Origin of the sequence: Caballeronia sp. dw_276, assembly GCF_018449635.1 — a bacterium.
Classification (GTDB): Bacteria; Pseudomonadota; Gammaproteobacteria; order Burkholderiales; family Burkholderiaceae; genus Caballeronia.
This window is the reverse complement of the sequence record NZ_JAAVUV010000009.1, coordinates 57672-114588: the sequence shown is the minus strand read 5'-3', so window position 1 is coordinate 114588 and position 56917 is coordinate 57672. Positions and strand designations below refer to the sequence as shown.

The 56917-nt window shown below is 60.3% G+C and carries 55 protein-coding genes (2 of these 55 only partly in view); 24 read left to right on the top strand and 31 right to left on the bottom strand.

The genetic code is table 11. From position 1 onward, the window contains the following. Together HB633_RS19795 and pdxH are read right to left on the bottom strand one after the other, a co-directional pair. A protein-coding gene (locus HB633_RS19795; RefSeq protein ID WP_213779886.1) for a cyclopropane-fatty-acyl-phospholipid synthase family protein crosses the window boundary here: on the bottom strand, nt 1-310 show its beginning. Its footprint begins 905 nt before the window's first position; 310 of the gene's 1215 nt are visible here — the first part of the coding sequence; its start codon is at nt 308-310; its stop codon lies off the left edge, out of view. A 232-nt stretch (nt 311-542) separates the two neighbouring features. Next, nucleotides 543-1199 carry a pyridoxamine 5'-phosphate oxidase gene (pdxH, locus tag HB633_RS19790; RefSeq protein ID WP_213779885.1) on the bottom strand — a complete coding sequence of 219 codons (657 nt, stop codon included), beginning with the start codon at nt 1197-1199 and terminating at the stop codon, nt 543-545. Nucleotides 1200-1497: 298 nt separating this feature from the next. Here pdxH and HB633_RS19785 point away from each other — a divergent pair, with 298 nt between their 5' ends. Continuing rightward, nucleotides 1498-2361: a tRNA threonylcarbamoyladenosine dehydratase gene (locus HB633_RS19785; protein WP_213779884.1), complete on the top strand. Its 864-nt coding sequence runs from the start codon at nt 1498-1500 to the stop codon at nt 2359-2361. 127 nt (nt 2362-2488) lie between these two features. On the opposite strand, the gene trxA is transcribed toward HB633_RS19785, so the two are convergent. Then, nucleotides 2489-3337, bottom strand: a complete 849-nt coding sequence (trxA, locus tag HB633_RS19780) for a thioredoxin (protein ID WP_213779883.1) — start codon at nt 3335-3337, stop codon at nt 2489-2491. Nucleotides 3338-3513: 176 nt separating this feature from the next. After that, nucleotides 3514-4413: a pirin family protein gene (locus HB633_RS19775; RefSeq protein WP_213779882.1), complete on the bottom strand. Its 900-nt coding sequence runs from the start codon at nt 4411-4413 to the stop codon at nt 3514-3516. A 180-nt stretch (nt 4414-4593) separates the two neighbouring features. Between HB633_RS19775 and HB633_RS19770 the strand changes: the two genes are divergently transcribed. Then, nucleotides 4594-4857: a hypothetical protein gene (locus HB633_RS19770; RefSeq protein ID WP_213779881.1), complete on the top strand. Its 264-nt coding sequence runs from the start codon at nt 4594-4596 to the stop codon at nt 4855-4857. 207 nt (nt 4858-5064) lie between these two features. Beyond that, nucleotides 5065-5946 (top strand): EamA family transporter, encoded by an 882-nt coding sequence (locus tag HB633_RS19765; RefSeq protein WP_213779880.1) that lies wholly within the window; start codon nt 5065-5067, stop codon nt 5944-5946. 18 nt (nt 5947-5964) lie between these two features. On the opposite strand, the gene HB633_RS19760 is transcribed toward HB633_RS19765, so the two are convergent. Then, nucleotides 5965-7509 carry an N-acetylmuramoyl-L-alanine amidase gene (locus tag HB633_RS19760; protein WP_213779879.1) on the bottom strand — a complete coding sequence of 515 codons (1545 nt, stop codon included), beginning with the start codon at nt 7507-7509 and terminating at the stop codon, nt 5965-5967. After that, nucleotides 7491-8033, bottom strand: a complete 543-nt coding sequence (tsaE, locus tag HB633_RS19755) for a tRNA (adenosine(37)-N6)-threonylcarbamoyltransferase complex ATPase subunit type 1 TsaE (protein WP_213779878.1) — start codon at nt 8031-8033, stop codon at nt 7491-7493. Before tsaE ends, HB633_RS19760 begins: the two co-directional genes overlap by 19 nt. A gap of 17 nt (nt 8034-8050) precedes the next feature. Between tsaE and queG the strand changes: the two genes are divergently transcribed. After that, nucleotides 8051-9295: a tRNA epoxyqueuosine(34) reductase QueG gene (gene queG / locus HB633_RS19750; protein WP_213779877.1), complete on the top strand. Its 1245-nt coding sequence runs from the start codon at nt 8051-8053 to the stop codon at nt 9293-9295. A 23-nt stretch (nt 9296-9318) separates the two neighbouring features. Continuing rightward, nucleotides 9319-10242 (top strand): site-specific tyrosine recombinase XerD, encoded by a 924-nt coding sequence (gene xerD, locus HB633_RS19745; protein WP_213779876.1) that lies wholly within the window; start codon nt 9319-9321, stop codon nt 10240-10242. 14 nt (nt 10243-10256) lie between these two features. Here xerD and HB633_RS19740 read toward each other — a convergent pair whose 3' ends face one another. After that, complete coding sequence (locus HB633_RS19740; protein WP_213779875.1) at nt 10257-11777, bottom strand: AMP-binding protein; 1521 nt, start codon at nt 11775-11777, stop codon at nt 10257-10259. A gap of 1 nt (nt 11778) precedes the next feature. Beyond that, nucleotides 11779-12930 (bottom strand): acyl-CoA dehydrogenase family protein, encoded by a 1152-nt coding sequence (locus HB633_RS19735; RefSeq protein ID WP_213779874.1) that lies wholly within the window; start codon nt 12928-12930, stop codon nt 11779-11781. Nucleotides 12931-13056: 126 nt separating this feature from the next. On the opposite strand from HB633_RS19735, the gene HB633_RS19730 reads away from it, so the two are divergent. Both HB633_RS19730 and plsY read left to right on the top strand, forming a co-directional pair. Further along, nucleotides 13057-13548 carry an aminoacyl-tRNA deacylase gene (locus HB633_RS19730; RefSeq protein WP_213779873.1) on the top strand — a complete coding sequence of 164 codons (492 nt, stop codon included), beginning with the start codon at nt 13057-13059 and terminating at the stop codon, nt 13546-13548. Between the two features lie 51 nt (nt 13549-13599). Beyond that, nucleotides 13600-14223 carry a glycerol-3-phosphate 1-O-acyltransferase PlsY gene (gene plsY, locus HB633_RS19725; protein ID WP_213779872.1) on the top strand — a complete coding sequence of 208 codons (624 nt, stop codon included), beginning with the start codon at nt 13600-13602 and terminating at the stop codon, nt 14221-14223. A 69-nt stretch (nt 14224-14292) separates the two neighbouring features. Here plsY and HB633_RS19720 read toward each other — a convergent pair whose 3' ends face one another. Then, a complete protein-coding gene (locus tag HB633_RS19720) occupies nt 14293-14778 on the bottom strand; it encodes a YajQ family cyclic di-GMP-binding protein (RefSeq protein WP_213779871.1) in 486 nt (161 codons plus the stop codon). A gap of 123 nt (nt 14779-14901) precedes the next feature. Here HB633_RS19720 and murB point away from each other — a divergent pair, with 123 nt between their 5' ends. Beyond that, the gene (gene murB, locus HB633_RS19715) at nt 14902-15921 is read left to right on the top strand and encodes a UDP-N-acetylmuramate dehydrogenase (protein ID WP_213779870.1); all 1020 of its coding nucleotides are present in this window, start codon (nt 14902-14904) and stop codon (nt 15919-15921) included. Between the two features lie 66 nt (nt 15922-15987). Here the strand turns inward: murB and HB633_RS19710 are convergent, their stop codons facing one another. Beyond that, nucleotides 15988-17217 (bottom strand): argininosuccinate synthase, encoded by a 1230-nt coding sequence (locus tag HB633_RS19710; protein ID WP_213779869.1) that lies wholly within the window; start codon nt 17215-17217, stop codon nt 15988-15990. Nucleotides 17218-17339: 122 nt separating this feature from the next. Further along, nucleotides 17340-18269 carry an ornithine carbamoyltransferase gene (gene argF / locus HB633_RS19705; RefSeq protein ID WP_213779868.1) on the bottom strand — a complete coding sequence of 310 codons (930 nt, stop codon included), beginning with the start codon at nt 18267-18269 and terminating at the stop codon, nt 17340-17342. Nucleotides 18270-18769: 500 nt separating this feature from the next. On the opposite strand from argF, the gene HB633_RS19700 reads away from it, so the two are divergent. Further along, nucleotides 18770-19102 (top strand): DUF3579 domain-containing protein, encoded by a 333-nt coding sequence (locus tag HB633_RS19700; RefSeq protein WP_056355072.1) that lies wholly within the window; start codon nt 18770-18772, stop codon nt 19100-19102. Nucleotides 19103-19257: 155 nt separating this feature from the next. Here the strand turns inward: HB633_RS19700 and rpsT are convergent, their stop codons facing one another. Then, the gene (rpsT, locus tag HB633_RS19695; protein ID WP_047845158.1) at nt 19258-19533 is read right to left on the bottom strand and encodes a 30S ribosomal protein S20; all 276 of its coding nucleotides are present in this window, start codon (nt 19531-19533) and stop codon (nt 19258-19260) included. Between the two features lie 426 nt (nt 19534-19959). Between rpsT and murJ the strand changes: the two genes are divergently transcribed. Together murJ and HB633_RS19685 are read left to right on the top strand one after the other, a co-directional pair. Further along, nucleotides 19960-21510 carry a murein biosynthesis integral membrane protein MurJ gene (gene murJ, locus HB633_RS19690; protein WP_213779867.1) on the top strand — a complete coding sequence of 517 codons (1551 nt, stop codon included), beginning with the start codon at nt 19960-19962 and terminating at the stop codon, nt 21508-21510. Further along, nucleotides 21510-22355: a SirB1 family protein gene (locus HB633_RS19685; RefSeq protein WP_056355078.1), complete on the top strand. Its 846-nt coding sequence runs from the start codon at nt 21510-21512 to the stop codon at nt 22353-22355. The genes murJ and HB633_RS19685 overlap by 1 nt, the downstream gene beginning before the upstream one ends. A 56-nt stretch (nt 22356-22411) precedes the next feature. On the opposite strand, the gene HB633_RS19680 is transcribed toward HB633_RS19685, so the two are convergent. The 5 genes from HB633_RS19680 to lpxK all read right to left on the bottom strand — a co-directional run bounded on the left by HB633_RS19680 (nt 22412) and on the right by lpxK (nt 26297). Continuing rightward, the gene (locus HB633_RS19680) at nt 22412-23170 is read right to left on the bottom strand and encodes a 3-hydroxyacyl-CoA dehydrogenase (RefSeq protein ID WP_213779866.1); all 759 of its coding nucleotides are present in this window, start codon (nt 23168-23170) and stop codon (nt 22412-22414) included. 119 nt (nt 23171-23289) lie between these two features. Further along, nucleotides 23290-23952 carry an adenylate kinase gene (gene adk, locus HB633_RS19675; RefSeq protein WP_213779865.1) on the bottom strand — a complete coding sequence of 221 codons (663 nt, stop codon included), beginning with the start codon at nt 23950-23952 and terminating at the stop codon, nt 23290-23292. A gap of 297 nt (nt 23953-24249) precedes the next feature. Beyond that, nucleotides 24250-25059: a 3-deoxy-manno-octulosonate cytidylyltransferase gene (gene kdsB, locus HB633_RS19670; RefSeq protein WP_213779864.1), complete on the bottom strand. Its 810-nt coding sequence runs from the start codon at nt 25057-25059 to the stop codon at nt 24250-24252. Between the two features lie 34 nt (nt 25060-25093). Next, a complete protein-coding gene (locus HB633_RS19665) occupies nt 25094-25300 on the bottom strand; it encodes a Trm112 family protein (protein ID WP_060858061.1) in 207 nt (68 codons plus the stop codon). Further along, the gene (gene lpxK / locus HB633_RS19660) at nt 25281-26297 is read right to left on the bottom strand and encodes a tetraacyldisaccharide 4'-kinase (RefSeq protein ID WP_213779863.1); all 1017 of its coding nucleotides are present in this window, start codon (nt 26295-26297) and stop codon (nt 25281-25283) included. The genes HB633_RS19665 and lpxK overlap by 20 nt, the downstream gene beginning before the upstream one ends. Before the next feature lie 492 nt (nt 26298-26789). Between lpxK and xseA the strand changes: the two genes are divergently transcribed. Together xseA and sodB are read left to right on the top strand one after the other, a co-directional pair. Beyond that, on the top strand, nt 26790-28166 hold the full coding sequence (gene xseA / locus HB633_RS19655) for an exodeoxyribonuclease VII large subunit (RefSeq protein WP_213779862.1): 1377 nt from the start codon (nt 26790-26792) through the stop codon (nt 28164-28166). Nucleotides 28167-28396: 230 nt separating this feature from the next. Next, a complete protein-coding gene (gene sodB, locus HB633_RS19650; RefSeq protein ID WP_213779861.1) occupies nt 28397-28978 on the top strand; it encodes a Fe-Mn family superoxide dismutase in 582 nt (193 codons plus the stop codon). A 108-nt stretch (nt 28979-29086) separates the two neighbouring features. Here the strand turns inward: sodB and HB633_RS19645 are convergent, their stop codons facing one another. Then, entirely contained in the window at nt 29087-29560 is a 474-nt protein-coding gene (locus HB633_RS19645) for an Lrp/AsnC family transcriptional regulator (RefSeq protein ID WP_213779860.1), read from the bottom strand. A 157-nt stretch (nt 29561-29717) separates the two neighbouring features. Between HB633_RS19645 and HB633_RS19640 the strand changes: the two genes are divergently transcribed. From HB633_RS19640 to HB633_RS19630, 3 genes are all read left to right on the top strand, one after another. Continuing rightward, a complete protein-coding gene (locus tag HB633_RS19640) occupies nt 29718-30467 on the top strand; it encodes a 3-oxoacyl-ACP reductase family protein (RefSeq protein WP_213779859.1) in 750 nt (249 codons plus the stop codon). Nucleotides 30468-30680: 213 nt separating this feature from the next. Further along, nucleotides 30681-32150, top strand: coding sequence for an ATPase domain-containing protein (locus HB633_RS19635; RefSeq protein WP_255581019.1), 1470 nt, complete (start codon nt 30681-30683; stop codon nt 32148-32150). Nucleotides 32151-32152: 2 nt separating this feature from the next. Beyond that, nucleotides 32153-34210, top strand: a complete 2058-nt coding sequence (locus HB633_RS19630; RefSeq protein ID WP_346730342.1) for a response regulator — start codon at nt 32153-32155, stop codon at nt 34208-34210. Nucleotides 34211-34229: 19 nt separating this feature from the next. Here the strand turns inward: HB633_RS19630 and HB633_RS19625 are convergent, their stop codons facing one another. The 3 genes from HB633_RS19625 to HB633_RS19615 form a co-directional block, all read right to left on the bottom strand. Then, nucleotides 34230-35504: an EAL domain-containing protein gene (locus tag HB633_RS19625; RefSeq protein WP_213779857.1), complete on the bottom strand. Its 1275-nt coding sequence runs from the start codon at nt 35502-35504 to the stop codon at nt 34230-34232. A 585-nt stretch (nt 35505-36089) separates the two neighbouring features. After that, on the bottom strand, nt 36090-37538 hold the full coding sequence (gene mdtD, locus HB633_RS19620) for a multidrug transporter subunit MdtD (RefSeq protein WP_213779856.1): 1449 nt from the start codon (nt 37536-37538) through the stop codon (nt 36090-36092). 159 nt (nt 37539-37697) lie between these two features. Next, nucleotides 37698-39137: a mannose-1-phosphate guanylyltransferase/mannose-6-phosphate isomerase gene (locus HB633_RS19615; protein WP_213779855.1), complete on the bottom strand. Its 1440-nt coding sequence runs from the start codon at nt 39135-39137 to the stop codon at nt 37698-37700. Between the two features lie 319 nt (nt 39138-39456). Between HB633_RS19615 and HB633_RS19610 the strand changes: the two genes are divergently transcribed. Next, nucleotides 39457-40782 (top strand): CoA transferase, encoded by a 1326-nt coding sequence (locus tag HB633_RS19610; protein WP_255581036.1) that lies wholly within the window; start codon nt 39457-39459, stop codon nt 40780-40782. Here the strand turns inward: HB633_RS19610 and HB633_RS19605 are convergent, their stop codons facing one another. The 5 genes from HB633_RS19605 to HB633_RS19585 all read right to left on the bottom strand — a co-directional run bounded on the left by HB633_RS19605 (nt 40783) and on the right by HB633_RS19585 (nt 46359). Further along, nucleotides 40783-41529 (bottom strand): GntR family transcriptional regulator, encoded by a 747-nt coding sequence (locus HB633_RS19605; RefSeq protein WP_213779853.1) that lies wholly within the window; start codon nt 41527-41529, stop codon nt 40783-40785. Nucleotides 41530-41708: 179 nt separating this feature from the next. Then, nucleotides 41709-42923, bottom strand: a complete 1215-nt coding sequence (locus tag HB633_RS19600) for an MFS transporter (protein WP_213779852.1) — start codon at nt 42921-42923, stop codon at nt 41709-41711. Nucleotides 42924-43115: 192 nt separating this feature from the next. After that, the gene (locus HB633_RS19595) at nt 43116-44087 is read right to left on the bottom strand and encodes a LysR family transcriptional regulator (protein ID WP_213779851.1); all 972 of its coding nucleotides are present in this window, start codon (nt 44085-44087) and stop codon (nt 43116-43118) included. A gap of 163 nt (nt 44088-44250) precedes the next feature. After that, entirely contained in the window at nt 44251-44901 is a 651-nt protein-coding gene (locus HB633_RS19590; protein ID WP_213779850.1) for a 2-hydroxychromene-2-carboxylate isomerase, read from the bottom strand. A gap of 75 nt (nt 44902-44976) precedes the next feature. Continuing rightward, nucleotides 44977-46359, bottom strand: a complete 1383-nt coding sequence (locus tag HB633_RS19585; RefSeq protein WP_255581035.1) for a TAXI family TRAP transporter solute-binding subunit — start codon at nt 46357-46359, stop codon at nt 44977-44979. Nucleotides 46360-46493: 134 nt separating this feature from the next. Here HB633_RS19585 and HB633_RS19580 point away from each other — a divergent pair, with 134 nt between their 5' ends. Further along, complete coding sequence (locus HB633_RS19580; protein ID WP_213779848.1) at nt 46494-46649, top strand: hypothetical protein; 156 nt, start codon at nt 46494-46496, stop codon at nt 46647-46649. Nucleotides 46650-46690: 41 nt separating this feature from the next. Here HB633_RS19580 and HB633_RS19575 read toward each other — a convergent pair whose 3' ends face one another. After that, nucleotides 46691-47038 carry a hypothetical protein gene (locus HB633_RS19575; protein ID WP_213779847.1) on the bottom strand — a complete coding sequence of 116 codons (348 nt, stop codon included), beginning with the start codon at nt 47036-47038 and terminating at the stop codon, nt 46691-46693. A 107-nt stretch (nt 47039-47145) separates the two neighbouring features. Here HB633_RS19575 and HB633_RS19570 point away from each other — a divergent pair, with 107 nt between their 5' ends. Both HB633_RS19570 and HB633_RS19565 read left to right on the top strand, forming a co-directional pair. Beyond that, on the top strand, nt 47146-47508 hold the full coding sequence (locus tag HB633_RS19570) for a BON domain-containing protein (protein WP_213779846.1): 363 nt from the start codon (nt 47146-47148) through the stop codon (nt 47506-47508). 260 nt (nt 47509-47768) lie between these two features. Continuing rightward, nucleotides 47769-49868 carry a D-(-)-3-hydroxybutyrate oligomer hydrolase gene (locus tag HB633_RS19565; protein WP_213779845.1) on the top strand — a complete coding sequence of 700 codons (2100 nt, stop codon included), beginning with the start codon at nt 47769-47771 and terminating at the stop codon, nt 49866-49868. A gap of 9 nt (nt 49869-49877) precedes the next feature. Here the strand turns inward: HB633_RS19565 and HB633_RS19560 are convergent, their stop codons facing one another. The 3 genes from HB633_RS19560 to HB633_RS19555 all read right to left on the bottom strand — a co-directional run bounded on the left by HB633_RS19560 (nt 49878) and on the right by HB633_RS19555 (nt 52364). Beyond that, entirely contained in the window at nt 49878-50561 is a 684-nt protein-coding gene (locus tag HB633_RS19560; RefSeq protein WP_213779844.1) for a DUF2242 domain-containing protein, read from the bottom strand. Nucleotides 50562-50877: 316 nt separating this feature from the next. After that, a complete protein-coding gene (locus HB633_RS30960; RefSeq protein ID WP_255581018.1) occupies nt 50878-51009 on the bottom strand; it encodes a hypothetical protein in 132 nt (43 codons plus the stop codon). Nucleotides 51010-51380: 371 nt separating this feature from the next. Continuing rightward, a complete protein-coding gene (locus HB633_RS19555; protein ID WP_213779843.1) occupies nt 51381-52364 on the bottom strand; it encodes a hypothetical protein in 984 nt (327 codons plus the stop codon). Nucleotides 52365-52758: 394 nt separating this feature from the next. On the opposite strand from HB633_RS19555, the gene HB633_RS19550 reads away from it, so the two are divergent. Then, complete coding sequence (locus HB633_RS19550; protein WP_213779842.1) at nt 52759-53409, top strand: hypothetical protein; 651 nt, start codon at nt 52759-52761, stop codon at nt 53407-53409. A gap of 53 nt (nt 53410-53462) precedes the next feature. Here HB633_RS19550 and HB633_RS19545 read toward each other — a convergent pair whose 3' ends face one another. Beyond that, the gene (locus tag HB633_RS19545; RefSeq protein ID WP_213779841.1) at nt 53463-54542 is read right to left on the bottom strand and encodes a medium chain dehydrogenase/reductase family protein; all 1080 of its coding nucleotides are present in this window, start codon (nt 54540-54542) and stop codon (nt 53463-53465) included. Between the two features lie 113 nt (nt 54543-54655). Here HB633_RS19545 and HB633_RS19540 point away from each other — a divergent pair, with 113 nt between their 5' ends. The 3 genes from HB633_RS19540 to groL all read left to right on the top strand — a co-directional run. After that, complete coding sequence (locus HB633_RS19540; RefSeq protein WP_213779840.1) at nt 54656-55429, top strand: helix-turn-helix transcriptional regulator; 774 nt, start codon at nt 54656-54658, stop codon at nt 55427-55429. 749 nt (nt 55430-56178) lie between these two features. Continuing rightward, the gene (locus HB633_RS19535; protein WP_031362728.1) at nt 56179-56469 is read left to right on the top strand and encodes a co-chaperone GroES; all 291 of its coding nucleotides are present in this window, start codon (nt 56179-56181) and stop codon (nt 56467-56469) included. 109 nt (nt 56470-56578) lie between these two features. Continuing rightward, nucleotides 56579-56917 carry the beginning of a chaperonin GroEL gene (gene groL / locus HB633_RS19530; protein ID WP_213779839.1) on the top strand. Its footprint extends 1305 nt past the window's final position, so the window shows 339 of its 1644 coding nt (coding positions 1-339); its start codon is at nt 56579-56581; the stop codon falls past the right edge of the window.

Below are 56917 nucleotides of genomic sequence, written 5' to 3'. Positions count from 1 at the left end.
GCCGCACGCGTGCAAGTTTGCTCGCGCTGGTGACCGTGTTCTTGGCCAGGCCGTAGCCAATGTTGATGATGTCGGACAGCTTGCCTTCAATGTCGATCTTGCCTTTCACATACGCTTCACCGAGATTGTCCAGACTCGGTTCGAGCAAATAAGGCAGGGCGGTTGCGCTCTTCACGTGCAACGTAACTTGCGGCGCCGCGAAACTTCCGAAGTCATGTTGCTGTCCATCCCAGAGGACCAGGCGGGCGGGCAGGTTGGCCCGGTCGCGAATGTCCTGCACCCACTGCGTCAGCTTTTTCTCCCAAAACATGCTTGTTCTCCGCGCTCAGATGAAATTGAAGCCAAACCGGGTCGCTTGCACTGCACGTTCATGCGTCACATCGTGATGCTTTTCTTCTTCGCCTTAACCGTTCGAACACGCCGCAACGAGACGCGATTCAGCGCGGGTCGCAGATGCCGGCTCACAAAGAACCGGGCGAAAGGTCAGTTACTGCCAAACGAAGCAAAAAGGCTGCGAAGGCGCTTGAAAACGCCTTCAGGCGTTAAGGCGATAGTCGGACGATGCGCCAGTTCCGGCCGTTGTCCGCTTGCTCGCGTGCATCACGTTTATAGACGACACGGTCATGCAACCGTGACGGGCGGCCCTGCCAGAATTCGATAGTGTCGGGAACGAGCCGATAGCCGCCCCAATGGGGAGGGCGCGGCGGGTTGTCACCGTATTTCGCAATCAGTTCGCGCTCGCGGGCTTCGAGCACCGCGCGGCTTTCGATCACTTCACTTTGCTCCGACGCCCACGCGCCTATTCGCGATCCAAGCGGGCGCGACGCAAAATACGCATCGCTTTCTTCCGGACTTGTTTTGACGACGGAGCCCTCGACGCGCACCTGACGCTCGAGTTCGATCCAGTAAAACAGCAGACTCGCGAACGCGTTGTTCGCGAGCTCATGACCTTTGCGGCTGAGGTAGTTCGTGAAGAATACAAACCCGTGATCGTCGACGCCCTTGATCAACACGATGCGCGCCGATGGCCGGCCGCGTTCGTCGACCGTGGCGAGCGTCATGGTATTGGGTTCGGGGAGTTGTGCGTCCTGCGCTTGCGCGAACCAGCTTTCGAATTGCCGAATGGGATTCGGATCTACGTCGGATGTGTCCAGCGATCCGACGGAATAATTCTTTCGAAGGTCAGCGAGGGTAGTCATTTTTTATGCAAGCACTTCAATCGCATTAGTATAGCCAAGGTCTGCAAATCCTGCGCTTTACGGCGAATGCCCCTTCGACCTTTATTGAGTCAGGTCATAAAGCCGTGCAACAAAATTTGACGTGACCTAAGCGATTATTTTTCATTCAGCTTTCAAAAACCGGCCGCTGATTCCCGACGTCCAATCTTCGATAAGGCAGAATACGCAATTCGGCGAATTCCTGCTCATATGCGCTTCTATCGTTGTGATAGCGCGTCAGTTCCGCCTCCTTGCTTGTGTCCCTGCTTGTGAAACGCCCATGACCGCCATTTCCGCATCTGCCGACGCTTTGAATATTACCCCCGCGACGCCCGAGTTTGAAGCGGCCGACCGCGCCCGGCGCTTTGGTGGCGTGGCGCGTTTGTACGGCCCGGCAGGGCTTGCTGCGTTCGAACGCGCGCACGTTGCGGTGATCGGAATTGGCGGCGTGGGTTCGTGGGCAGTTGAAGCGTTGGCGCGGAATGCGATCGGCCGCCTGACGCTGATCGATCTCGACAACGTCGCCGAAAGCAATACCAATCGGCAAGTGCCCGCGCTCGATGGCAACTACGGCAAGGCGAAAGTCACCGCCATGGCCGAGCGCATTCGCCTGATCAATCCCGATTGCCGCGTGGACGAAGTCGAGGATTTCGTGGAGCCTGCGAACTTCGATTCGGTACTGGGCAGCGGCTTTGATTTTGTGATCGATGCGATCGATAGCGTGCGTACGAAAACCGCGCTAATTGCATGGTGCGTCGAGCACGAGCAGCCGCTGATCACCGTTGGCGGCGCGGGCGGACAGCTCGACCCGACCCGAATTCGTATCGACGACCTGGCGCTTACGATTCAGGACCCGTTGCTTTCCAAGGTGCGCGGACAACTGCGCAAGTCGCATGGGTTTCCGCGTGGACCCAAGTCCCGGTTCAAGGTGAGCGCAGTCTATTCCGAGGAGCCGCTGATTTACCCAGATGCGCCGGCCGCCGAGAGCAGCGAGGACGCAGGTCAAGCCGAGACCGCACCCGGATATACCGGTCCCGTTGGCCTGAATTGCGCGGGGTTCGGATCGAGCGTGTGCGTGACCGCGAGTTTCGGATTCGCTGCCGTTTCTTACGTGTTGAGAGAACTTGCGAAGACGGCGCTGTAAAAACAAATGGCCGCTTTACCATTAAAGGTAAAGCGGCCATTAAAAAGATTCTGCGAGTTTCTGCAGAAGACTTTTCTCGAAACTGATTTAATCCGTCCGAGAGAATTAACGCTTCCGCATTTATCGCTCAGTTCATTGCGCTACTGAGCTTGCGGCGCCAGAACGAAACCACCTCCGGCTGATGCGCGGCCAGGCCGAACACCGAAAGCATGGTTTTCCGGCCGACGTCGTCCATGAAAGCGCGGTCACGCGTGACGATGGCGAACAGATGTTCCAACGCGCCGTTGTAGTCGCGGCCAGCAATCAGGCGATTTGCCAGCGCAAAGCGGGCTTCGAGATCGTCCGGATTCGCGGTGACCGCGTCGATCAACGCGTCGGCGGGTGGAAGGCTCGCGGCGGCATCGGCGGCGTCGAGTTCGGTTTTGAGCGCGTTGTAACGGGCATCGATTCCTTGCGTGGTTTTCGGCGACAGCAGCTTGTCTTCATCGCGTGCTTCGTCCGTACGGCCTGCCGCCAGAAGCCATTCGATCAGGTCCAGGCGGGCGTCGTCGTAACCGGGGTCGAGCGCCAGCGCCGTCTTGATATGGTCGATGGCCACATCCGTTTCGCCAGCTTCATACGCGGCTTGCGCCGCACGACGTTCGGCTTCGGCGCCATCCGGCACCAGCTTTTCGATGAACACGCGCAACTGGCCTTCCGGCAACACGCCGATGAACTGATCGACCGCATGGCCATCCGCGAACGCGATCACGTGCGGAATGCTGCGAACCTGGAAGTGCGCCGCGAGTTCCTGGTTTTCATCGACATTGACCTTCACCAGCTTCCATTTTCCCGCGCCTTCGGCTTCCAGCCGCTCGAGCATGGGTCCGAGCGTCTTGCACGGGCCGCACCACGGCGCCCAGAAATCCACGAGGACCGGCGCAAGCGTTGATGCGGCGATGACATCCTGTTCGAACGTGGCGAGTGTTGTATCCATGGTGTTCCTCATAAACGTCTTACAGAAAAGGGCACGAAGCGATTTTCGACAATTCTACGTCGAAGCTTGTGTGATTTTCTGTGGATACAAGGGGTCGCCATTCGGGACCGGGCAATCAATGCGCGTAACCGAGCGGCGTTGCCCCGTTCGGCCGATGAAGAACCCCCATCGGGTTTTTACGCCTCTGGCGCATTCGACTCGCGACGCGGGGTTGGCAACGGAATGAACTCCGTCTCGCCGGGAACGTGCCCCATGCGCTGCTCGCTCCACGCGTGCTTCGCGGCCTCGATTTTCTCTTTCGAACTCGATACGAAATTCCATTCAATAAAGCGCTTCCCGTCGAGCGGCGCTCCACCCAGCAGCATTGCGATGGCGCCATTCGTACTGCGCAGATCGGCTGAGAAGCCGTTTTTCAGCACGGCCATCTGACCGGCAGGCAGTTCGTCGCCGTCGATGGTGAGATCGCCTTCGAGCAAATACACGCCGCGTTCTTCATGCTCGGTATCGAGCGTCACGGCGCTGTCCGGCGTGAACTCGGCTGCGACATATAACGTTGGTGAGAACGTCGTGGTCGGGGCCGTTTCGCCGAACGCGCTGCCCGCGATCACCCGCAAGCGCACGCCGTTATGCTCGACGAGCGGCAGCGCGGCGGCCGGATGATGTTCGAACGAGGGCGCGACCTCTTCGTCCGCAACCGGCAAGCCGATCCACGTCTGGATGCCGTGCATGGTCTGGCCGGCGGCGCGTTCCTCGTCGGGCGTGCGTTCCGAATGCACGATACCGCGCCCCGCCGTCATCCAGTTCACGTCGCCCGGCGAGATCTTCTGCAAGGAGCCCAGGCTGTCGCGGTGCATGATTGCGCCCTCGAACAGATACGTCACCGTCGCGAGGCCGATATGCGGATGCGGCCGCACGTCGAGCCCCACGCCGGGCACGAGCGTTGCGGGTCCGATGTGGTCGAAGAAGATGAACGGTCCGACAGTGCGGACAGCCAGGGCGGGCAACACGCGCCTAACCGTAAGGTTGCCGACATCGTGCTGATGTGGCTTGAGAAACGCTTCGATTGTGGAGGACATGTAAACGCTCGGTTGCGTGCTCGGAACTGCAATTCTACTGGGCGTCGACTTGAAGCATGCAAGCGTTATCCGGGCGATAGGCCAAGAGGTCTATGGTTCGTGGCCTTGCCGATCGTTACCGCAATCCCTGAAAAACCGCAGTACTTGAAAGTCTCTTTTGCATAGACAGGAGTTTTAATAATGACCAAAAATACGCTTTTGATCGCCCTTACGGCTGGACTTCTTGCTACCGGCAGCGCTTTCGCGCAAACATCGAGTGACAACTCGACGGCCGGCGACTCCATGGCAGCGCCCATGGATGGCGCGTCCGCCCCGATGAAAAAACACCGCATGCAACGTCACGGCACCAATAAGTCGTCGAATGGTTTGTCGGCTAACAAGAGCAAGACGCCGGCAGTGGAAACGGGGGCAAGCGCCGCCGTGGAAAACGGTCAGGGCAAGTAAGTCTGGCCTCTGGAAGTTTGCAAAAAGCGCTTGTGCCGGGTCCGGCGCAAGCGCTTTTTCTTTGTCCAAAACGGTGCACTTAACCCTGTCCGAATGGGCTATGTCGTGAGTTTGTACAAGGCATTTGCAAAATCGTCCGCTAAAGTGTCGATTCGCGTTCGATTTGATTGATCGGGCGAGCATCGAATACAACTAACGGAGATGGCTGTGTCGCCAAGGGATTTGTTGTCTGCGCTGATTGTGATTCTTGCCTGGGGCGTGAATTTCGTCGTAATCAAGGTCGGGTTGCACGGCGTCCCGCCCATGCTGCTTGGCGTGTTGCGTTTCTCACTGGTGGCATTCCCCGCGGTGCTTTTCGTCAAGCGCCCGGCCGTTCCGTTCAAATGGGTGTTCGCGTACGGCGCGACCATATCGCTCGGCCAGTTCGTGCTGCTTTTCTATGCAATGTCCGTAGGCATGCCGGCGGGTCTCGCGTCGCTGGTATTGCAGGCACAGGCCTTCTTCACGCTGATCTTCGCGGCCATGATTCTGGGCGAGCAAATTCGCGGGCCGAACATCGTGGGCTTGCTTATCGCCGCGTGCGGGCTCGCCGTGATCGGCGTGCAAGCTGGTCATGCCATGACCGTCGCGGGCTTCGTGCTGACACTGGCGGCATCGGCAATGTGGGGGATGGGAAACGTGATCACCAAGCGCATGGGCAAGGTCGATCTGCTGTCGCTCGTGGTGTGGGCGAGCCTCGTGCCGCCGCTGCCGTTCCTGGCCTTGTCGCTGATGATGGAAGGGCCCGCGCGTATTGAATCGAGTCTGGCGGCCATTTCAATGACGTCGATTCTCGCGATCGTGTATCTGGCGTTTATCGCGACAATGCTCGGCTACACGCTGTGGGGCAAGCTGCTGGGGAAATATCCGGCGAGCCAGGTGGCGCCGTTCTCGCTGCTCGTGCCCATTGTGGGACTAGCATCCGCCGCGTTGCTGCTCGATGAAGGGCTGAGTCTGATGCAGCTGCTCGGCGCGGTGTTGGTGATGGCCGGACTGTTTGTCAACGTGTTCGGCGGATGGCTGATGCAGCGATTGATGCCGGCGCGCTGAAGACGCCGGCATCCTCGATCAGGTCATGCGGCTCTTGGCCAGCGGTGGATTCGCCGCGAAGTACCGCTTGATGCCTTTCATGATCGCGTTCGCCATCTTGTCGCGATACGCGTCGTCGTTCAGGCGCTGTTCCTCTTCCGGGTTACTGATGAACGCGGTTTCTACAAGAATGGATGGAATGTCCGGCGCCTTCAGCACGGCAAATCCGGCTTGCTCGACTGAGCCCTTGTGCAGCTTGTTGATATCGCCAATCTCGTTGAGCACGAAATTGCCGTAGCGCATGGAATCGCGGATCTGCGCGGTCGTGGACATATCGAAGAGTGCGCGGTTGACGCTCGCGTCCTGCGTCTTCACGTTGATGCCGCCAATGGAGTCCGACGCGTTCTCCTTGTTCGCCATCCAGCGGGCTGCGGCGCTCGATGCGCCGTGATCCGACAGCGCAAACACGGATGAACCGCGCGCAGAAGGCGTGGTGAACGCATCGGCGTGAATCGATACGAACAGGTCAGCGCCCACACGGCGCGCCTTCTGCACACGGACGTTGAGCGGCACGAAGAAGTCGTTGTCGCGCGTCATCATGGCGCGCATGTTCGGCTGGGCATCGATTTTTGCGCGCAGCTTCTTGGCGATATCAAGCGCAATGTGCTTCTCGTATGTGCCGCCGCCGCCGATCGCGCCTGGATCTTCGCCGCCATGACCCGGGTCGATGGCCACCGTGAGCAGTCGCGTCGTGCCGGCTTTGCCGCTTTTCGGATTGGCAAAGCCGTAGTCGTCGGTGGTGTCGCTGTCGGACGAGTCGTCTTTTGCGATGGCCGTGGGCGGCGCGGGCTTGATCGTCGGGCGGGGCTTAGGCAGGGGCACAGCAGGCGCGACCGGGGCCGCCGAAGGCGCGCGCGGCAGATCGTTGGCCTGCGCATACTTCTGGAAAAACTCGTCGGTGTTGTCCGGCGCGTTCGACTTTGGAGCGGTTGCCGGGCCGCTCAGCGTGGCGGGCGGCTGGGTCGGATTCGGGTTGCTTTGATCGATAGCCTGCTGCTTGTGCTCGGACTGCGCGAGCAGATCCATCAATGGATCGGGCGCGACCGCCGGATACAAGTCGAAGACCAGCCGGTACTTGTAGCTGCCGATGGGCGTCAGCGTGAACACCTGCGGTTTCACCGCGCCCTTCAGGTCGAACACCATACGCACCACGTGCGGCTGGTATTGCCCGATTCGCACCGACTGGATCTGCGGATCGTTCGGCGTGATTTTCGAGACGAGATCCTTCAGTTCCTGATCGAGATCCAGTCCGTTCAGGTCGACCACGAGCCGGTCCGGACCCTGCAGCAGTTGCTGGTTATTTTGCAGCGGTTGATCCGACTCGATCGTCACGCGCGTGTAATCGCGCGCGGGCCACACGCGCACGCCGAGCACCGAACTCGCATAGGCGAGCCTCGGTCCGAGCAACGCAAGCGCAATAGTCGATGCCCCCGCGCGCAGCACCTGGCGCCGGCGCCAGTTATGCGAAGCGGTGGCGGTCGATTCGATCGAATGAAACGGTTTGATCAACAACTTTCGAGACATGACTTTCCTGTTTCGCTAAACGCGCGTGCGATCAGCACACGGCCTTCGCCTTCCTGTTCCAGCTTGAATTCGAGATCCGGCACACCCAGCAATCCGCCGGCGCGTTGCGGCCATTCGATCAGGCAGACCGCGCCTGAATCGAAGTACTCGCGAAAGCCGGCATCGATCCATTCGGCTGGATCGGTAAAGCGATAAAGATCGAAGTGATAAAGCTCGAGCGCGCCCTTTTGCGTGGCAAGCGAATACGGTTCGACCAGCGTGTAAGTGGGACTGCGCACGCGGCCCGCGTGACCCAGCGCGCGCAGCGTCGCGCGCACGAGCGTGGTCTTGCCCGCGCCCAGGTCGCCGATCAACTGGACCTGCAAACCGGGAAAACGTTCGCCGGTTGCGTGGCGGACCTTGAGAATCGCCTGCGCGAACTGTCCTCCGAACGCGAGCGTTGCGTCCTCGCCGGGCAGGTCGAAGCGGCGTTCGAGGAGCGCGGTGGGAGGATTTGCAATCGATCGAGTGAGGCTGTCGGGCATTCTCGTAAAATGTCGTGATGAACCGTTTGCCGGAACACCCTGTGGAACACGAGCGCGCGTCGGACGACGCCGCCGGGAACCCGCGCCACTTCAGGATTGATGACGAAGCCGGGCTGGCTGAACTCGCGCTGCGCATCAAGGCGTGGGGGCGCGAGCTGGGGTTCGGTGCGGTCGGCGTCAGCGACGCTGACTTGACGGATGCCGAAGCAGGCCTCGCGTTGTGGCTCGAAGCAGGCTATCACGGCGAGATGGATTATATGGCCAAACATGCGATGAAACGCGCAAGGCCGGCCGAGCTTGTGGCCGGTACGCGACGTGTTATTACAGTTCGGATGGCCTATCTGCCGGCATCGACACTCAATGGCAAGGCGCAAGAAAGTACCTCGACAGCCGATGCCGAACCGATCGACTGGCGTGCAGCCGAATGGGCGCGCATCGACGATCCCGCTGCGGCGGTCGTGTCCGTTTATGCGCGCGGCCGCGATTATCACAAGGTCATGCGCAGCCGATTGCAGCATCTGGCGGATCGTATCCAGGCGGAGATCGGGCCGTTCGGATATCGCGTGTTCACGGATTCCGCACCAGTTCTGGAGGTCGAGCTGGCGCAGAAAGCAGGCAACGGGTGGCGGGGCAAACACACATTGTTGCTGCAGCGTGACGCGGGGTCGCTGTTTTTTATCGGCGAGATTCTGGTCGATATTGCGCTTCCCGCCGACGCCGAGACGAACCCCGAGCACGCGCCCGAGCACGACGGTTCGCATTGCGGAAGCTGCACGAAGTGCATCAATGTGTGCCCGACGCAGGCGATCATCGGACCGTACAGGCTCGATGCACGGCGCTGCATTTCGTATCTGACCATCGAATTGAAGGGCAGTATTCCGGAAGAGATGCGGCCGCTGATCGGCAATCGGGTTTATGGTTGCGACGATTGCCAGCTCGTGTGTCCGTGGAACAAGTTCGCGCAGGCGGCGCCCGTCGCGGATTTCGATGTCCGGCATGGGCTCGATCGTGCATCGCTCGTGGCGCTGTTCGGCTGGAACGCAACCGAATTCGACGACCGCATGCAAGGCAGTGCGATTCGTCGTATTGGACATGAACGATGGCTGCGCAATATTGCAGTGGCGATGGGCAACGCGTTACGCTCGACATCGCTCGATGCAACTTCGCGTTTGGAAATAAGGAACGCGTTGAACGCTCGCGCTGACGATGCATCGGAACTGGTCCGCGAACACGTGGAATGGGCACTTCGGCAGGCAGCATGATCCAACGTTTAAAGGGTGCATCAATGGACGTGACAGAGTTGGAACGTGCGTCGGAAATGGTGTCGAGCAGCGCATCGATCGATCTTTTCTGCGACGCGTTGTGGCTCGAACACGGTCTCGCGAAGAACTCGCTGGAAGCGTACCGGCGCGATTTGCGGTTGTTTGCGGAGTGGTTGTCGAAGACGCGCGGCGGGGATATCGATACCGCCACCGAAGCCGACATGAACGGTTACCTCGCCGCACGCCGCGCCGACAAGGCGACCTCCGCTAACCGCCGCTTGTCCGTATTCCGCCGATACTACGCCTGGGCATTGCGCGAACATCGCGCGCTGTCCGATCCCACCTTGAAGCTGCGCTCGGCCAAACAGGCGCCGCGCTTTCCCAAGACGCTGAACGAAGCGCAAGTCGAAGCCTTGCTCAACGCGCCAGATGTGGAAACCGCGCTCGGACTGCGCGATCGTACGATGCTCGAACTGATGTACGCGAGCGGTTTGCGCGTGACCGAACTGGTGACGTTGAAGACCGTCGAGGTCGGGCTGAACGAGGGCGTGGTGCGCGTGATGGGCAAGGGTTCGAAGGAACGCCTGATCCCGTTCGGCGCGGTGGCGCACGACTGGATCGAACGATATCTGCGTGAATCGCGTCCGGCGCTGCTCGGCGCCCGCGCCGCCGATGCGCTGTTCGTGACCACACGCGGCGAAGGAATGACGCGCCAGCAGTTCTGGAACATCATCAAGCGCCACGCCCTTACCGGCGACGTTCGCGCGCCGCTTTCGCCCCACACCTTGCGGCACGCGTTCGCCACGCATTTGTTGAATCACGGCGCGGACTTGCGCGTGGTGCAGTTGCTGCTTGGCCATACGGATATCTCGACTACGCAGATCTACACGCACGTGGCGCGCGAACGCTTGAGGACGCTGCACAAGGAGCATCATCCGCGGGGTTGAAGCTTTCTGAAAAACTAAAGCTCATGCCTGAGCTTGTGCTTCAACACCTTTCCCGTCGATGCCGCCGGCAGCGCCGCCAGCACGCGGATTTCCGCTGGACGCTTGTACGGCGCAAGCCGCGCGGCACACCACTCGACGATGTCATCTGGCAGCGCATGCACCGACGGCAGCAGTTCAACAAACGCGATCACTTCCTCGTTCCCTTCGACCGTCCGCCCGATCACCGCGGATTGCAGCACGCCAGGATGCGCGTTCAGCACGTTCTCGACTTCCGCTGGGTACACGTTGAAGCCCGATCGAATGATCAGCTCCTTGCTGCGCCCCGCAATAACCAGCGCGCCATCCGGTTCCAGTCGCGCAAGATCGCCGGTTCGAAGCCATCCGTCTTTGGTGACGGTCGTACGTGTTTGAGCATCGTTGCGGTAATAGCCGAGCATCACGTTCGGGCCCCGCACCCACAACTCGCCGACTTCGCCTGTGGAGACATCGACGCCGTCCATCCCGACGAAACGCAATTCGATGCCCGGAATCGGATGTCCGGCCGCGCAATCTTCGCGCGGGGCATCGAGCATGGTCTGCGCGATGGTCGGGCTGCTTTCCGTCATGCCGTAGCCGTTGTGCAGCGGCACCTTGTAGAGCGCTTCGACGCGGGCTTTCAACGCGGGATCGAGCGGCGAGCCGCCCGAATAGGCAAAGCGCAACGCGGGCGCGTGCCAAGGTGTGTTGCCGGTCTGCACATGCTCGACGAGCTTTGCGTGCATGGCCGGCACGCCCTGGAAGATCGAGATGTTTTCTTTGGCCAGCGCGTGGCGGACGGCATCTGGCGCGAAGCGAGGCGCGAGCCTCAGCGTGGCACCCGCGTACAAGCTGCCAAGGCAAACCGAGGCCAGCCCGTACACGTGCGTAATCGGCAAGACGGCATACACCACGTCGTCAGGCGTCACGCGCCGCAAAGTGCTGGAAATCGCCGCGATAAACAACAAATTGCGATGCGACAGCATCACCCCTTTTGGCGCACCGGTCGTGCCCGTGGTGTAGATCAGCGCGGCGCATTGACGGGCGGGATCGACGTGAACGGCTTCGGGCGTGACTGAATTGTCGACGACGAAATGCCATGCATCGGCGCCTAACCCCGCGTTCAATCGCTCTGCGTGATTTGCAGCGTCCTTCGACGCCTCCACTGTGAAAGCAACCATACGCGGTTTTGCGTGATCGCGAATGGCATCGACTTCGCTCGCCGAAAGACGTGCATTCGTGAGCAAACACCATGCATCGAGCTTCGCGGCCGCGAACATCAGCACGACCTGCGCGATGCAATTCTCACTCACGATCATCACGCGATCACCGCCTTTCACGCCGAGTTCGGCAAGCCGGCGAGCGGTTTTATCAACGGCTTGCAGCAACTGCACCGCGCTCAAACGTAGACCGTCTTCGATCAGCACTACATGTTGCGGATTAAGCGCGGCGAGACGCTCGGGGATATCCGATATGCGCTGTGGCAGCGCGCGAAGCAATGCATCGACATCAATCTCCATCTCAAATCTCCGTGCCGCGCATCAAACCGCGCGCGATGATTACTTGCTGAATCTGCGACGTGCCTTCGTAGAGCCGGAACAATCTCACATCGCGATAGAACCGCTCGATTCCGTACTCCGATATATATCCCGCGCCGCCATGGATCTGCACCGCGCGATCCGCGACGCGGCCGCACATTTCGGTCGCAAAGTACTTGGCGCACGATGCTTCCACCGATACATCGCGGCCGTCGTCGCGGCGTCGGGCGGCGTCGAGCACCATGCATTCGGCCGCGTAGATCTCGGTCTTGCTGTCGGCGAGCATGCCTTGCACAAGCTGAAACTCGACGATCGGCTGGCCAAACTGTTTGCGTTCGGTCGCGTAGGCGAGGGCGTCGCGCAGCATCCGTTTCGCCGCGCCGATAGCCACGGCGGCGATGTGCAGGCGGCCTTTGTCGAGCACTTTCATGGCCGTCTTGAAGCCGACGCCTTCAACGCCGCCGATCAATTGCCCGGCCGGAATATGGCAGTTTTCGAAGATCACGTCGCACGTATGCGCGCCGCGCTGCCCCATTTTTTTGTCGGGCTTTCCAAGCGACAAACCCGGCGATTCCCGCTCCACAATAAACGCTGAAATTCCGCTAGCGCCTTTTGCATCGCTCGTACGCGCCATTACCGTATAGATGCCGGCCTCCGGCGCATTCGTGATGTAGCGCTTCGTGCCGTTCAGCACGTAATGCTCGCCGTCCTTTTTCGCGGTGGTTTTCAGCGATGCCGCGTCCGATCCCGAATCCGGCTCGGTCAGGCAAAACGAGCCGATCAGATCGCCCGCAGCCAGCTTCGGCAAATAGCGCTGCTTTTGCTCCTCGCTACCATCGAGCAAGATGCCGATGGAACCAATCCCGTTGTTTGTCCCGATCACCGACCTGAACGCCGGCGACGTCTGGCCGAGTTCGAACGCCACGCGCACTTCCTCCTCCATGGTGAGGCCGAGGCCGCCGTACGCTTCGGGAATCGTCAATCCAAACAGGCCGATTTCGCGCATGGCCGCGAGGACATCGGCGGGAATCTGGTCGGTTTCATCGACTTCCGCTTCGCGCGGCACGAGCGTCTCGCGCACAAAACGGCGAATGGCGTCTTCAAGCAACGTCTGAGTTTCTGAATCGCGAATCACGTTTTACGTCTCCAGGTGATGCAGGTCTGACCAAGATTTTCGAACGATCGTGCCACACTAAATCGGCTCGCACAATTGGCCGTTCGGCCGATGGTGGCCGTGCTTTTGCGCCGCTACAATGCCGTCATGTCCAAGGTAAAACACATTTCCGAAACGCCGGCGACGCAGTTCTTGCGCCGGCATAAAGTCGAATTCGGCGAGCATCCTTATGAATATGTCGAGCATGGCGGCACTGAGGAATCCGCGCGCCATCTTGGTGTGGACGAGCATTCGGTCGTCAAGACGCTGGTCATGGAAGACGAGCACGCGAAGCCGCTGATCGTGCTCATGCATGGCGACAAAACCGTATCCACCAAGAATCTCGCGCGGCAGATTGGCGCGAAGCGCGTCGAGCCGTGCAAGCCCGAAGTCGCGAACCGCCATTCGGGTTTTCTGATCGGTGGCACGTCGCCTTTTGGTACGCGAAAGGCTATGCCCGTGTACGCAGAATCCAGCATTTTCGAACTCGGCACAATTTATCTGAACGGCGGGAGGCGCGGGTATCTGGTGAGTATCAAGCCGCAGGTCCTGACCGAGTTGCTGCAGGCCACGCCCGTGAATTGCGCGAGCGTCGATTAGAATGCGCGTCTTGAAATCCCGCTCTCCGTTTCCGAAGACAAGAAGAAATCAATGAACAATGTGATTGTCGCTGTGGTGGCTTATTTGATCGGGTCGATCTCGTTTGCGGTCGTGGTGAGTTCTGCCATGGGTCTCGCCGATCCGCGTTCCTACGGCTCCGGCAATCCGGGCGCCACGAACGTGCTGCGCACAGGCAACAAGCTGGCCGCGGTCCTGACACTGCTTGGTGACGCCTTCAAGGGCTGGTTCGCTGTATGGATCGTGGTGCACTTCGGGGCGCGTTTTGGACTGGATTCAACAGCCATTGCGCTTGCGGCCATCGCTGTATTTCTCGGGCACCTGTACCCGATATTCTTCAAGTTCCAGGGCGGGAAGGGTGTCGCAACGGCCGCCGGCGTGTTGCTCGCAATTCATCCGGTGCTTGGGCTGGCCACGTTGCTGACGTGGGTGATCATCGCGTTCTTCTTCCGGTATTCGTCGCTGGCTGCGCTGGTATCGGCGGTATTCGCGCCGTTCTTCGATGTGTTCCTGTTCGGCCCGAGCCGCATCTCGCTGGCCGTTGCCGCGATGAGTGCGCTTTTGATCTGGCGGCATCGCGGGAATATCAAGAAGTTGCTCGACGGGAAGGAAAGCCGCATCGGGCAGAAAAAAGCGGCGGTGCAAACGCCTCAATAAAGCGTGCGCAAACGAGAAAGCCGCCTGAAAGGCGGCTTTGCTTTACCAACAGGTTGAGCTTTCCGAACATCAGTCCCGGAAGTTGTTGAAGTCCAATGGCGCGTCCGTCACGTCCTTCTTCAGCATGGCGATTGCGCTCTGAAGGTCATCGCGCTTCGTGCCATTGATGCGCACGGCGTCGCCCTGAATACTCGCCTGGACCTTGATCTTGCTGTCCTTGACCATCTTGACGATCTTCTTCGCCAGATCGCCGGTCACGCCTTTTTTGACCTCGACCACTTGCTTCAGCTTGTCGCCACCGATCTTCTCGATCTTGCCGTAATCCAGGAATCGCACGTCCACGTTGCGCTTTGCCAGCTTCGACAACATCACGTCCTTGACCTGGCCGAGCTTGAAATCGTCATCGGCAAAAAGAGTCAGGTCGCGTTCCTTTTGCTCGATGCGCGAGTCAGAGCCCTTGAAGTCGAAGCGCGTGGAAATCTCCTTGTTCGACTGCTCGATGGCGTTTTTCACCTCGATCATGTTTGCTTCGCTGACGACGTCAAACGATGGCATTTGCATTCCCCTTCGTTGAGGCGAGGCGCCAGACTGCCTGCACGCACTCGCTATAATCACTAACCAACGTCATTCTACCGATGCCGTCCCGGTTTGCCCAAGACCACTCATAGTGTTGCCTCAATGCCCGAGTACGAACTCCTCTCCGACTACCCGCTACTCGCGCACAACACGTTCGGTTTCGATGTCCGCGCCAAACACGCCGTCCGCCTGACGGAAGAAGCCCAGATCGCGGCGCTGGCTCAGGACGAACGTCTCAAAGGCCAGGCGCGGCTGGTGCTCGGCGGCGGCAGCAATGTCGTGCTGACAAAGGATTTCGATGGCGTGGCGTTGCTGATGGACTTGCGCGATCGCCGAATAATCGACGAAGACGACGAAGCCGTCTACATCGAAGCCGGCGCGGGAGAAAACTGGCACGAATTCGTTGCGTGGACCTTGTCGCAAAGCTTTCCCGGACTCGAAAACCTCGCACTGATTCCCGGCACGGTAGGCGCGGCGCCGATTCAGAACATCGGCGCGTATGGCCTTGAAATGGGCGAGCGCTTCGAGCGCTTGCGGGCCATCGAGTTATTGACGGGAGAAACGCGCGAATTCGATCGCGAAGCGTGCGCGTTCGGTTATCGCGACAGCTTTTTCAAGCGCGAAGGGCGCGGGCGTTTTGTGATCGTGTCGGTGACGTTTCGTCTGCCGAAAAAGTGGACGCCACGCGCGGACTACGCGGACATCGCGCGCGTGCTGGAAAGCGGTGCGGCGGACAATTCCCAGGCAATCTTCGACGCAGTCGTCGCCGTCCGGCAGGCAAAGTTGCCCGACTGGCGCGTGCTTGGGAACGCCGGAAGCTTCTTCAAGAATCCGGTTATCAGCGCGGCCGCGTTCGATGCGTTGAAGGCGCAGGAACCGGAAGTTGTGTCGTACAAGCAACCGGACGGGCAGTTCAAGCTCGCGGCTGGCTGGCTGATCGACCGATGCGGCTGGAAAGGCCGCTCAATTGGCGGGGCTGCCGTGCACGACCGGCAGGCATTGGTGCTGGTGAATCGCGGCGGCGCGTCGGGCGCGCAAATCCTCGAACTCGCCGACGCCATCAAACGTGACGTCCACGCGCGCTTCGGCGTGGATCTGGAAGCGGAGCCGGTCTGCCTTTAAAACGCAGCGCTAAAGGCCTAAAAAAAACCCGCCGGGAGGCGGGATTTTCACATTTTTTACTAATGCTCAGCCACCACGCTTGCGACGCGCATTTTCAGCAATTCGCATCCGCAGCGCATTCAGCTTGATAAACCCGCCGGCATCGGCTTGATCGTAGGCGCCGCCGTCGTCATCGAATGTAGCAATGTTCTTGTCGAACAGCGTTTCCTTCGAGTCACGCGCGACCACCGTCACGCTGCCCTTATAAAGCTTCACGCGCGTCCAGCCGTTCACCTTGTCTTGCGTGTGATCGATCAGCACTTGCAGCGCGCGGCGCTCCGGGCTCCACCAGTAGCCGTTGTAAATCAGCGCGGCGTAACGCGGCATCAGATCGTCCTTCAGATGCGCGACTTCACGATCCAGCGTGATCGACTCAATCCCGCGATGCGCCTTGAGCATGATCGTGCCGCCCGGCGTTTCGTAGCAACCGCGCGACTTCATGCCGACATAACGGTTCTCGACCAGATCCAGCCGTCCAATGCCATGCTTGCCGCCGAGCGCATTCAGTTCGGTCAGCATGTCGGCCGGCGACAAGCGCTTGCCGTTCAAAGCAACCGGATCACCCTTCTCGAATTCGATATCCAGATACTCCGGCGCGTCCGGCGCATCTTCCGGTGCGACCGTCCAGCGCCACATATCGGCTTCGGCTTCGGCCTTCGGGTCTTCCAGATGACGGCCTTCAAACGAAATGTGCAGCAGGTTCGCGTCCATGGAATAGGGCGCGCCGCCTTGCTTGTGCTTCATTTCGATAGGAATGCCCGCCTTTTCCGCGTAAGCCAGCAGCTTTTCACGCGAGAGCAGATCCCATTCACGCCACGGCGCGATCACCTTGATGCCTGGTTCGAGCGAGTAATAACCCAGTTCGAAACGAACCTGATCGTTACCCTTGCCGGTCGCACCGTGCGAAACGGCCTGCGCGCCCACGGCACGGGCGATCTCGATCTGGCGCTTCGCAATCAGCGGACGCGCGATCGACGTCCCAAGCAGATACTCGCCTTCGTAGATGGTGTTCGCGCGGAACATCGGGAACACGAAGTCGCGGACAAACTCCTCACGCAGATCTTCGATAAAAATATTGTCCTGCTTGATGCCGAGTTGCAGCGCTTTCTTGCGCGCCGGTTCGAGTTCTTCGCCCTGACCGATGTCAGCGGTGAACGTCACGACTTCGGCGTCGTAGTTGTCTTGCAACCACTTCAGGATGACGGAGGTATCGAGGCCGCCCGAGTAGGCGAGCACGACTTTTTTGATATCGCTCATGGTGAACTCGTATGGCTGGAAAACGGTGTGCGCCGGGCTTTCAGCGCGCGGAAAACCGCTATTTTGACACTAAATGGCGGTCATTCCGCATTTTCGGGACGACGCGGCTTTTCAAACCAATCTCAATGATTGAGTTTGCCGAGCAGCAGATATTCCATCAACGCCTTCTGAACGTGCAGACGGTTTTCTGCCTCGTCCCACACGACGCTTTGCGGGCCGTCGATCACCTCGGCGCTCACTTCTTCTCCGCGATGCGCCGGCAGGCAATGCATGAACAGCGCGTCGGGATTGGCGCGCGCCATCATGTCGGCGTCGACGCACCAGTCGGCAAAGGCTTTCTTGCGGACTTCGTTCTCGGCTTCGAAACCCATGCTGGTCCAGACGTCCGTGGTGACGAGATCGGCACCGGTGCAGGCATCGTTCGGATCGGCGAACTCTTCATAGAACGGCGCGCTTTCCGGCGCCACCAGGCTTGGATCGAGCGTATAGCCGGGCGGAGTGGAGAGGCGCAGTTTAAAGCCGAGAATCTGCGCAGCTTCGATCCACGTGTACAGCATGTTGTTTGCATCGCCGACCCAGGCCACGGTTTTCCCCGCGATAGGGCCACGCAATTCGTAGTACGTGAAGACGTCGGCGAGAACCTGGCACGGGTGATATTCGTTTGTCAGGCCGTTGATCACCGGCACGCGCGAATTTTCGGCGAAGCGCTGGATGATGTGCTGGCCGAACGTGCGGATCATGATGATGTCGACCATGCGCGACACGACCTGCGCCGCATCTTCGATAGGTTCGCCGCGTCCCAGTTGCGTATCACGCGTGCTGAGAAATACGGCGTGGCCGCCAAGCTGGAAGATACCCGCCTCGAACGACAGCCGCGTACGCGTCGAGTTCTTCTCGAAGATCATCGCCAGCGTTCGGTCGTGCAGCGGATGATATGTCTCGTAGCTCTTGAACTTGCGTTTCAGAATGCGTGCACGTTCGAGCACGTAGTCATAGTCGTCGAGGGAGAAATCCTTGAACTGCAGATAGTGGCGAATTTTTTTTTCGGTCATGAAATGCGTACGGCGGCTTCAGCCGGCAATTGCGCCGGACGGCGCCGCCGTCGTGGTGGTATCGAATTTCAGCATAAAGGAATTTTTGCCATTTGACGAGGTGGCCACAAGCGAACGCTTGTTGTCGAAAGTGGTCTTACGGCCCGTCTGGCGCGGTTCAGCGCCTTTGTGTGCAGTGCGGAAAAAGGCCCTCTGCTGTATAATCGGCCTCGTTTCTCCGGCAGTCCTGACTCCTTTCGACTGCTTTCAGTACGGCTTCAAAGCGGCTCTTGCATCTCGCCGTATCCTTTGGCAGCCGTACCCACGGAGTTTGCGGACATGCTTGCCGCATGCCGCCACAAGGAAGCCGCAGATCGCGTCGAAAATGGATGTGGTTCCATGCGAGGCTTGACTGCAACCCGGGGTCAATGAGCCAGGCTCGGTTCCTTCCGGTTCAACTTGTCAATCGAGCATGCGCGTTTGCCGGCGGTTTCCGCTGGTCGTCAAACAGGTATTCCTACATGGCCGAAACAACCCCAACCGAATACTTTATCCAGGGCGTTACGTCGAACGGCAAGACCTTTCGGCCGAGTGACTGGTCGGAGCGGCTCTGCGGCGTGATGTCGGGTTATGGCCCAAAGAAGCGCGGGCCGAATGCCCGGCTGACGTACTCCATCTACGTGCGCCCCACGTTGCTCGGCAACGTGAAGACGGTGATCCTCGACTCGCGCCTGCGCGAAATCGAGCCCATGGCGTTCGATTTCGTAATGAATTTCGCAAAGGACAACGACCTGCTCGTGACGGAAGCCTGCGAGCTGCCGCCGCATCATGGAACCCAGCAGCAGGGTTCATAGGGAAGGGCTACCTCGACGTTGAAGCCGTTTGGCAAGCACACGACAAAAAACCCGCCAGAGCGGGTTTTTTTATTGCTGCTTTTGTTGCCTTGGTATTTCAGCGCAAAAAGCAAAAGCCTGTCGCGCCTGAGGCGCGCAGACCGCAACCGGAATCCTTAAGCAGCAGGTGCTTGCAGGCCCTTGATCGCAGCCGACAGACGGCTCTTATGGCGAGCAGCCTTGTTCTTGTGAACGATGCGCTTGTCCGCAATGATGTCGATGGTCTTGACCGACGTCTTGTAGATTTCCGCAGCCTTGGCTTGGTCGCCGGCGTCGATTGCCTTGCGAACTGCCTTGATGGCGGTGCGGAACTTCGAGCGCAGTGCCGAGTTGTGCGAGTTTGCTTTCGCGCTTTGACGGGCGCGCTTGCGAGCTTGTGCGGTATTTGCCATGACGGTTCCTTATCCTGTTCCAGCTATGTGTTTCAGCGCTTCCCGTTTAGCTTCCGGAGCGAGCCCAGCTCAATGCCGGCCCGGCTCCGCACAAGATAAAACGAGGTCAATCCGTTGCGCTGTTTATGATCAAACTCCCGGGATCGATTGCCCGAAAGCGCAAAAAACGTCGAAAGAAGACGCGAAACCGCAGTGCCTGGCAGTTGCTTACCCGTGCCAAACGCGGATTCAGGAGCTTCGAAACCGGCGATTATAGCAACGAAATCATGGGGCTGGCAAGCGCGGCACGTTCGTCCGGAGTCGCGGCGCGGCCACGCCCGGTGACGGCCGGGCTGCATAAGATACCACCATCGTTGCAAATTCTAACGATTCGGGAAATGTTGCAACGCGTTGCGTTCGTGGTGCCGCCCGTATAATGAGCGCCCCATGAATCTAATCCGAGCCCTCCTGACGGTCAGCGGTTTCACGCTGCTTTCCCGCGTGACCGGCCTGATCCGCGAAACGCTGATCGCGCGCGCCTTCGGCGCCAGCCAATTCACCGACGCGTTCTACGTCGCCTTCCGCATTCCGAACCTGCTGCGGCGCCTGTCCGCGGAAGGGGCGTTCTCGCAGGCCTTCGTGCCGATTCTCGCCGAGTTCAAGAACACGGAGGGCCACGACGCGACCAAGGCACTCGTCGACGCCATGTCCACCGTGCTCGCCTGGGCGCTCGCGGTGGTATCGCTGGCGGGCGTGGCTGGCGCGTCCTGGGTCGTGTTCGCCGTGGCTTCCGGCCTCGAACACGATGGACGCGCGTTCGGTTTTGCGGTGACCATGACCCAGATCATGTTCCCGTACATTATCTTCATCTCGCTGACGTCGCTGGCGTCGGGGGTGCTGAATACGTACCGGAAATTCTCGCTGCCCGCGTTCGCGCCCGTGCTGCTCAACGTGTCGTTTATCGTGGCGGCGGTTTTTCTTGCGCCGCATTTGAAAGTGCCTATCTATGCGCTGGCGTATGCGGTGATCGCCGGCGGGATCCTGCAGTTTCTCGTGCAACTGCCGGGGCTCAAGAAGATCGACATGATTCCGCGCATCGGCTGGAATTTTGTCAAGGCGCTGCGGCATCCTGGCGTCAAACGCGTGCTGATCAAGATGGTGCCGATGACCTTCGGCGTGTCCGTCGCGCAACTGAGCCTGATCATCAACACGAATATTGCGTCGCGGCTCGGGCCGGGCGCGGTGTCATGGATCAATTATTCCGACCGGCTGATGGAGTTTCCGAGCGCGCTGCTCGGCGCCGCACTCGGCACGATCCTGCTGCCCAGCCTTTCGAAGGCGCATGTGGACAAGGATCCGGTCGAATATTCGGCGCTGCTGGACTGGGGTCTGCGCATCACCTTCCTGCTGGCCGCTCCGAGCGCCGTTGCGCTGTTTTTCTTCGCCCAGCCGCTCACGGCAACGCTCTTCGGCTACGGCAAATTCGATGCAAACTCCGTCGTCATGGTCGGCCGCGCGTTGGCCATGTATGGCATCGGCCTGGTCGGGCTGATCCTGATCAAGATCCTTACGCCCGGCTTCTACGCGAAGCAGGACATCAAGACGCCGGTGATCATCGGCATCCTGGTGTTGATTGCAATTCAGCTCAGCAACCTGGTCTTCGTACCGATATTCGCGCACGCCGGTTTGACCTTGTCGATCGGACTCGGTGCGTGCGTGAACGCGACCATGTTGTTTATCGGCTTGAGGAAGCGCGGCATTTATCAGCCGTCGCCCGGATGGGCGCGTTTCTTCGCCCAACTGGTCGGGGCATGCCTCGTGCTGGCGGGAGTAATGCACTGGGTATCAGGCAACTTCGACTGGATCGGCATGCGCGCCGCGCCGCTGCAACGCATCGCGCTTCTTGGGGCCAGCCTGGTTGTATTCGCTGCGCTATATTTCGGTATGCTCTCCGCAATGGGCTTTAAATACGCGTATTTCAGAAGGCGAACGCTGTGATGACGACGACGCGCATGCTCGACTATTTCACTTCGCTGGTGGCGGAGGACGACAGTCTGCCCCTCACGGAGGCGGCGTTGTCGCTCGCGCAGGACGCGTATCCCGACCTCGATTTGCAGGGCGTGCTGGCCGAGATCGACGAGCTCGTGCTACGGGTTCGCCGGCGCATGCCGGACGACGCCGATATCAAGCAGAAAGTCGGCGTGCTGAATAGGTTTTTCTTCCGCGAGCTGGGTTTCACCAGCAATCTCAACGATTATTACGACCCGGATAACAGTCACCTGAACATGGTGCTGAAACGCCGGCGCGGCATTCCGATTTCGCTCGCCGTGGTGTATCTCGAGATGAGCGAGCAGCTCGGTATTCCCGTGCGCGGCGTGTCGTTTCCGGCGCATTTCCTGTTGCGCGTGACCACGCCGGAAGGCGATGTCATGCTCGATCCGACCACCGGACACTCGTTGTCCGAATCCGCGATGGTCGAAATGCTCGAGCCCTACGTGCAGCGGGTTGGCGAGTCGATCGGCAGCGCGTTGCGCGTGTTGTTGCAGCCGGCGACGCGGCGTGAAATCATCGGACGGATGTTGCGCAATCTGAAAAGCATCTATCTGCAGACGGAGCGCTGGCAGCGTTTGCTCGCCGTGCAACAACGGCTCGTGATCCTGATGCCGGGAAGCATCGAAGAAGTGCGCGATCGCGGTTTCGCTTATGCGCGTCTGGATTATCTGCGCCCGGCTATGGAAGACCTGCGCCGATACCTCGATGATCGGCCGGACGCCGAGGACGCAACCGTCGTGGAGACGGAGTTACACGAACTCAGGCAGCGGACACAGCACGACAGCGATTGATCCCTTCGCTTCGAAAAAACGGCGGCACATCTTCCAGATGCGCCGCCGTTTTTCGTTTACTTCGGCTGCATCCGGATTGCTCCGTCCAGGCGGATGACTTCGCCGTTGAGCATGGGGTTATCGAAGATATGTTTGACGAGCATCGCGTATTCATTGGGTTTGCCGAGGCGCGACGGGAACGGCACCATGGCGCCGAGCGCGTCCTGCACTTCCTGCGGCATGCCGAGCAGCATCGGCGTTTCGAAGATGCCCGGCGCAATGGTCATCACGCGAATGCCGTTGCGCGACAGGTCACGCGCGATCGGCAGGGTCATGCCGACCACGCCGCCCTTCGATGCCGCGTACGCCGCCTGTCCGATCTGGCCGTCGTAGGCCGCAACCGATGCGGTGCTGACGATCACGCCGCGCTCGCCTGCCGCGTTCGGTTCGTTCTTGGACATGGCGGCAGCGGCGAGACGGATCATGTTGAACGTGCCGATCAAATTCACGCCGATGGTCTTCGCGAACACATCGAGCGAATGCGGGCCGTCCTTGCCGACGGTCTTGGCCGCCGGCGCAATGCCAGCGCAATTCACGAGGCCGCGCAGGCTGCCGAGTTGAATCGCCGCGTCCACGGCGCGCTGGCCATCTTCCTCACGGCTCACGTCGCACTTCACGAACACGCCGCCGAGTTCCTTCGCGAGCTGCTCGCCGCCGGCTTCGTTCATGTCTGCAATCACGACCTTGCCGCCTTGATCGCAGATCAGTTGCGCCGTCGCCGCGCCCAAACCCGATGCGCCGCCGGTGACGAGAAAAACGTTGTCCTGGATATCCATGCTGTGTGCTCCTCAATGTGGTTATGTGCCAAGAGATCTGCAAAAAAGCAAAAAACCCGCTCGGCCGGTGAAGCACGAGCGGGTCTCGGAAGGCGTGCTTGCGGCGCCTGGGCGTTGAATCAGGTCAATGCGTCGAACACGCGCTGGCGGATTTCATCAACGGTACCAAGGCCCGAAATACGACGATATTCCGGCGCCTTCAGACCGTTGGTATCGCCGTGCTTCGACCAGTTGTTGTAGTAGTCGATCAGCGGCTTGGTCTGCGCCACGTACACGTCGAGCCGCTTCTTCACGGTCTCTTCCTTATCGTCGTCGCGCTGGATCAGCGGCTCGCCGGTCACATCATCCTTGCCTTCCTGCTTCGGCGGATTGAACTTGACGTGATACGTGCGGCCCGACGCCGCGTGCGAACGTCGTCCGCTCATGCGCTCGATGATGTCCGCGAACGGCACATCGATTTCCAGCACATAGTCGATGGCAACAGCCGCCTGCTTCATGGCGTCGGCCTGGGGAAGCGTGCGCGGGAAACCGTCGAACAGATAGCCGTTCGCGCAGTCCGGTTCCTGCAGGCGTTCCTTCACGAGGTTGATGATGAGCGTGTCCGGCACGAGCTCGCCCGCGTCCATGAAGCGCTTGGCTTCCACGCCGAGCGGCGAACCTGCTTTCACGGCGGCGCGCAACATGTCGCCCGTCGAGATTTGCGGGATGCCGAACTTTTCCTTGATGAAGGTGGCCTGGGTGCCCTTGCCGGCGCCGGGGGCGCCCAACAGGATCAAACGCATGGTGATATCTCCGAATCGAATAGAAACCGCTCTCGCTGCGAGGCTTATCTGGCGTCCGGCCGCTATCTGCGTTTGCCCGGGAGACGCCCGAAACGAGGCGCGACGAGCCGAATTCGGGAGACGGCGCGGCACCAGTCGACATGGGCGCTCGGGAGCAAAGGCGCTGACCGGAAGGCTCGCGCTACCGGCCGATTATGCCATGCATCGTCACAATGGCGACCCGAAAAAAGGCCGCAAAGGCTTGTTATGTGGGGCGTGGCGGGGTTAACGCGAGTTGTATGAAAGTGCTTCAGCGCGTTAGGACGAAGCCGGAAACAGCGCACGTACGCGGGCGAGGTCGGCGGGGGTATCGACACCTGGCGGGGGTGCGTCGGTTGTGATCAGGACCGCGATGCGCTCGCCGTGCCAGAGCGCGCGAAGCTGTTCGAGCGCTTCGGCTTCTTCGATGGGCGCCACGCTCAGCGTGGGATAAGCCCGCAAAAACTTCGCGCGGTACGCGTACAGCCCGATATGCCGCAATACGTTCGATGGAATCGGCGGGCGCGAAGTCAGCACGGCCACGTTTGGCCATTCCTTCTGCCATGCATCGCGCGACCACGGAATGGGCGCGCGCGAAAAATAGAGCGCGACGCTTTTTGCATCGAGCACGACTTTCACGACGTTCGGATTGAAGACGTCGGCCGGATCGTGAATGGGATGTGCCGCCGTTGCGATGGCGCACGACGGATGCGCCGCCAGATGCGCCGCCACGTTGCGCACGAGCGCCGGGTCGATCAGCGGTTCGTCGCCTTGCACGTTGACCACGATGGTCTCGTCGTTCCAGCCGAAATGCGTGGCGACTTCAGCGAGACGATCCGTGCCGTTCGGGTGATCGGCGCGGGTCAGCAGGACGTCGAAACCGTGTTCCTTCGCGACATCGACGACACGCGGCGAATCCGTTGCGATCAGCACTTGCAGCGCGCCGGACAAACGCGCGCGCTCGGCGACGCGAACGACCATCGGCTTTCCGCCGATATCGGCCAGCGGCTTGTCCGGCAGCCGCGTGGACGCGAGCCGCGCAGGCACGACGGCGATGAAAGGCGGCACGATCGGCGTGTGGGCGTTCATGGCTTGGCGCTCGCGGTTTGACGTTCAGGAAGGATCAGTTGCCGCTGACGGGTTTCAGCGGATCGACGGGCGTGCCTTCGACCGTCTGGCGCGCTTCGTCGGGCAGCATGATGGGAATGCCGTCGCGGATCGGGTACGCGAGTTTGTCCACGTTGCAGATCAGTTCCTGCGCCGCGCGGTCATAAGTGAGCTGGGTCTTGCAAATCGGGCAGACAAGGATTTCAAGCAGGCGTGCGTCCACGAAGTTTCTCCACAACTAATGCGATGAGGCGGGGTTTGAGCACGGCTTCCACGGGAACGACCCAGATGCGCGCGTCACGCCAGGCCCCGAATTTTACTGCATCCTTCTCGGTGATCAGGATCGAATCGGCATCGATGCTGGCAAACGGGTTGTCGCGGTAATCGTAGTGGTCGGGGAACGCACGGGTCGAGACCGTCAGGCCTTCTGCGCGCAGGGATGCAAAAAACCGTTCCGGCGATCCGATACCCGCCGCCGCCACGATCCGCTCGCCCTTGAACGCTTTGAGTGGACGGCGGACGGCGGGGTCATCGAGCAGCCATGCGTCGCCGGTTGTCAGATCGAGCGAGAACGTGTTCGGCCATGGCGGCAGCGCGCGTTCATAAGGGCTGTTGATGAGCGTCGCGTCGCGATGCCGTGACATCGATTCACGCAAGGGGCCCGCCGGGAGCAGGAAACCGTTGCCGCCGAGACGGTCATCGAAAACGACGAGTTCGAAGCTGCGCGCGAGGCGGTAATGCTGCAGGCCGTCGTCGCTCACGATCACATCCACCGATGGATACGCCTTCAACAACGCCTGCGCCGCCGCCACGCGATCGGGCGAAACCATCACGGGCGCGTGCGTGCGGCGGGCGATCAGCAGGGGTTCGTCGCCGACTTCCGCGGGTTTGCTTTCGGGCGTGACGCGCGTGGCTTCGTGGATCTTCGCGCCATAACCGCGCGAGACGACGCCCGGCTGGAAGCCGGCGGCGCGCAGCGCTTCCACGAGCGCGATCACGGTCGGCGTCTTGCCGGTTCCGCCCACAGTCACGTTGCCGACCACGACGACGGGCACGCCTACGTTGGTTTGCTTGATCCAGCCGAGCGCGAAAAAGCCGCGTCGAATGGCGGCGATCAATCCAAAAACCGCCGCAAACGGCGTCAACGACCACGCGACCCAGCCGCGCCTGCGCCATTCGCGGGCGAGAAAATTTTCGATCGGCGGTTTGAAATCAGACATGGCGCGCCCTTCCTTTAATCGATGGAAAAGCTCGGAACTGGATTGGCCGGTGCATGAGGCAAAGCGATAACGCTGAGAGTAAAGGCCGGCACCTTTGCATCGGGGCGGTTCTCCAAAATGAGCAAACGGAAAGCGGTCGACGGGCGATCCTCGAACCCGGCACTCTAGCGCGGCAGTGCGCTCGGCGCCAGTCGGAGGGACGGCGGCACAGTGCACAGTTTTACACAGGCCGTCCTGTGGATAACTCTGTGAACAAGTTGACGCTCCTCGGCCGGAATTCGGCATCGGGCCGGACTTGCATCGGTTTAAAAATAAATGTGGGAGCGCAAATCCTTTGAAAACAATGGCTTATTCTGAATTCACGCGAGCTTCACATTTGTGTGTACCTAATTTCGGTAACTTGTGCATTGTGGACACTTGCTACACTTCGATGACCGATCGGATAAGCTTCCGCGGCTTTTCCACCGCAATCAACTGGCCTTTTCCCCCTTGATGAGCACTGATTCTTTCGCCCCAGCGGATACCTCCGGCGCCGACGCCGTCATCCCCGTTTCCGCGCTCAATCGCGCGATCGGTTCGATCCTCGAACGCTCGTTTCCGCTGGTCTGGGTATCGGGGGAAGTCTCGAATTTTACGAAAGCCGCGAGCGGTCACTGGTACTTCTCGATCAAGGACGCGCAGGCGCAAATGCGCTGCGTGATGTTCCGCGGCCGCGCGCAATACGCCGAGTTCACGCCGCGCGAGGGCGACCGGATCGAAGTGCGCGGACTTGTCACGATGTACGAACCGCGCGGCGAGCTGCAACTCGGCGTGGAAGCGGTTCGGCGGACGGGGCAGGGGCGCTTGTACGAAGCGTTCCTGAGGCTCAAGGCCAAGCTCGAAGCCGAAGGTTTGTTCGCCGCCGAAAGAAAGCGCGCGCTGCCGCAACATCCGCGCGCGATCGGCATCGTGACGTCGTTGCAGGCCGCCGCCTTGCGTGACGTGCTGACCACGCTTTCGCGCCGCGCGCCGCACGTGCCGGTGATTGTCTATCCGGCGCCGGTGCAGGGCGCAGGCGTGGCCGCGAAACTCGCCGCTATGGTCGACGAAGCCAGCGCGCGCCGCGAAGTCGATGTGCTGATCGTGTGCCGGGGCGGCGGTTCTATCGAAGACCTGTGGGCCTTCAACGAAGAAGTGCTTGCGCGCGCGATCGCCGAAAGCGCGATGCCCGTTGTCAGCGGCGTGGGCCACGAGACGGATTTCACCATCGCCGATTTCGCCGCCGATGTCCGCGCGCCCACGCCCACGGCGGCGGCCGAACTCGTCAGCCCGCAACGCGTGTTGCTGCTGCGCGATCTGGACCATCGGCATGCGTCGCTTGCGCGTGGTTTTGGCCGGATGATGGAACGGCGCGCGCAGCAGATCGACTGGCTTGCACGCCGGCTGGTCAGCCCGGCCGAGCGGCTCGAACGCCAACGCGTTCACTTGCGGCAACTGACGGCGCGGCTTGCATCCGCTGGCGCACGTCCGGTGCGCGATGCCCGCGCGCGCTTCGCGCTCGTGCATATGCGCTGGCAGCGCTGGCGTCCCGATCTCGCCGCCGAGCGTGAACATCTGATGCGCCTCGCGCAGCGTCTTGGCGACTCGCAAGGGCGCAGGCATGAACGCGCGGTGGCGCGGGTGTCGGAGTTATCGGCGAGATTGCAGGTGCTGAGCCCGCAACGCACGCTCGAACGTGGCTACGCTGCGTTGATCGATGCACAGTCGGGGCGCGCAGTGCGTTCGCCGAATGCGCTCAAGCCGAAGCGGCCGCTGACCGTGCATCTCGCTGAAGGCGCGGCGGACGTTGTACTCGCCGATGTTCAACCGCGTTTATCGGACGAATTCTGAGTGCGGCACGCGTGATGCGCAGGTTAGATTGCGGCCGCGAAAAGGCCCGTAGTTTTGACGGGATAGCACGTCTGCTGGAGCATTTTTTACGCCGCTGTTAATGCTTCGTAATCGATAATGCTCATAAAAACCCGCAATTTGCGGGGTTATCCCAACTCGCCTACAATCGAGTGCTCCATTGCTTCACTCCTCACGTCCCCCATAATTCAACATAGAAGGAAGCTCGCACCATGGAACATACCCTCCCGCCGTTGCCGTTCGAAAAGAACGCACTCGCTCCGAACATGTCGGAAGAAACGCTTGAGTACCACTATGGCAAGCATCACCAAACCTATGTGACGAACCTCAACAAGCTTATTCCGGGTACCGAATTCGAAAATCTGCCGCTCGAAGAAATTGTCAAGAAGGCATCGGGCGGTGTGTTCAACAACGCAGCCCAGGTCTGGAACCACACGTTCTTCTGGAACAGCCTGTCGCCCAAGGGTGGCGGCGCTCCGGCCGGCGCGCTGGCTGACGCAATCAACGCCAAGTACGGCTCGTTCGACAAATTCAAGGAAGAGTTCGCGAAGGTCGCGACCGGCACGTTCGGTTCGGGCTGGACGTGGCTCGTGAAGAAGACGGACGGTTCGCTCGATATCGTCTCGACGAGCAATGCGGCCACGCCGTTGACCACGGACGCGAAGGCGCTGTTGACCATCGACGTATGGGAACACGCGTATTACATCGACTACCGCAATGCGCGTCCGAAGTTCATCGAAGCATTCTGGAACATCGCGAACTGGGAATTTGCATCGAAGAATTTTGGTGCTTGAGGTTTCCTGAAGTCGTTGGTTTTAGCTGTAACGCTTCGGAACGGCCTGGGGTCTAAAATTCATGCCGCGTCCGAACTAAAAAGCCCTCCATGCGAGGGCTTTTTTTGGTCAAGCGCCGTGGTGACGGCACACCGGCAGCACCGTCTTGTACTGCACCCGCCGCAGGGTGATCGAAGTGCTGACGTCCCGAACACCGGCAATAGTCGCGAGCCGCGTCATGACAAAACGCTCGATACCCGCCATGTCGCTCGCCACCACGCGCACCATGTAGTCGAATGCGCCGGTCATCAGATAGCACTCCATCACCTCCTCGCAACTCAGGATGGCGCGCTCGAAAGCGGCCAGCTTCTCCGCGGATTTTTCGATCGCCACCGATACATACGCGTTGATCGGAAATCCCACCTTTTCCTGATCCAGTAGCGACACATATTTCGTAATGACGCCCGCTTCCTCGAGCAGCCGGATTCGTCGATAAAGCGGCGAAACGGAGATATCGAGCGATTCAGCGAGATCCGCGGCCTTGACGTGAGCGTCGCGTTGGAGCGCCTGCAGGATATCGACATCGACCCGATCGAGTTTCATTGGCTATTCCTGCCACAAAGGTTATGAAATCCATCTTTCCTTACCAATTCTATATGGATTAATGGCTGAGTTTGGCACAAATCGCGGGTGCATTCTAGCTACCATTATTGCGTGCCGTGGCTCGTGGTGAGGCGAACGGAAGACGCAATCGAAAGGAATGACTGTGACATTTTCAAATGGAAAACTGGATGGCAAAGTAGCTTTTGTGACGGGCGGTTCGCGCGGAATAGGTGCGGCAATTGCAAGGCGTCTCGCGAACGAGGGCGCGGCCGTGGCGATAACCTACTTTAGCTCGAAGGAAGACGCAGAAAGCGTGATCGCGGATCTGGGCACGCGTGGTCTGGCAATCCGTGCCGACAGTGCGGACGCGCACGCGGTGAAGGCTGCGGTCGCGACGACGGCGAGGCGCTTCGGGAGACTGGATATTCTCGTCAACAATGCCGCGATGTTCCGCATTGGCCTGATCGATGATTTTTCGCTGGAACACATCGATCAAATGCTTGCCATCAACGTCAAGAGCCTGTTCGCCGCCATTCAGGAATCGCTGCGCTTCATGGAGAAAGGCGGGCGGATCATCAACATAGGAAGCGTCAGCAGCGACTACATGCCGATCCCGGGCGTGTCTGTCTACGCCGCGACCAAAGGCGCGGTCGCCAGCATGACACGTGCGTTGGCGAGGGATCTTGGAAGCCGCGACATCACCATCAACAACGTCCAGCCCGGAAGAATCGATACGGCGATGAATCCCGCCGACGGTCCAATGGCGGACCGTATCAGGAGCTCGATCGCGCTGGGTCGCTACGGATCGGGCGATGACGTCGCTGGCCTCGTCGCCTGGTTGGCCAGCCCGGAGGCGGCGTTCATAACGGGTACGAACCTCAAGGTCGATGGCGGCACGAGCGCCTGAGCGTAGCAGCCGAGCCGCAAGCAACTGGGAGGGTAAAAAGCGTTGGTTCCGGCATCGGCAGACAGTCTCGAAAGCGCAATACAAAGTACTGCAGATGCGCGCGCCACGGTCCGTGGCCTGTTCCTTGCTCCCGCCTTGCCGTACTGCGACTGCGCGTCTTCGACTTTCATTACTATGAGAAATAAACGCCAACCGTTTCCGGCTACGCCGCGAATGTCCACGGGCGTTGAAGGACTGGACAACATCCTCGGCGGCGGGTTGACGCCGAATCGCGTGTATCTGGTCGAAGGGTCTCCCGGGGCTGGCAAAACCACACTGGCGCTGCAATTCTTACTTAAAGGCGCCGAGCTAGGCGAAGCCGGGCTTTACATTACGCTCTCGGAAACGCGCTCGGAACTGCTTGCCGTGGCGGACGCCCACGGCTGGGACGTCGAGGCGATCTCCATTGTCGAGCTGCTTTCCGACGAGGGGCTCGACCCCGAGTACGAGCAGTCCGTCCTGCATCCGGCGGAAGTCGAGCTCGGCGAGACCGTCAAAAACGTGATGCACCAGGTCGAAGCCATCAAACCTGTCCGGATCGTGCTGGACAGTTTGTCGGAGTTGCGGCTGCTGTCGCAAAACCCGCTTCGATACCGACGCCAGATCCTCGCCTTGAAGCGCTACTTCGCCACGCGCGATTGCACGGTCTTCCTGCTCGACGACAACACCTCCGACCCGAGCGATCTCCAGCTTCACAGCATCGCGCACGGCGTGGTCAGCCTTGATCAGCTCGTGCATGACTACGGCGGCGCGCGTCGCCGGCTGCGCGTGGCGAAAATGCGCGGCCTGAAGTTTCGCGAGGGCTACCACGATTTCACGCTGGAAACGGGTGGTATTGAGGTATATCCGCGTCTGATCGCCGCCGAGCATCACGCGGATTTCTCCAGCACGCCATTGAGCACGGGATCGGATGGTCTCGACGCATTGCTCGGCGGCGGCCTGATTCCTGGTACGAATACGTTGCTGATCGGGCCGTCCGGCGTGGGGAAAACGACCACCGTGGTGTGCTGCCTAATGGCGGCGTTGGAGCGCGGCGAGCGCTGCATGTACTACCTTTTCGATGAAACCCTGCGCACGCTGTTGCTGCGTTCGAAAGCGCTCGGGATGGACCTTACGCCTTACCTTGACAACGATCAGCTAACGTTGCGTCAGATCGATCCGGCGGAGATGTCGCCGGGGCAGTTCACGAGCGAGGTGCGCGAGGCCGTTGAAGAAGACGGCGTGCGCTACGTGGCCATCGACAGCCTGAACGCGTACCTCCAGGCGATGCCCGGCGAGCGCTACCTGTTGCTGCAAATGCATGAACTGCTGGGCTACCTAAACCAGCGCGGCGTGGTGACCATGCTCGTGCTTGGGCAGCACGGAATCGTGGGCGAAGTGCAGACGGATATCGACATCAGCTATTTGAGCGATTCCATGATCCTGTTCCGCTACTTCGAGCATCAGGGCGAAGTCCTGACCGCCCTCGCCGCCGTGAAGAGTCGCGGCAGCGCGCACGAACGCACGATCCGGCAATTCCGCCTGGCCCCGGGCGGAATTCAGGTTAGCGAAGCATTGCGCGACTTCGAGGGCGTGCTCGCTGGGTTGCCGTCGTACCGTGGGGACGCAGCGATGCTCGGGGCATCCAGCCTGAAGGACGCGTAGCCGTGGAGAACCGAGTCCTGATCCTCGCCCCGCGCGGCCGAGATGCCGATGTCATCGGCGAACTCCTAACCCGCGACGGCCGCAAATGTGTTGTATGCAAAGACGCGGCCATGCTCAACCACGAACTGCGGGCGGGCGCGGGGACGGCGCTGATCGCGGAAGAAGCGCTCTCCGACGATGCCATGCCGCAGCTCTTCCAGTGGCTCGACCAGCAGGCGACGTGGTCCGACTTTCCGCTGATCCTGCTCGCCACGAAACGCACGGAACGGCGTCCGAAACACGCGCTCGAGTTGCTCGAAAAACTCGGCAACGTGGTCGTGCTCGAGCGGCCGCTGCATGCCGACACGTTGCGACGCGCGGTTGCGTCATCGTTGCGCGCCCGGTTGCGGCAATACGAGGCACGGCGCCAACTAGTGGAGCGCGTTGAATCGCAGGAAAGGCTGCATCTCGCGCTCGCGGCCGGCCGGCTGGGGTCGTGGGAACTCGATGTCGAGACCGGTGCGCTGCGATCCACCGAGGCGTTTCGCAAGATCTTTGGGCTGAAGGTGCCAACGGTCGACTATGCGCAGCTCGTTGAGGCCATTCATCCGGAAGACCGCGAGATGCGCCACCGCGCGCTCGAACGCTGCATCGAGGAGAACACGAATCTCACGCTCGAATACCGGGCGGTCTGGCCGGATGGATCGGTGCACTGGGTCGAGTCGCGCGGTCATCCGATGCGAACCGTCAACAACGCGACGGGCGCTGCGACGACGCGGATCATTGGTGTATCGCTTGATGTCACTGACCGGCACGAAGTGAACGAAAAGATCCTCGCAAGCCAGCTCGTGGTCGAGCGTCTGAACAACACCCTTGAAAGCCGGATCGCCGAGCGCACGCAGGAACTGGCGTCGGCGAACGATCGCCTCATGAAGGAGATTAACGAACGCGCCAAGGTCCAGGCCGTGCTCGTACAGGCGCAAAAAATGGAAGCGCTCGGCCAACTGACGGGCGGTATTGCGCACGATTTTAACAACCTGCTCAACGTGATCATGGGCAACGCTGAACTGATCACGCGCGTAAGCCACGACGAGCGTGTCCAAAACATGGCGCGGACCGTCAAGCGCGCAACCGAACGCGGCGCCAAGCTTACCGGCCAGTTGCTGACGTTTTCGCGCAGCAGCAATTTGGACTTGAAGGCCATCGATGTCATCTCGATGCTGCACGGCATGCGCGACATGCTGGCTTTATCGCTGGGAACGGGGATTCACTTCGGCACCCGTTTCGATGTCGATGAGGCCTGGACCGACGCCGATGCCAATCAGCTCGAACTCGCCGTGCTGAATCTCGGAATCAACGCGCGTGACGCCATGCCCGACGGGGGCGTGCTGACCATTCACGTGAACCTGCGCAGCGCGCCGGACGAAACGCTGCCGGCGGGGCAGTACGCGGTGATCGGCGTAAGCGATACCGGCACGGGTATTGCGCCGGAGTTGCTATCGCGCGTCTTCGATCCGTTTTTCACCACTAAACCAGTGGGCAAGGGCACGGGACTTGGCTTAAGTCAGGTGTACGGTATTGCAACGCAGGCCGGCGGCACAGCGCGGATCCACAGCGAAGCAGGCAAGGGCACGACCGTCGAACTATGGCTGCCGTCGCGTGAGCGGCACGTTGCCAATATCGCCGTGCCGGAAGCTTACGATGAGCGTTCGGACGGGCATCAGCGGATTCTCGTGATCGAAGACGACGTCGACGTGCGCAGCTTCCTGGTCGACTGTCTGAAGATGCTCGGCTATACCGTGACGGAAGCGGCGCAGGGACGGCTTGGCCTTGAGCGCTTGCATGCCGACAATCCCGACCTCCTGATGGTCGACTTCGCGATGCCCGGCATGAACGGGCTCGAAGTGATATCGGAGGTGAAGCGCACGCATCCGCAACTGCCGGTGATCCTTGCGACGGGATACGCGGACGTGGATGTATCGACGGAACGGGTCGATGGATACTCCGTGCTCAGGAAGCCGTTTCAGATCGGAGACCTGGCGCGCACCGTGAAGGCCGCGTTGATGAGCACGCCCGCCTGAGTAAATGACGGCGATTGGGCTAGCGCCGTTGAGATGTCACGTCCCAGTTGATGTCCACGCACAGCACTTCGAGCCCGCGCGGGGTTGACGCGGCAATCGATGCCGTCACGCACAAGTGCGCTTCGTTGATGGAAAGATACGGCGCGGTCAGATGAACGCGATGGGGCGTGCGCAGCGCCTCGATGAAATACGGCCGGCGTTCCCAACTCGCGCCCTCCGAATGCAACAGCGGCCTGAAACGCTTCGCGCGTTGCGATGCACGTGCCGCCGGCAAGATGTTGTCGCCGATCTGGCGGCCGGAGGCATCGAGCAGAAAACAGCGCGCCGTTTCGTGAAGTTGCAGCAGGCCACGCGTGGCATCGGCGAGACCAGCGCTCTCCACCAGTTGCGCTGCCGCGCTTTCAAGCGCGCTCACGTAGGGCGCGAGCCGCGCCGATTGCGCCCGCTCGCGCGCGGCCACGCGTTCACGCGATGCAGCTGACAACGCATCCATCACCCCTTGCGCCGCTTGCGGTTTCACGGCTTCCACGCTCGGGCCTGCGAAGTACGCGCCCTGCACGAAATCGACGCCGCATTCGAGCGCGATCAACGCATCGCGTTCGGTGCTCAGGCCGCCCATCAGCACGAGCTGACCAGACTCATGCAGCAGCGAAACCAGTCCCGGCAACACACGTTCGATATGCGAATGCTCGCTCGCCTGTTGCAGGATGCACCGGTCCAGTGTCACGATATCCGGCCGCAGATGCCACACGCGGTCGATATTTGAGTGCTTCACACCGAAGCCGTCGAGCGCGATCAGGAAGCCCGACTTGCGCAACGAATCGATGATTTCCGCAAAGCGCGTGGTTTCGCCGCCTGCTTGTTCGGGCACTTCGAGCACTACGCGTTGCGGCGGCAGCCCGACATTTTTCAGCGATGCCAGGAGCGCGTCGCCGTAGCTCGTGTCCATCAACGCGGCTGGATGAAGGCTCAGGAAGAGCCATTCGTCGTTGCTATCGAAAGAAAAGAAGTTGCCCAAATGCAGCGATTCGGCAAGACGTCCGAGTTCCAGCAGGTCGCCGCGCCGGGCGGCCTGTGTGAAGACTTCATGCGATGGCACTTGGCGGCCCGTATCGTCGCGCGCGCGCAGTGATGCGTGATATCCGATGGCGCGCCGGTGCGATACGGAGAATACCGGCTGGAACACGCTGAACACGGTGTATTCGCCGTACAGGACGGTGCGCCGCGAGCCATCGTCGCCCGCGATAGGGCGGGGCGGTTGAAAGCGCGGAGGGTCGATATCAACCATGCTCATGGTGTAGGGGGCAGGTGTTCAAGCGCATCTCGAGGTCAGAGAACATTGGGCAGCGCCAGTTTATAGGATAGGACCCCTCCCGGAAGAGCAAGAAATATGCGCATTTAGCGCTGATCCGGAAAGGCGGCCTCAATAGGGCCGCCCGGGAAGGTGGAGCCATTGAGCAATGGGGTGGCGTTTTTGTATGCACTTTTCTAGTGCCGATTCAATTTCCATCGCACTTGTTCGGGGTTTTTCGATGGCGCTCAATGGAGCGAGAACTGGCGATGCGACCGGACAAAACGCTGGGGTCCGTATAGGCTACCCACATTAGTGGTGAAGCGTGTGGGTAGCCATCGACGCGAAGCAGTGGCGCCTGTTCGGGTTATTTGCCGAGCGTGCTTTTCGGGGACCAACCAGTCAGGATATGCCCGCTTGGGACCTTTGTGAGCCCGTGGCGAAAGGCTTTTTCTTTGCTTCGTTCCTTCGTCGCCGAGGGACCAGGATATATAGGGTCCCGCTACGGACAAAGGCGAATAGTGCTGCAGAGAATAGCTAACAAGGATCGCGCGAAAGCCCTAAAAGCAGGATTCCGGCCAAAAATACTTAGTGCGCCTCAGACGGATCCGTCTCCGTACTCTTCACTGCACGGATCTCCGGCGCAAGCTGCGCAAAAATCCACGCCGACGCCGCTGTGATGATTCCTACGCAAAGGAACGTCGCGTGAAAAGCGGGAAGTGAGTTCGTTTCCGTAACTTTCGGCAGGAGCCCGGTGAAAGTCGCGAGAACCGCCCCGGCGATGGTCACGCCAAGACTCATCGAAAGCATCTGCACGAGTGAGAACAAACTGTTGCCGCTGCTTGCGCCGCCCGTGCCGAGATCCTTGAGCGTAAGCGTATTCATCGCCGTGAATTGGATGGAGTTGACGCCGCCAAAGAACGCGAGCTGGATCAACCGCACCCAGAGCGGCTGCTCGGCGCTAGTGAGCGAAAAACTCGCCATGGTCAGCCCAACCAGTACCGTATTGACGACCAACACCCGCCGATACCCCCGCGCCATGATCAGCTTCGTCACAATGCGCTTCGATACCATCCCCGCCGCAGCGACGGGCAGCATCATTAGGCCGGCTTCGAAGGCAGAATAACCCAGGCTCACCTGCAGCAGCAACGGCAACAGGTATGGCATTGCGCCACTGCCAATACGCGCGAATAGATTGCCGAGCAAGCCGACGCTGAACGTATGGATCTTGAAGAGATCAAGCGAAAAGATGGGTTGCGGCACGCGCACCGCGTGCAACCCGTAAGCGACAAAACAAGCAAGGCTGAGCACCAGCAGCACAAGCACAATGGCATGCTGCAAGCCGAGATCGGCTAGGCCATCGAGCGAGATGGTCAGCGCCACCATGCCAACGGCGAGCAACAGATAACCGGCGAGATCGAAGGGCGCGGTGGCGGGATTGCGGCTGTCGGGCATGAAGAGCCGCGTCGCGATGCAACCGATCACGCCCACCGGCAAGTTTATCAGGAAGATCCAGTGCCACGACGCAATCTGCACGATCCAGCCGCCAAGCGTCGGCCCGATAAGCGGCCCAATCAGCCCGGGAATCGCCACAAACGACAATGCCGGCAAATATCGTTCGGCGGGAAAGACGCGCAGCACGGCAAGGCGGCCGACCGGCAGCAACATGGCGCCGCCCACGCCCTGCACCACGCGGTAAATCACGAGCTGCATAAGCGTATGGGCATTGGCGCAAAGCAGCGAACCAATGGTGAAGATCAAAATGGCGCTGAAGAACACGTGACGTGTGCCGAATTTATCGGCGAGCCAGCCTGAGAACGGGATCACGGTCGCCATAGTCAGCGAATACGCGATCACAACGCCCTGCATGCGCAGCGGCGCTTCGCCGAGGCTTCGGGCCATCGCAGGGAGCGCTGTGTTGACAATGGTCGAGTCGAGCGTCTGCATGAAAAAGCCGGTAGCGACGAGCCACAGCATGATCGTGAGCGCCTGCGGAGAAGGGGAGGCGGTAACGTTCGATCGGATTGTGTCGGGCATGGGGGCGGCCGGCGGAAGGAGTGACGTGATTTTACGTGGATGCACGGGCCGCGGCGGGCGTATTGCAGAAGCAAGGCTTTGAAACACAACACGCCCGGGCGGTGGCCACGGGCGCGCAGGCGATTCCAAAAAAAATTTCGATCAGCTCAGGTATGCGGCCTACGGCCGATCTGCCGCAGGTACACGCCCATAAGTATCCTCAAAGCGCACGATATCGTCCTCGCCTAAATACGTGCCTGACTGGACTTCGATTAGCTCAAGTGGGATCTTTCCAGGATTGAGCAAGCGGTGCGTTACACCAAGCGGTATGTAGGTCGACTGGTTCTCGGTGAGCATAATCTGCTGCTCGCCGTTTGTGACCATTGCGGTACCCTTCACCACGATCCAGTGTTCCGCGCGGTGATGATGCATTTGCAGGCTGAGCTGCGCGCCGGGATTCACCTCGATGCGCTTGACTTGGAAGCGCGAACCTTGGTCGATACCTTCGTAGGATCCCCATGGTCGCACAACACGCCGATGCGTCACCGACTCTGTACGTCCCGATGCCTTCAGCCGCTCGACGATCTTCTTTACATCTTGCGTGCTGTCGCGATGGGTTACCAGTACCGCATCCGCTGTTTCCACAATGACGATGTTGTCCAATCCGATTGCCGCCACCATTCGATGTTCTGCGCGAATGTACGAGTTGCTCACGTCCTCGACAAGCACATCGCCAAGTAGCGCGTTGCCCTGGGCGTCGCTTTGCGCGATTTCCGCAAGCGCCGTCCAGGAGCCGATATCGTTCCAGCCAAGATCAGCCGCCGCAATCACCGACGCGCGATCAGTGCGCTCCATCACCGCGTAGTCCACCGATACATTCGGGCAATCCTGGAACGCGCCGGCATCGAGTCGAACGAAATCGTAATCGTGTTTGGCAAGCTCCAGCGAAAGTGTGGTCTGACGCGCGATTTCCGGCTCGTATTTGCGCAGCTCGTCCATATAGGTCGAAGCCTTCAAAAGGAACATGCCGCTGTTCCAGTAGTACCCACCTTCGTTGATGAAGCGTGCAGCTTTCTCTGCATCCGGCTTCTCGACAAATTCAGCGACGCTGAACGCGCCTTCGTTCGCACCAATGTTCGATCCACGGCGAATGTAGCCATAACCTGTATGCGGTTCGGTCGGATCGATGCCGAACGTCACTAAATAATCGTGCTTCGCCACTTCGGCCGCAGCTTCGGTGACGCGGGCGAATGCTTCCTCATTCAGGATCACGTGATCCGACGGTAGCACGAGCAACAACGCGTCCGGCGATGAGCGAAGCGCGAGCAAAGCCGCCACTGCAATAGCAGGCGCGGTATTGCGGCCGACCGGCTCGAGGACAATGGCTGACGGGACTGTGCCCGACTCACGCAGCTGTTCGGCCACGAGAAACCGCTGCTCGTTGTTTGTCACTACGATAGGCGCGGTGATACCCAAGATTCCATTTAAGCGCAATGCCGTTTGCTGCAGCAAGGTTTTGTCGCTCGTCAGCTTCAGGTACTGCTTTGGATAACCGCCTCGCGACATAGGCCACAAACGCGTACCGCTGCCGCCGCACAAAATGACTGGATGAATACTCATTCAATTCCCCTCGGAACTATCTAGTTGCGCAATTCTGCTTTAATTACGCAGGTGACGTTTAAGTTCGTGTTGCTCGACTTTTTTTAGGAACAGAGGCGGGCCGGTTAAAAAAACCCGACGATCAACCCGTTCGCCTCCAGGGATGACGCAACAGCGCTCCTGCACATCTTATTCGATCGCTTTGCGTCAAATGTAAGCCGCATTACATCAGGCGCCACGACGATTCGCCGGAAATTATTAATACGGAGGCACAGCCTTGAATTTCGCCCTAGATTCCTGTGAGACGCTCTGGCGCCTTACAGACCGTGATCTCGATACGTTGCACTACCTCACGCTTTCCGGAGACGAGCGACAATTGCCATCGGTGTACAGGGTGTGCGCGCTGGCGTCGGCGAGCATTGGCGCCGCGGCATTGGCCGCCGCCGATTGCTTCCGGCAGCGCACAGGCCAGATGCAGCAGGTCGAACTCGATGCCCGCCGCGCGGCAATCGCGTTTCGCAGCGAACGCTATCTGCGCATCAACGCCGATACCGCGCCCGAGCTCCGCGACCCGCTGATGGGCTTCTACGAAACCCGCAACGACCGATGGATTCAGCTTCACACGAACTTCAAGCATCATCGTGATGGCGTGGTCAAGCTGCTTGGTTGCGCCAACGATCACGCCGGCGTCAGCGAGGCGATCCGCCACTGGGACGGCGCCGCGCTCGACGAAGCCCTTGCTGACGCCGGCCTGTGCGCCGCGCTGATCCGCACGCCCGACGAATGGTCGATGCTGCCGCAAGCCCGCGCGATCGCCGAAACGCCGCTGCTCGAAATCACAAGGATTGGCGACGCTCCACCCGAAGCGATTGGCAGCGGGAAGCGGCCATTATCCGGCGTCCGGGTGCTCGATCTGAGCCGCATCATCGCGGGTCCGGTGGCAGGACGCACGCTCGCCGGACACGGTGCGGATGTCCTCCTGATCAACGGTCCGCATCTGCCGAATATTGCGCCTTTGGTCATCGATAACAGCCGCGGCAAGCGCTCCGCCACCATCGATCTGCTCGATGAAGCCGGCCGCACCACCCTGCGCGCGCTGCTGAGAGACGCCGATGTCTTCCTGCAGGGCTACAGGCCCGGCGCGATCGCCGCCAAGGGATTCAGCCCGGAGGACGCCGCGCAAGAACGGCCGGGGATCGTGTACGTATCGGTATCGGCTTATGGGCACAAGGGGCCGTGGTCAGGGCGCCGTGGCTTCGACAGCCTCGTGCAGTCGGCGAGCGGCATTGCGTGGACCGAAGCGCAGGCCGCTGGCCAGACGAACCCGCGCCATCTGCCGTGTCAGGCGCTCGATCACGCGACCGGTTATCTCGCGGCGTTTGGCGCGATGACCGCGCTGCAGCGACGCGCCGAGGAGGGCGGAAGCTGGCATGTGCGGGTGTCGCTCGCGGGAACGGGGCGCTGGTTGCAATCGATGGGTTTGATCGAAGATGGGCAGAAAATCCGCGATCCGCAAATCAATGACGTCAGGGATGTGCTTCAAACCGTGGAATCGCCGTTCGGCTCGCTGACGCTCACGCAAGCACCTGAGCGCATGCTGCTCACGCCGCCGTTCTGGGCCTCGCCGCCAGTGCCGGTTGGTACGGATGAACCGCGCTGGATGTGACTACTTCCGCAACTCCGCAACGAAGTCGTAGTAGTCGTTGCGGCAGTAGGTATCGGTGAGTTCGATTGGACGTTGATCCGCCGTGTAACCCACGCGCGTGATCAGCAGCAATGCATCGTGTGGCGCGATGCCCATTTGCGTGGCGATTTCATCGCTGGCATTCACCGCGCGAAAATGCTGCAAGGCCCGCACGATAGACAGATTCCGCTGCTCGAGAAAGCTGTAGAGCGAATCGCCCACGGCTTGCGGATCGGGAATCAGCGCTGCCGGAAAAGTCGAATTCTCGACCGCCATGACAATGCCATCGGCCGTTCGCAAGCGCCGCAAACGCGCAACGGCCGCTGCCGGCGATAACCCCAGCTGGATCACTTCATCGCGATTCGCGGGTTCGATCACGCGCGAAAGCCACTGCGATCCTGGCGTGAAACCGCGCCGGCGCAGCATTTCGCTAAAGCTCGACAAACGCGAAAGCGGGTCTTCGTAGCGCGGTGTGATGAACGATCCCGCGCCTTGCGTGCGCCTTATCAGTCCTTGTTCGACCAAGAGCGCGATGGCCTTGCGCGATGTGATCCGCGATACCCCCAGCGCCTCCGACAACACACGCTCCGAGGGCAGCGCTTCGCCGGCGTTCCAGCGGTTATCGTGGATCGCGTTGCCGAGCTTGCGGGCGAGTTGCAGGTAAAGCGGAGTGTCGCTGTCCGGGTCCGGGCGCAAGTCGCGCCAGCGGTCTTCCGATGTGGAGTTCATATTGCGCAGGAAGTGAGGACCAAGCGGCGATTCTAAGACAAGGAGCGCAACGGCGGTTCTGTTTCGTTCGTAAGCGGAAACCTTCGGGCAGGGTGGCACCTCACAAAGCGCCTCGTGGCCAATGCAAAACGTCCGCCGAAGCGGACGCCTTTTAACGCATGGCGCTCATGTCAAAACCGTCAGGCGGTCGCCGCGCCGCCGAGTCCGCGCCCGGTGCGCATATACAGCGCGACCGTCAGCGCCACGCCCGCCGCCGAAGCAATCGCCGCAAACAAGTAGACGGAGCTGAAGCCGAATTCCCCGGCGACATATCCGGCGAGCGGCCCGGTCACGCCCAGCGACAAGTCGAGAAACACCGAATACGCCGATAACGCCGCGCCCCGGCTAGCCGGCGGCACGAGCCCGACGGCCTCGACGCCGAGCGCCGGAAAGATCAGCGCGAAGCCGAAGCCGGTCAGCGCCGCGCCGGCCAGCGCGAAGGCGGGATCGGCGGCAAGCCAGAGCATCAGCAGGCCGACGCACTCGAACGCGAACGACACAATCGCGACGCGGAAACCCCCAAAGACCTTGATGGTATTGGCAAACAGCAAACGCGCGCCGACGAACATCGTGCCGAACACGGTCAGCGAAAGCGCGGCGTTCGGCCAGTTATGCGCGGCATAAAACAAAGTGATGAACGTGGCAATCGAACCAAATCCCGCCGATCCCAGCGCGAGCCCCATGCCATGCGGCAAGACGCGAAAGAACACGCTCCTATACGACATGCGCTCGCCGTGAACCACGGGAACCGGGCCCATCCGCGTGGCGAGCCAATAACCGATACCACCCAGCGCAATCACGAACGCCCCCAGCGATGCAAACCCGAGCGTGTGCTCCATCGCCACGCCGAGCGGCGCGCCAAGCGCGAGTGCGCCGTATGTTGCGATGCCGTTCCACGAGATCACCCGCCCGCTCTGACTCGGCCCGACCCGTCCGATACCCCACGTGATCGCGCCCGTCCCGACCAGACTTTCGCCGAACCCAAGCACCAGCCGGCTCACGATCAACAACGCCAGACTCACCGAATGCCATTGCTCGGCGAGTGCGGCGCACAATAACAGCACGCCGCTGATCGCGCAGGCGGTCAGTCCGCGCAACACGGTCTGCTTTGGACCGATGCTATCGGCGGCGCGCCCCGCGAGTGGGCGCGATGCCAATGTCGCGAAGTACTGCACGCTGATCGCCACGCCCGCCATCACCGATCCATACTCGAGATTCAGATGCACGAAACCCGGCAGCACCGCGAGCGGAATGCCGATTGTCAGGTAGCAAATAAACGTGAAGACGACGACGGCGACAATTCGCCCGGTAATGGCGAGATCGGCGCGGCGGGACAACTGGGCTTCGGTGGACATTGGGGTAAGTGCGGGGTTGATCTTACTGAAGAAGCGTGATTTTCCCATAGGTTTGGACACGCTGTACAATGTAGCGAACATTGCTGTGAATACTTAATTAGCCCCAAGCCGCATCCAGGAAGGCTTCGCGGCTTTTTTGCATCTCATTAAAATTTGCCGCGAGGCGAGTACAACGGGCTGAAGAGGAAGTTCTTACCGGTCCAACTCTCGCACGGGCTGCCCGGTCAGCTCCCGCGATACATCGGTCATCAGCGCTTGCAGCCACGCGAGATCGGTCGGGCGGCTGACATCGGGCAAGCACATCAAATAACTTTCGATGGGCGGAAACTCGATTGGCGACTCCATCACCACCAGCGGCAAAAGTGCCGTGTAGTGCAGGGCGAAGCGGCGCGTCGCGGTGAAAATCAGGTCGGATTGCAGCAGCGTTTGCGGCACCAGGCCAAAGTAGGGGAGCGTGGCGACAATGCGCCGTTTGATGCCGGCGCTCGCCAGGCCAATATCGATGGGATGCCGTTTCGCCCCGCTATAAGCAGTCGGCGCCAAGTGCGCGGCGAGTGCATAACGCGCGGCCGTCAGCGGTTCTCGCGCAAGCGGATGGCCGCGGCGCATCAGGCAGACGAAGTGATCCGTGAAAAGCTCGCGCCGTGCGAAACGCGGTTCCGGGTTTTCCCAGTTGGCAACGACCAGATCGAGGTCGCCGTCATCGAGCGCGCGTTCGTGATCGAGCGTCGGGCTCAGCGATTCGATTTCCAGCCGCGCATTCGGCGCGGCGACGCGGAATGCGCGGATCAACGTCGGCATGAAAAAGTCGTTCAGATAATCCGGCGCGGCCACGCGGAACGTGCGGCGCGAGGTGGCGGGATCGAAGATCCCGTGCGGCGTGGCGACAAATTCCACTTCGCGCAGCGCGCGCTGCGTGGCGGGCAAGAGCGACGCGCCGTATTCCGTCGGCACCATGCCCTGCTTGCCGCGCACGAGAATCGGATCGCCGAGGAGGTCGCGTAGACGCCGCAACGCCGTGCTGATCGCTGGCTGCGTCTGGTTCAGGCGCAGTGCGGCCTGCGTGACGCTGCGCTCGGTCAAAAGGGTTTGAAGAACGCGAATCAGCCAGATATCGAGGGAATCTGTCGAACTTGAATCAGCGGAGTCGGCGGGATCGTTCATTGGCGAGGCGTTCGGGCGGCCCCATCAGAGCGCGCTCATACACAAAAAAACATGGCGATGCACGCCGAAGCCGCTACGTTAAGCCCGCCCGAACCCGCACGCCATAGCGTGGCCGCTATGCGCGGGATAGGAACGGCCGCCTTCACCCCGGCCAGCCGTGCTTTTACATTTGCGGCGCGGTCCTTGGCAGGTTGCTGATGCGCTGGACCTCCGCCGCCTCCAGCCAGTTCGGCGACCGGGCCACGTAAAGCACCATCGGCAAGGTGTCTTCGCCCCAGAACAGTTGCTGGTTCACCACGAAGGTCGGAACGCCGAACACGCCAAGCTCGATCGCGCGCTCGACGTTCGCCTGCAGCGTCGCCTTGACGTCGTCGAGTTCGATCATCTTCGCGCCGTCCGGCAAACCGACGTGACGGCAAAGGTCGTCGAAACCTTCTTCCGTGGACGGATCGCGGCCCATTTTCCAGATGAACCGGAAAATCTCGCGGATACAGCCAATTTCCCCGCCCGATGCCACCGCAAGCCGCAGCGCCTTCGACGAATCGAACGGATGCGACGGCGGCATCTTGAACGGAATGCCCAGTTGCTCGGCCCGGAACAGCGCGTAGCGATACATGAAGACCCGCTTCGGGGGAATGGAGCCTGGCATTGGCTGGCCCCAGTGCTTGAGCAACTTCAGGTAATCGATCGGCAAGACCTCGAACGGCATGTTCGGCCACTTTTCATGCTGTTCCAGCAGCAAATACGAAAAGGGAGAATTGAAATCGAAAAAAAAGTACGGCTGGCGCGGATCGGTGGAAGGCGAGGCGCTCATTTGAATCTCCCTGGCATTTCGATGCCCTTCATGCGGCACCTGTAATTCAGGTTACCGTCGTTTCAGCTTTCGATATTACGTTGTGTGCTGAACGCTGTCTGCCTGCGCGTCGAGCGCGGCGCTCTGGGCGAGGGTCAGACGCTGCCGCACGAAGCCGATATGTTCCCGCAACACATAGAACTGGTCCGCGTAGGCGAGCGGCATTTTCATCTGGTTGACCTTCCCTTCAATGTCATCGAGCCGCTCGATCAGCGCGTCGCGCTGGACGGTATCCGGGTCGGTCATCGCTTCTCGTTCGATTGCAATTAACGCGCCATAGATCTTGTAGATGCGCGATCTCACGCGCCACCGGTAGAGCCCAGGCACGAGGCGAAAGCCTGGAATCAGCACCACGATGATCGGCACCAGCAGCACGATCACGCGGTCGGCGAGACTTGCGATCCAGAAGGGCAGCGTTCTATACAGGAAGCCTTTGCCTGATTTGTAATAACGCTCGGCGTCGTCGCTGATGCGGAATTCGTGCGAAAGCGGCGCGGGGAATTCGTTGGCCGACTGCATCAGGTTGGCGCGGCCGTGGACCTCCTTCGCCGCTTCGATCAACAGATCGGAAAGCGCCGGATGCAAACCGTCCCGCGCGATCAGCTCGGCAGTGGGCGCGATCAGGCGAATCCGATGCTCGGGCAGGTTTTTCGCGAGATCGAAGGCGCCCATCGGCAGGTTGAGGACTTTTAGGTATGGGAAGCGGCGAGCGTAGGCATCGGCCTGGGTGAAATCGAAGAAACGGATGCCCGTTGTCCTGTACAGCTTGCCCATGGTCGGCGGCTGCGCCGAGTCGCCGGTGAGAAACGCGGCGTCGATGCTGCCGTTCGAAAGCGCGGCGGCGGCCTCGTCGCCCGCGAGCGGCAGCAACTCGGTGCTGCCACCGGGCTCAATGCCGTTCGCCTTCAGCATCGCGAGGGCCAGCGCGCGCGTGCCGCTGCCTTCGGTGCTGATGGCAAGGCGCTTGCCCTTCAGTTCGGACAAGCGTGTCAACACCGGTCCGCGATAAAACACGGCCAGGGGCACGTACGCCACGCTGCCGAGCGAGACCAGGTCCTCGTGTTTATCGGCTGCGGTTGGCGCGGCGCCCGGCACGCCGGAAGCGGCCGCGGCCATCCCGCCCTGCACGAAACCGACATCGACGTTCGAGTTCGGGTCTTCGAGCTTCTGCAGGTTATCGAGCGAACCTTGCGATTCCAGCACGTTCAGCGTGATGCCGTTGCGCGCAAGAATCTTCTTGTACTGCTGAGCGTTATTCCAGAACGAGCTGCCCTTCGTCCCCGCCGACATGGTCAGCGTATTGGGCGGCGCGGGCTGGATCAGCCGCACGGCAAGGTAAATGGCGGCCGCGCTCACGAGCAGGATCGGGCCGAACGAAATCGCGAGGTCACGCCACGAGATAGCGACGAACCGCGCCATGGAAGGCGCGATGCGCCGGGCACGCGGTTTTGGCGGATCGTCCGGGGAAGGAGGTTTCTGGCCGGGAGCTTGGGTCATTGTCGAGGTTGGTGAGGCAAGACTTGAGACGGGCTTGGCGCCAGCAGGATCAATCGTTGAAGCCGCGCGTCTTTGAAGCAGAAGGAATAGCAAAAGAGAAAAAGGGAAAACCCTCGTTCACTAAACAACTCGTTCAAATGGGTTTTTTGCGTGAGTACCGGCTCGAGCGCTACATGACTGAGCCGATCCGAATTGTCGCCGATGGTACATGAACGGAAATACGCCCGAATCAGGGGCACGCCCTAGGACGTGGTCATCCCGCATCAATTTTCATCCAGGGCGTCACGATAAGCGCACGGATACGTGTCATCGTGTTAAATGCTTTGCGCTTCTGGCAAGGCTGGATTAAATTGACGTTCGCCGCCGCAGAACCAGCATCCGCGCCGCCCAACCGGCATTTCGGAGCAAGTGCTCCGTGCAGAACCGGCAGCGTCGCACGATGTGCAGCAGTGCGTGTCCTGAATGAACGGAGTGATATCCGCCATGACACCCGTATAAGAACGGCCGGACATTCGTTTTTTTCGCCAGTCTCTCGCAACACCGTGTCGCCAGCATCGCCGGCTTCGTCCGTGTACGTTGACCATTCGTGGTCGCCGTTCATCTGACAAGCCGCAAGATGTCGTAGCAAGCCGCTGGGTTGATGCGGTCCAAAAGAAGCACAAAGAAGTACAACTTTGCGAAGTCCAAAGCGAAACAAAAGGAGAAACCATGAAAGCAGTCGATATGTTGAAGGCACTGGGCGTCGTGCTGTGCGTTGCGGTCGCGTCGAGCGCATATGCTCAATCAAGCGATGCAGCGGCCACCACGGACGCGGCAACCGCCAAGGCTACGGCCAAGAACACCAAGAAGACCGACCGTAAGCTCGGTCTCGATGTGCGCCGTGCCTTGGGCAAGGCACAGGGCATCGACGTGTCGAACATCTTTGTGCGCGCACGCGGCGGTGCCGTGACCCTGACGGGTTCGGTGCCGGACGGCGCCCAGATCCCGAAGGCAGAAGAAGTTGCGAAGGGCGTAGCCGGCGTGACGTCGGTGTCGAACAAACTCTCGCTTTCGCCGCAAAACGGATCGTGATGCAAGCTTGAGCCTCGTGCTTTCGGAAGGCCGCTGCGTTGCCCTTAACGGCGCGGCTTGACGGGAATCGAATGGTTCAAGAAACGGGTTCCGGTGCTTCGTGCGCCGGAACCCGTTTTGCATGTGTGGTCCGGGAAATTGTGGTCCGGGTATTGCCGGGTAGTGGCGCCGCGCCGGTTTGTGGTTGAGTGACGGGATTGCGCGCAGCTTGCGTGGAGCTTGCGGACGCGTTCAAACCGATAAGAACTCAGGGAGACACCATGAAGCGATTCCCGGTATCCATGACGCTCGCCGCCCTGGCGCTTGGAGCAGGTCTGGCGGCATGCCATGGAAACGACGACGACAACAATGGCTCGCAATCCAACTCACTGCCGAGTTTCATCTCGGGCAGCGTTCGCACGCAGACCTACGACGGCAATACGGACGACCTTCTGACAGCGGGGCTGGGCAAGACCGGGCTGGCATCGGCGAGTGCGCCTTCTGTTGCGAACGCAGCGTCGCCGAGCGCCGCCGAACTCAGGCGCCTTGCGATCTACTCGAACTATCGCGCGCTCGTGGATATGTCCGCGAACGGCGGATACGGGCGCTTCTGGGGACCGAATGTCGACCTGAACGGCAACGATACCCTCGGCGAAGGTAAGATCGCCGGCAAGGAATATCTCGCGTACGCCGACGATGGCAGCGGCAAGAAGAACGTCAGCCTCCTCGTGCAGATTCCAGCGAGCTTCAACCCGGACCAGCCGTGCATTGTCACGGCGGCTTCGTCTGGGTCGCGTGGCGTGTACGGGGCGATATCGGCGGCGGGTGAATGGGGCTTGAAGCGCGGCTGCGCGGTGGCCTATACCGACAAAGGCAGCGGCAACGGCGCGCACGAACTTGCGACGAATCTGGTTACGCTGATCGACGGCACGTTGGCCAACGCGAGCGGCGCCGGCAAGACCAGCGAATTCACGGCGAATCCGGGCGCGACGAGCATCGCGGCGTTCAATGCACAATTTCCCAATCGATACGCGTTCAAACACGCGCATTCGCAGCAGAACCCGGAGAAGGACTGGGGCACGAATACGCTGCAGGCAATCCAGTTCGCGTACTGGGCGCTCAACGATACCTACGGCGCAGTCGATGGCAGCAACCACAAGACGCGCTATAACCGCGGCGACGTGACGACGATCGCGGCATCGGTGAGCAACGGCGGCGGCGCGTCGCTCGCGGCCGCCGAGCAGGACACGCAAGGCTGGATCACGGCGGTGGTGGTCGGTGAGCCGCAGATCAACCTGAAGGTTCCATCGCAGGTGTCCGTCCGTCAGGGCGGCGTGCCGGTCGCGTCGTTCGGACGGCCGCTTGCCGACTACATGTCGCTCGCAAATCTGCTCCAGCCATGCGCGGCGCTCGCGCCGGCGGCAACGGGCGCGCCGTATCTCACCGCATTGCCGCTGGCTACGACCACTGCCATCCGCACGGCGCGATGCGCATCGCTGGCGTCCAGCGGCGTGATTTCCGGCGGCGATGTCATCAGCCAGGCGAACAGCGCGTTGGCCCAGCTGCATCAAGCCGGTTATCAGACGGACTCGGACCTTCTGCAGGCGCCGATGTGGGATTCGCAGGCCGTGCCCGCCGTTGCCGTGACATACGCCAATGCGTACACGCAATCGAGCGTCACGGACAACTTATGCAACTTCAGCTTCGGCACGACCAATGCGCTCACCGGCGCGGCCGGCGTGACGCCGCTCGTCTCGCCCATGCCCACCGTGTTCGGCAACGGCAACGGCGTGCCGCCCACCAACGGCGTCAATCTGGTCTACAACGCGGGGAATCCGGGCGCGGCGGATCATCGCTTCGCCACGACCGATGCAAGCTTCGCCGGCGCGTTCTGCGTGCGTGGCCTGTGGACGAACGGCGACGCGCGCATGACTGCGAGCGTCGATGCAATCCGGGTGAATGCGAACCTGCACGGCAAGCCGGCGATCATCGTGCAGGGCCGCTCGGATACGCTCGTGCCGATCAACCACGCGTCGCGCCCGTACGCCGCCATGAACAAGCTCGCCGAGGGCAATTCGAGCAATCTGTCGTTCTACGAGGTGACGAACGGCCAGCATTTCGATGCTTTCCTGAGCGTCGCGGGTTTCGATAACCGCTTCATCCCGCTGCATTACTACAACCTGCAGGCGCTGAACCTGATGTGGGCGCACTTGAAGAACAACGCGCCGTTGCCGCCTTCGCAGGTCGTGCGTACCGTGCCGCGAGGCGGTGCTGCGGGGGCGGCGCCGGCTTTATCGGTGGCGAATCTGCCGGCGATTTCCGCCGCGCCCGGCGGCAACGCGATCACGTTCGGTGGCGGTTCGGTGAACGTGCCGCAGTGAGCGAGGTTTCTACGGCGTAGGCGCTGAGGCGGGTGCAGGCGCGCTCACGACCGGCGTCTGCACGACGATCGGCGTGGGCGTCAGCTCCGGCGAATTCAATATCAGCGACGGCGCGAGCGGATGGCTCGTGACATCGTCGCCAGGAATGGGGGAACTGCGCGGCACGGTGCGCAGGTAATGGCCCACGAGACCGAAAAACCGATCGTAGAATTTGCCCGCGGGGACGGTTTCGCTCGAAATCTTGACCATGGAGTCGCTGTTCGAGCGGATCGGCAAGGACAACGAGCCGAGCACGCTCAACCCCACGCTTGCCGATGTATCGCTTTTCTTCAGCGTATAGCCGTCCTGCACGGCATTCACGTACGCAATGCTCGTATTGCTCGCGTTTTCGCCCGGTGTGCAAACCACATGAAACGATACAACTACGTGCGTTTCCGGCGTCGGCTGGAAATTCTTGGTGGCGTCGACGGTATCGGGCTGGGCCATTGTCGTCATGTAGCCTTGGCTTAACAACGCGCGGCGCGAGGCTTCGCAGGTTTCCTGGCTGGTTGCATCGTAGTTGTGCGCAAAAGGACTTATGCCCGTCGAGAACATCTCGGCCTGATAACTCGGCGTGGGCGCGGCCTTGCCGCCACATGCGGCGAGAATCAATAAAGGAAAAGCAAGGGAAAGGCGGGAAAGCGGCTTGTACATGACAGTCTGCGGCAAAAAACAAGGAACATCGGCGGCATAGATTGTAGTGCGCCGCGAGGGCGGACGTAAAAAGGTGAATAATTACGCAAGGGCAATTAACTGATGAAAACGTCTACACCTTGTCATATCTTGGTCTGACGGATTAACGAAGGAGGTTCAATGTGAGGAAAAATCTGTAATGGCGAAGAAAGTGACTCAGATCATTCAGACGCTCAACGAGACGCAGTGTGAAACAACTGCCGAGCTTACCGGCGAGAACGACAAAATTACAGTCTCCTTAAATCCTGCGTGCCCGCCTCGGCTGGATTGGAACTCGTTAGCCGCTGAATCTGCTGCCGACGTCGACTTCCTTGATCTGCGCCCGGATGTAATCCCAATCACGCAGCCTTCCCGGCGTTAGAAATCGCTCGGCTATCGGGCAGGCGCCCATGCTTGTGTCGAGGTTCATCCAACCTTGCACTGCGCACGTCAACGGTACAACTCTCGCAGCTGAACTGCCATTTAACGTTAGGTGGCTAATATCTGTTCAAGTCGTAGCGTGCGACTTTTGCCGAGAATCCCGAGAGCGTTGACGTTCGTTGAAGACTGTCCCCTGGCGTCTAGTGCAAGGCGTAAGTGTTGCGAAACCATCGACAGCCCCCGGAAACCTGCAACGCGCAGGGCCAGGTCAACCCGGACCATTGTTATTTGCGTGGTAGACCCCGCCGGTTTGAGTAGTCAATCACCGCCACTCTGGTAAATCGATGCCGTGATTGGGCGGGGACGTCCATCCCATTACTTTTAATATCGGATAACCACGTGGCGTGGAAGATCCGCGCTTCAACCGCCTGCAATCGACTGAAAGTCTGAGTAGGTCTCCGTGTAATTGGCGGTCTTGCCGCCCGAGGTCACAGTGATTCCGACCGTGTTCGTATTCACAGCCGACAACGTCTCCACAGTGTCATCTGTCGTCAGTTGCACAACACCCTGCTGAAGGTCTCCACCCGTCACGATGACAGCTGTCGGCGTCGACACGTTGAATGCAATGACCGCATCGCTCGCCGACACGCTTACTGCGGCGCTGCTCGTAACCGAATCCGTTGTCGGGTTCGTCCCGTGAATGCGCGTCATGGCCAGCGATGAAACCGTGATCGTGCCGCTCACATTGCCTGAAGTCGACGTGCTCTGGGTGCGGTTTATCGTGATCGAAGGCGCGGTTGCCGTCGTCGTGGTCAATCCCGTGCTTGCATCGAAGGACACGGCGATGTTGATCGTGCCATTAAGCACATTGGTTCCCTTGCCCGATACCAGCGTCACGTTGTTCGCGGTTTCTGTAGCGGTGTACGCCCAATCGCTGGTCTTGCTGCCGACTTGGCCGCTCGCGCTCTGAACCTGAAGCGATATCGTGCCCGTGGCCTTCGCGTCATTCGCGACTGTCGCTGCCTGCACTTGCCCAATGCACTGATTGAAGGTGACAGTCGCGCTCTCGCCTGCTTGCAGGCCAGCTGCGCCAGCGCTCTGTGCAACGACATCAACAGAGCCGCCGCCCGCGCACGCCGTGCTCGATGCGCCCGTGGCAGACGACACGTCCTGCACGAACGATGACACTACCGACGTATAGATCGCCGCCACACCCGGTCCTGCGAGCATGCCGAACGCGCCGGCATACTTGGCCACGTGTTCGCTCTGAATTGCAGTCGAAAGTTTCAGTACGTTGGAAACCGGCGCATCGGAGCCGCCGCCTCCGCCGCAGGCGCTCAAACCCAATGATGTCGCAATGACCACCGCCGCCGCGGTAGATCGAATCCCTTGATACAAAGCCATGCCAACTCCAGTAGTCTTGCCGCGCTTGCGCGGAATCGTGAACGGGGCGCGCCCCAGATGTTCCAGTGGGTTTGCGTGGAAAGCGGCGTAACCGTATGCACTGTGAAACCCAACTTTCAAGCGGATTATCACGGCCTGCGAAACGAGTTGATTCATCGAACAACGGCCAGAAAAATGGTCAATTCAAACGGCACTTAAATACAGTCGATGAACTTTTTTACCAGACGAAAGAGGCAGCCGGAACCTGGGCACGTCATTGCGCGGAGCGGCGAGCGGTCATTTTTCCTTATTTCGAATTACGCTTAAAAGCGGTCACTATTCGTCGCATCGAATCGAATCTTGAAACCTTAAAGTCTCGACTTCCGGGAAAGCCGGGCTAAAAAGGAGAGGGGCGGTGAGGAAATTTTTGAGCGCAGCTGCTGCTGCGGGAGTGGCGATATGTTCATCAACCGTACAAGCGCAAGAAATCTATGCGCACGCGGGATCATTGGGCGCAGGTCTTGGAGCCGCTTACTCGTTGACAACGTGGGCAGGTGTGCACGCAGAGGTAGAAGGTTTCGGTCTTTCGCATTCGGTAACCGTGGATGAGAACAAATACGACGGGCATCTAAGCCTCAAGCAGGGCGGCGTTTATCTCGACTTGTTTCCGTTTCGCAATAGCGGCTTTCGAGTCACCGGCGGTGCGCTCATCAACGATGACGAGTTGAAAGCCCATGCCGTTCCAAACGCGCAAGGCAACTATAAGATCGGGGACGATTTCGTACCCGCTGTGGGCGCGGCACCGTCAGCAGTGGCGAAGTTGCCCACAGTGATGCCCTACATCGGATTGGGATACGGGCACAAGCCGGTATCGAAGGGGTTTGGCTTCACCTTCGACATCGGCGCGGCCTATGGTCGGCCGCATGTCGACTACAACATCCCGGCAATCTACAGCTTGTTCACATCTCAGGACAATATTCTGCAAGCCGAACAAAAAGTAACCCGCGAAGTGGAGAAGTACCATTGGTATCCCGTGGTTCAATTGGGGATCACTTATCGGTTTTGATCGACTCGCGCCTCCATTTCGCGGCATAAGCGAAACTGGCGGACTTCTGCGCTCTATGGCCGGACCACAGTCATTCGAAACGGCCCGCCGTTGGCAGCTGCATGGGCTACTGCTTCGTTCGCGTCGTCCAGCGCAAACGTGGTGACGTCAAAGTGCCCAAGATCCAGCAGGCCCGCGCGGATCAAGCCGGTCATGTGCGTCACGGCTTCGGGCGAATACATCCATTTGCCGCGCACCGTAATGTCGTTGCGCATGATCCAAGGATAAGGCAGGTCAAGTCCATCGCCGCCAAGCATGCCTACACCTCCCATTAGCACGACGCGGCCGTAAGGGCGCACGGCCATAATTGCCGCGCGCACTGTTGTTGTTGTGGCCGAGGGTGGCAACAGATCGATTACGCAATCAACAGGGCCGGGAGCGGACGCACGCATGCCCTCGCGGTCCTCGTCCTCGTTGCCCGAGAGTTTTACGATCCGCACGCGATCGCCGAAGCGTCGCTTGAGATCTGCGAGCGCGTGTTCGTTGCGCCCAGGCGCGACGACACAGCGCGCCCCCATCGCAAGCGCTGTCGCGACGCAAGCACTGCCAAAATTTCCAGTCGCACCGCTCACAAGCAGTATTTCGCCGGCTTGGAAGTTGGCGGCAAGCAACCCGCCGTATGGTACGAGCATGGTGTTGAGCGCGCACCAGCGCGCGGCATCACCTGGGTCGATCTCACCGATTCGAATCGCGTTTTCGGTCGGCACGCGCACTTGTTCGGCGAAGGTGCCGTCGTGAAAATGCCGTTGCAGACGCATGCCGCCTTCACCCCGTGCGCTCCAGCCCTGAAGGGTGATATCGGGCATCAGGGCGTCATCGCGTGAGCGCACGGTCGGGTCGCAAAACACCCAGTCCCCCGGCTTCAGGTGCGTCGCGTCGGGGCCGCTTGTCCGCACCCGCCCGATCGCGCCGCATCCCGGCACCATCGGTAAGTCGATCATGTAGCGTCGTTTGCCGTTGAACACTTCGTTCGCGTAGGACAAAACGGGGGCGGCGACGACGTCAACGACGACTTCGCCCGTGCCGATTTTCGGTGCCGGTATTTCTGCGATATCGAGGGGCTGGCCAAGTATCTTCAGGATTGCAGCTTTCATGGCGTTTTCCGTTTGAATGGTTGGGACGGCCCATTCTGGCAGGCTTAGAATAGGCAACAAGGCCTAGTACTATCCTAGGACTCAAGCGACCCTCCTACAGGGGAAAACAAATCATGGCGACAACGAGCCGAAGTGAATTTGGCGATTTTTTGCGCTCACGGCGCGAGAAGCTAAGCCCTGTCGAGCTCGGGCTCAAGAGCGGCCGGCGCCGTCGTACGCCGGGTCTGCGGCGCGAGGAAGTAGCGGAGTTAGCGGGCATCGGCGTCGACTGGTATGTCCGGCTTGAGCAAGGCCGAACGGTTAGTCCGTCCGATGCCACGCTCGATGCTCTTATCAGCGCCCTGCGTCTAGGAAAGGTCGAAGCGGCGCACTTGCGTGCCTTGGCGCGCAATGGCGATCACCGAGACTTTGCGCCAGAGCGTGTGCCGCCGGTAATCGAGCGTCTTATCAAGGGCCTAAATTTGCCGGCGTACGTCGTTGGGCGGCGCTGGGACATTCTTGCCTGGAACGCTGCCGCCGCAGATGTCCTTGGCTTTGATCGCCTCGACGCATCGAACCGCAATATTCTTGCATTCATGTTTATCGAAACAGATTCGCGGCGGCTGTTCGGCCGAGGCTGGACTGACGAAGCGCGCCGCATGGTTGCGCTCTTTCGCGCGACTCACGATCTCCATGCTAGTGATCCCGCTTTCATAGAATTGGTCGAACGCGTGCAAGCCCATAGCCCGGAATTCAAGAAGTGGTGGAATGCACATGACGTTCGCGGCAGTACGTCTGGGCAGAAGGTGCTCACCCATCCCAAACGGGGCGCACAACGCTATGAATACGCTACGTTTCAAGCGAATGACGATCCGGCGCTCAAGCTTTCGCTCTACACGCCTGTGTGAATGAGAAGAGTCAGTGGAAGGACCTCGCATTTCGAATAGCTAGCAAGGTACATCCGCCTAGCTCAATGTTTCTCTTCCGACTCCCGGCAAAATTGAGCCGGTGCGCGAGCCCCAACATACCGCGAAGCTATGGCTTTGACATAGAAGCGAGCGGGTTGCGCCGACCCGCGATTCAGATCTCATGGTCGGCTGTTCTGTGAAAGATTGGAGGTCTTTAGCGGGTCATTACGCCATTAGGGTTCGTTATTTGACTTCACATCGCGCGGTCAGCAACCAGTTTTTGCCAACTTACCGCCCACACCGACCTGCACATCTGCATTGGGCTGATTCAGGTAAACACTCGGCGGGAGTATTTCAGACAGGCAAGCCGCTCAGTTGAGGGTTTACGCTGAGAGAGGCCTAATACGTCGTTTGTTGTCAGGCTGTCGGCTAACGTGCGGTACACAACTTGGTCCGTAACCTTGTTGGCGCTCAAAAGTGGCATAAGTTGTTGAATAAAATTGAATTTTTCGACCGATAAAATTGGGTCAACGTTGGTTAGACGCAGGTAATGAACGGGGGTTTCGAGGTGTCGACATAATTCTTGTCCCTCTGTTCTATATCCGTTCTTGAAATTACCGATCGGTGTGCCATATACTTAGCACTCGTCGCACGAGAGTGCTAACAGTTTTCCGTTCGGTGGTTCCATGGACCGCCGAACGGGCTTCCCGCGTTTTATTTTTATAGTCTCAGTTAAGAGAGGAGTGTGTATGAACCTTCGTCCTTTGCACGATCGCGTCATCGTCAAGCGTCTGGATCAGGAAACCAAGACTGCCTCGGGCCTCATCATCCCCGACGCTGCAGCTGAAAAGCCGGATCAAGGCGAAATCCTGGCCGTCGGCCCGGGCAAGCGCGATGACAAGGGTACGCAAAACGCCCTCGACGTCAAAGTGGGCGACCGCGTGCTGTTCGGTAAATACGCTGGTCAGACCGTCAAGGTCGACGGCAATGAACTGCTCGTGATGCGCGAAGAAGACATCATGGCCGTTCTGGTCAAGTAATCACCTTCAAGCCTGCGGCTCTCCAGCCGGCGCGATCGAACCGCTTTCATGCGACTCTCGCCCGGCCTGGCAGATAGCCAAAAACTGAAACGAATCAAGGAGTTTGAATATGGCAGCTAAAGAAGTTGTATTTGGCGATATCGCCCGTGCAAAGATGGTCGAAGGCGTGAACATCCTGGCCAACGCGGTCAAGGTCACGCTGGGCCCTAAGGGTCGTAACGTCGTTCTGGAACGCAGCTTCGGCGGCCCGACGGTCACGAAGGACGGTGTTTCGGTTGCGAAAGAAATCGAACTGAAAGACAAGCTCCAGAACATGGGCGCGCAAATGGTGAAGGAAGTTGCTTCCCGCACCAGCGACAACGCCGGCGACGGCACGACGACGGCTACGGTTCTGGCCCAGTCGATCGTTCGCGAGGGCATGAAGTACGTTGCGTCGGGCATGAACCCG

Bases quoted from the DNA above. Each gene is read 5' to 3' on its own strand.
- pdxH (WP_213779885.1), bottom strand. From the start codon at position 1,199: ATGACTACCCTCGCTGACCTTCGAAAGAATTATTCCGTCGGATCGCTG.
- HB633_RS19785 (WP_213779884.1), top strand. From the start codon at position 1,498: ATGACCGCCATTTCCGCATCTGCCGACGCTTTGAATATTACCCCCGCG.
- trxA (WP_213779883.1), bottom strand. From the start codon at position 3,337: ATGGATACAACACTCGCCACGTTCGAACAGGATGTCATCGCCGCATCA.
- HB633_RS19775 (WP_213779882.1), bottom strand. From the start codon at position 4,413: ATGTCCTCCACAATCGAAGCGTTTCTCAAGCCACATCAGCACGATGTC.
- HB633_RS19770 (WP_213779881.1), top strand. From the start codon at position 4,594: ATGACCAAAAATACGCTTTTGATCGCCCTTACGGCTGGACTTCTTGCT.
- HB633_RS19760 (WP_213779879.1), bottom strand. From the start codon at position 7,509: ATGTCTCGAAAGTTGTTGATCAAACCGTTTCATTCGATCGAATCGACC.
- tsaE (WP_213779878.1), bottom strand. From the start codon at position 8,033: ATGCCCGACAGCCTCACTCGATCGATTGCAAATCCTCCCACCGCGCTC.
- queG (WP_213779877.1), top strand. From the start codon at position 8,051: ATGAACCGTTTGCCGGAACACCCTGTGGAACACGAGCGCGCGTCGGAC.
- xerD (WP_213779876.1), top strand. From the start codon at position 9,319: ATGGACGTGACAGAGTTGGAACGTGCGTCGGAAATGGTGTCGAGCAGC.
- HB633_RS19740 (WP_213779875.1), bottom strand. From the start codon at position 11,777: ATGGAGATTGATGTCGATGCATTGCTTCGCGCGCTGCCACAGCGCATA.
- HB633_RS19730 (WP_213779873.1), top strand. From the start codon at position 13,057: ATGTCCAAGGTAAAACACATTTCCGAAACGCCGGCGACGCAGTTCTTG.
- plsY (WP_213779872.1), top strand. From the start codon at position 13,600: ATGAACAATGTGATTGTCGCTGTGGTGGCTTATTTGATCGGGTCGATC.
- HB633_RS19720 (WP_213779871.1), bottom strand. From the start codon at position 14,778: ATGCCATCGTTTGACGTCGTCAGCGAAGCAAACATGATCGAGGTGAAA.
- murB (WP_213779870.1), top strand. From the start codon at position 14,902: ATGCCCGAGTACGAACTCCTCTCCGACTACCCGCTACTCGCGCACAAC.
- HB633_RS19710 (WP_213779869.1), bottom strand. From the start codon at position 17,217: ATGAGCGATATCAAAAAAGTCGTGCTCGCCTACTCGGGCGGCCTCGAT.
- argF (WP_213779868.1), bottom strand. From the start codon at position 18,269: ATGACCGAAAAAAAAATTCGCCACTATCTGCAGTTCAAGGATTTCTCC.
- HB633_RS19700 (WP_056355072.1), top strand. From the start codon at position 18,770: ATGGCCGAAACAACCCCAACCGAATACTTTATCCAGGGCGTTACGTCG.
- rpsT (WP_047845158.1), bottom strand. From the start codon at position 19,533: ATGGCAAATACCGCACAAGCTCGCAAGCGCGCCCGTCAAAGCGCGAAA.
- murJ (WP_213779867.1), top strand. From the start codon at position 19,960: ATGAATCTAATCCGAGCCCTCCTGACGGTCAGCGGTTTCACGCTGCTT.
- HB633_RS19685 (WP_056355078.1), top strand. From the start codon at position 21,510: ATGACGACGACGCGCATGCTCGACTATTTCACTTCGCTGGTGGCGGAG.
- HB633_RS19680 (WP_213779866.1), bottom strand. From the start codon at position 23,170: ATGGATATCCAGGACAACGTTTTTCTCGTCACCGGCGGCGCATCGGGT.
- adk (WP_213779865.1), bottom strand. From the start codon at position 23,952: ATGCGTTTGATCCTGTTGGGCGCCCCCGGCGCCGGCAAGGGCACCCAG.
- kdsB (WP_213779864.1), bottom strand. From the start codon at position 25,059: ATGAACGCCCACACGCCGATCGTGCCGCCTTTCATCGCCGTCGTGCCT.
- lpxK (WP_213779863.1), bottom strand. From the start codon at position 26,297: ATGTCTGATTTCAAACCGCCGATCGAAAATTTTCTCGCCCGCGAATGG.
- xseA (WP_213779862.1), top strand. From the start codon at position 26,790: ATGAGCACTGATTCTTTCGCCCCAGCGGATACCTCCGGCGCCGACGCC.
- sodB (WP_213779861.1), top strand. From the start codon at position 28,397: ATGGAACATACCCTCCCGCCGTTGCCGTTCGAAAAGAACGCACTCGCT.
- HB633_RS19645 (WP_213779860.1), bottom strand. From the start codon at position 29,560: ATGAAACTCGATCGGGTCGATGTCGATATCCTGCAGGCGCTCCAACGC.
- HB633_RS19640 (WP_213779859.1), top strand. From the start codon at position 29,718: ATGACTGTGACATTTTCAAATGGAAAACTGGATGGCAAAGTAGCTTTT.
- HB633_RS19635 (WP_255581019.1), top strand. From the start codon at position 30,681: ATGTCCACGGGCGTTGAAGGACTGGACAACATCCTCGGCGGCGGGTTG.
- HB633_RS19625 (WP_213779857.1), bottom strand. From the start codon at position 35,504: ATGAGCATGGTTGATATCGACCCTCCGCGCTTTCAACCGCCCCGCCCT.
- mdtD (WP_213779856.1), bottom strand. From the start codon at position 37,538: ATGCCCGACACAATCCGATCGAACGTTACCGCCTCCCCTTCTCCGCAG.
- HB633_RS19615 (WP_213779855.1), bottom strand. From the start codon at position 39,137: ATGAGTATTCATCCAGTCATTTTGTGCGGCGGCAGCGGTACGCGTTTG.
- HB633_RS19605 (WP_213779853.1), bottom strand. From the start codon at position 41,529: ATGAACTCCACATCGGAAGACCGCTGGCGCGACTTGCGCCCGGACCCG.
- HB633_RS19600 (WP_213779852.1), bottom strand. From the start codon at position 42,923: ATGTCCACCGAAGCCCAGTTGTCCCGCCGCGCCGATCTCGCCATTACC.
- HB633_RS19595 (WP_213779851.1), bottom strand. From the start codon at position 44,087: ATGAACGATCCCGCCGACTCCGCTGATTCAAGTTCGACAGATTCCCTC.
- HB633_RS19590 (WP_213779850.1), bottom strand. From the start codon at position 44,901: ATGAGCGCCTCGCCTTCCACCGATCCGCGCCAGCCGTACTTTTTTTTC.
- HB633_RS19585 (WP_255581035.1), bottom strand. From the start codon at position 46,359: ATGGCGCGGTTCGTCGCTATCTCGTGGCGTGACCTCGCGATTTCGTTC.
- HB633_RS19575 (WP_213779847.1), bottom strand. From the start codon at position 47,038: ATGAACGGCGACCACGAATGGTCAACGTACACGGACGAAGCCGGCGAT.
- HB633_RS19570 (WP_213779846.1), top strand. From the start codon at position 47,146: ATGAAAGCAGTCGATATGTTGAAGGCACTGGGCGTCGTGCTGTGCGTT.
- HB633_RS19565 (WP_213779845.1), top strand. From the start codon at position 47,769: ATGAAGCGATTCCCGGTATCCATGACGCTCGCCGCCCTGGCGCTTGGA.
- HB633_RS19560 (WP_213779844.1), bottom strand. From the start codon at position 50,561: ATGTACAAGCCGCTTTCCCGCCTTTCCCTTGCTTTTCCTTTATTGATT.
- HB633_RS30960 (WP_255581018.1), bottom strand. From the start codon at position 51,009: ATGAACCTCGACACAAGCATGGGCGCCTGCCCGATAGCCGAGCGATTT.
- HB633_RS19555 (WP_213779843.1), bottom strand. From the start codon at position 52,364: ATGGCTTTGTATCAAGGGATTCGATCTACCGCGGCGGCGGTGGTCATT.
- HB633_RS19545 (WP_213779841.1), bottom strand. From the start codon at position 54,542: ATGAAAGCTGCAATCCTGAAGATACTTGGCCAGCCCCTCGATATCGCA.
- HB633_RS19540 (WP_213779840.1), top strand. From the start codon at position 54,656: ATGGCGACAACGAGCCGAAGTGAATTTGGCGATTTTTTGCGCTCACGG.
- HB633_RS19535 (WP_031362728.1), top strand. From the start codon at position 56,179: ATGAACCTTCGTCCTTTGCACGATCGCGTCATCGTCAAGCGTCTGGAT.